The sequence below is a fragment of the Corynebacterium auriscanis genome, assembly GCF_030408435.1.
Taxonomy (GTDB): Bacteria; Actinomycetota; Actinomycetes; order Mycobacteriales; family Mycobacteriaceae; genus Corynebacterium; species Corynebacterium auriscanis.
Window position 1 is genome coordinate 921,540 of sequence record NZ_CP047046.1, and the last position, 57,671, is coordinate 979,210.

The following is a 57,671-nucleotide window of genomic DNA, read 5'->3' on the forward strand; positions in this document are numbered from 1 at the left end:
CACCGGTGCTATCGCCGAGGAGCACGACGGGCACTACACCACGCAAGGTGTTTCCCGTCTGGTGCGTATCCGCCCAGAGGACCTGGATGCTGGTTCCATGGAGACCGTGTTCCCAATGACCGAGGAAATGGTCAACGATGGCAACAAGTTCGATGCAAAGCGTGACGTTTATGAAGAGCACATGCACTCCATCCACGGCCCACGCAATGCTGTCATGCTGATTCGTCTTCGCCACCGCGATGCTCTGAAGGCCATCCCTCGTGAGGGTCAAGAGGACTTCCACTACGGCGACTACTACGCATACTCCAAGATTTGTACGCACATTGGCTGCCCTACTTCCCTGTACGAGCAGCAGACCAACCGCATCCTCTGCCCATGCCACCAGTCTCAGTTCGACGCACTGCGTCACGGCAAGCCAGTCTTCGGCCCGGCTGCCCGCGCACTGCCAGAGCTGCCGATCTCCGTGGATGAAGAGGGTTACATGATCGCCAAGGGTAACTTCATCGAGCCCGTTGGCCCGGCATTCTGGGAGCGTCGTTCATGAGTAAGACCAAAACCAGCCGCGCAGGGATGGCGGCTAAGAACATCGACGAGCGTTACCACCCCGCAGGTATGCTCCGCCCACAGATCAACAAGGTCTTCCCGACCCACTGGTCATTCATGCTGGGTGAGATCGCGCTGTACGCGTTCGTCATCCTCATCCTCTCGGGTGTTTATCTCACCCTCTTCTTCGACCCCTCCATGTCGAAGGTCATCTACGACGGCGCTTACGCACCTCTCAATGGTGTGGAGATGTCCGCCGCTTACCAGACCGCCCTCAACCTTTCCTTTGAGGTCCGCGGCGGTCTATTTATCCGCCAGGTCCACCACTGGGCAGCTTTGCTGTTCGCGGTAGCGATCATGGTGCACATGTTCCGTATCTTCTTCACCGGTGCGTTCCGCAAGCCACGCGAAGCGAACTGGGTTATCGGCTGTGTCCTGTTGCTGCTCTCCGTAGCTGAGGGCTTCATGGGTTACTCTTTGCCAGACGACCTGCTGTCCGGTGTTGGTCTGCGAATTATGTCCGCCATCATCGTGTCGCTGCCAATTGTTGGTACGTGGTTGCACTGGATCATGTTCGCTGGCGACTTCCCAGGCGAGATCATCATCCCTCGTCTGTATATCGCTCACGTACTGATCATTCCGGGTATTCTGCTGGCTCTGATCGCTGCCCACCTGGCTTTGGTGTGGTACCAGAAGCACACCCAGTTCCCTGGACCAGGACGCACCGAAAACAACGTCGTCGGCGTTCGTATTCTTCCAGTCTTCGGACTTAAGGCTGCTTCCTTCGGAATCATCACCGCTGGTGTTATTGCCTTTATGGCTGGTGCCTTCCAGATCAATGCGATCTGGAACCTGGGGCCATACAACCCATCTCAGGTGTCCGCTGGTTCCCAGCCAGATATCTACATGCTCTGGACGGACGGCGCGGCTCGTGTCATGCCAGCATGGGAGCTGTACCTCGGTAACTACACCATCCCAGCCGTCTTCTGGGTTGCTCTGTTGCTGGGCATCTTGGTTGCGTTGCTGTTCACCTACCCATGGATTGAACAGAAGCTGACCGGCGATACCGCTCACCACAACTTGCTGCAGCGTCCTCGTGACGTTCCAGTCCGCACCGGTCTGGGCGTAATGGCAATTGTCTTCTACGTCATCTTGACCATCTCGGGCGGTAACGACTTGGTTGCATACCACTTCGATATCTCCCTGAACGCTATGACTTGGCTGGGTCGTATCGGCTTGGTTCTCGCACCGCCGATCGCTTACTTCGTCACCTACCGTCTGTGCATTGCTCTGCAGCGCTCTGACCGTGACGTTCTGGAGCACGGTATCGAGACCGGCACTATTCGCCAGCTGCCTTCCGGTGGGTTCATTGAGGTTCACCAGCCGCTGGGCCCGGTCGACGAGCACGGCCACCCAATTCCACTGGAATACCAGGGCGCATACGTTCCTCACCAGATGAACGAGCTGGGCGCTGCTGGCCTGCCAGGTCGCGGCTCGTGGTTCAGTCCAGATTCTCAGGACATCGCGGATCGGGCTGCCGAGGTCGAGCACCGCAATCACGTCGAGCAAAAGGAAATGTTCGAGCGTCTGCAGGATGCCAATCGCCGTTCGATCGAGAGCGACGAGCACTAGTTAAACTTGGGGAGGACCGAGCTCGCCAGAGCTGCTCTTCCCCCGGCTGCCTCACCGGACTCGCCCAGCGGGGACTTGGTGACCTGGCCAGCACGCAACACAGCGTGCACTGCGCTTCATAGAAATGGGGCGGGGTGAAGATTCGTTCTTCACCCCGCCCCTTTTTCGCTGGAAACGTTTGATACGCCCTGGTTAGGTTGTCATTCACCCCCGGCTAGGTACGCTCTTCCCCAGATGGGTAGATGCGATTCGCGTCCTGTTGCTGATGTCGAGGTGTAGGTGCTGCCTTTACGTTTTAACAGTGGCTATGTGTTCACTTTCTTCAGCTTCACACTGCCACGCGTCACCGCGATCCGGTGTGCCTATTCACCTCTTGGCGCCGGCATCTTTGGCGCGTGCTCAGTTTTCCCCGCTGCGATATCGGAAAGCCCTCGCAAGACGTCGAAGGTTGCCCAGACGTCAACCTCGGCGCGATGGCGGGGACGATGAGGCGTCGAGAAATAGGCGGCAACGTTGTCTAGCCGGTACCGACCCACGGCTTGGCGCGGAATGAGGGCGCGGGAAACTTCTGCGGTACACAGGAGGGGAGGGGTGTAAGGGGACCACCAGGCCGCGGGTAAAGCGGTGTCAGCATCTACGGCTAGATGGTGGCGGAGCAACTCGTGTTGTAAGAAGCTGTAATCGAAAGCCACGTTGTGGCCCACGAGAATCGGGGGACGGGATGCGGACGTTCGGGCATTGCTCTTTTCGCTTTCCCTGGTGCGGGGTTGTTCGCTCCTTTTAGGACCGGGCTGCTCTTCGGTCGGGGTTACAGTCCGCTCGGTCAACGATTGTGCCCCTACGTCGTCAACTGGCGCCATTGCTGCTACCTCTGTGTGCGCATCCCCACGGGGCGCCAGCGTTTCCATGATCTCTGTTGCCACGTCGCTAAAGGTAGGGCAGTCGGCCACGTGGGCGTTGGTAATACCGGTCAAGTCCGTAATGAATTCGGATATGTGGACCTCAGGATTGAGCAACCAGCGCCGCGTGCTAGTCGGTTGACCACCTTCGACAACGAGTGCAGCTACTTCAATGATGCGGTGGTCCTTGGGTTCCAAGCCAGTGGTCTCCACATCGACGATCACACAGGAATCAAGTGCTTGGACCATGCGTGGGATAAAGGCCTGGGAGTTCATTCTTCTAAGTGTAGATGCTTGCGCACGAGGGTCATTTGGCGCCCACAGACCGCAATGTGACGTAAATCACATAGTCTAAGCGCAGGCTTAGAGGAGTCACTTTGGAGGCAAGGGCCTGTCGCTATAGGCTCGATCAAACGTGCATGTCAATCGGTTTATAACGGTTCGGTAACTTACTGAGTATCCCTCATGTTCTGTCGGTCACTTTTTGGTAACAATCGTCGCGGTGCGACGAATCGCTGACAAATTTGCGTGTTCGTTGGACATGAACCGCAATCATTTCGTAATCTTTTTGAGACCTTAAAACGAAGCGGTCACACGGACCGCTGAACATACCGCGATGGTGACCTTCGCCATCGGATGAAAGCAACACGGCTTTCTGACAACGGATCGAAAGGCATTTACCCCAATGGGCAAGCACAACCTGAAGAAGAACACCACCGTCCGCAGCTCCGCCGTCGTGGCTGCTGTGGGTGTAGGTGCCGCTGTTCTTTCCCCGGCCGCAGCTTCTGCCGCAACGGTAACCCACAAGCCCTCCGGCGTTACTTTCAATGTTCCCGACAATGCTATGCCAACCATCAAGCCTTACATGAAGCAGGCTGGCCTAGTTGAGGCGAAGCAGGCGCTTGCAAAGTCTCAGGCCAAGGTTCCTTCTGCGGTTAAGGTAGCCAAGAAGGCTGCTCCAAAGAAATCCACCAATGTTGGGCACCAGATTGCGGCCATCGCTAAGAGCAAAATCGGTTCTCCTTACTCTTGGGGCGCTGCTGGCCCTAACGCGTTCGACTGCTCCGGACTGACCAGCTGGGCTTACAAGCAGGTTGGTAAGCAGATCCCTCGCACCTCTGATGCTCAGGCGAACACCGGCCGACCAGTTTCCCTGAAGAACCTCCAACCTGGCGACATTGTGTCTTACTACTCCGGTGCTTCCCACGTTGCCATCTACATTGGCAACGGCAAGGTCGTTCAGGCCCTGAACTCTGGCTCCCCAGTTCAGATCAATGATCTGCACATGATGCCCGTCTACAACGCTGTGCGCTTCTAAGCTACCGCGCTAGGCAACCTGCCCGTCGCATCCCATATTGCTTGGGGTGCGGCTTTTTATTTTTTGACGCCCCTCGCTTATCAGTGGCTCGTGTTTCGACATTGTCTCAAAACGGTAACTATGGCAAGATAACAATGTTGTAACCGTAGCGGGATGGCCATCGTGAAACTCCGAAGGACTACCGTCGCGGAACCGAAGTGTGACAAGCGACTAGGTGCCACTATGCAACGTAGTAAATTCCCAGCAGCGCCTGTGAAACCCGGGTTTTCTGGGCTCTCGTGTAGCGTTGTGCCGGTTTAGCTCACCACACTTCCCACTGAAGACCTCCCAAGGAATGCAAAGACAGTGAATACTTTCCTCAAACGTGGTACCCGCAATGGCGGAGTAGTTTCGGCAGCCACGGCGGCTACCCTCGCCATTGCGGTGAATGCCGGCATGATTACCGTTCATCAGGGTATCGCCACTGCTGACCCCTCTCGGACGGTGCAGCGCGGAACAGCTGGTCCAGAGAAAAACGATGTGGCGGATGCCAAGCGTCTTGAAGATGCGCAGCTTCGCGCGCTGCTCAATGCCCCGATTCCACAAGACGTGGATGGGCTGCTGAGCCATCTGGGAAAGATTTCGCGTTTGGCTTCCAAGACCTCGGACGATGTTGAGCAGACCAAGTTGGATCTTGCCAAAGCTGGCCAGGAACTAGCTCGTGCAAAGAAGCAGAGCGCAAGCGCCGACAGAAAGGCCGCGGAGATTCGCAAACTCTACGATGCTAGCCGGAGCGATGTCACCCGCGTGTCTCAGGCCAAGTACCGCGGTGCCAGTGTGGACCGGATCACGGCGATGGCCGGCGCAACTGGACCACAAGCTGCGCTAGAGCGAACCACGTATATCAACGCGTTGTCTGCCGATACTCGTAGCAAGTTGGATTCGCTGGATCGCTATGCTCGCGAAGTTGCTGGGGCTCAGTCAGAGGCAAACCGCGCGAAGGCCACCGGTGAGTTCCAACTGCGGACGCTAGGGGAGAAGAAGACCAAGCTGGAGGGCCGTTCTCAGCAGCTAGATGCTCTCAAGGCCAAGGTCAAGGATGCTGTCGATGGGTTGAGCCCCGCTGATCGTCGTCGCTGGGTGGATCGCAACGGCCCGATTGACGTGGACGTCAACGAATTCCTCCGCACCAAGTTGCCCAGCACGGGAGACGCATCGGTTACCAAGAACGCCAAGGGCGTTGTTGCTGCAGCTTTGGCTAAGATCGGTTCCCCCTACGGCTGGGGTTCAGCCGGTCCTACTGAATTCGACTGCTCGGGCCTGATGTATTGGGCTTACCAGCAGCAGGGCAAGACCATTCCGCGTACCTCGCAGGCACAGTTGGCCGGCGGCCAGTCGGTTTCTCCCGACGCGCTGCAGCCCGGTGACATCGTGGCTTACTACCCAGGCGCTACCCACGTGGGAATGTACATCGGCGACGGCAAGATCGTGCACGCTTCGGACTACGGAATTCCAGTCCAGGTTGTTCCGGTGGATTCCATGCCGATTGTGGGTGCTTCCCGCTACTAAGCCAGCTGGGTGCCCACAGCAGTACCGTGGTGCGCTAGCGTTGATCCCATCATGGCAATAAAACATCCGCGGATTTTGCTGGTCACCAACGACTTTCCACCAACCGTCGGTGGTATTCAGAGCTACCTGCGCGACTACGCAGCCACGCTCGACCCCGCACGGTTGGTGGTGTTTGCATCTACCCAAGACCAGAACAGGGCTGCCCAGTTCGATAGCAACGTGCCATACACGGTCGTGCGTTGGCCCCGGAAAGTGATGTTGCCAACTCCGGCAACTGTCCGCCGAATGCAGCAACTCATCCGGGAACACGATATTCACACCGTCTGGTTTGGTGCCGCGGCCCCATTGGCGCTGATGGCCGCAGCCGCGCGTGCAGCGGGCGCCAAGCGCGTCGTGGCCTCCACACATGGTCACGAGGTGGGCTGGTCGATGTTCCCGGGAGCTCGCCAGGCTCTCGGGGTCATTGGGCGGAACGTAGATGTTCTAACGTATGTCTCCCGCTATGCCCGCAACCGTATGGCCGCCGCATTCGGCCCCGCGGCAGCCTGGGAGCCCATGCCGGGTGGAGTTAACGCGGATACCTTCACGCCCCAACCGCAACAGCGTGCGGAACTACGTGCGCGTTATGGCCTCACGCACAAAAAGGTCATCGTTGCGGTATCGCGCATCGTGGCGCGCAAGGGGCAAGACACGCTGGTCCACGCCATGCCGCAGATTCTGCGCTCAGTCCCGGACGCCCACCTGCTAATCGTGGGGCCGGGCAACGCAGACCGCTTGCGCCGAAGGGTTGAACAACTTGGGATCAGCACAGCCGTAACTATTACTGGAGCGGTCGATTATTCTGAACTCGCGGGCCACTACTGTGCTGGCGATGTGTTTGCACTTCCTGTCCGCACTCAGCTGGGAGGACTCAGCGTGGAGGGGCTCGGCATAGTTTTTCTCGAAGCCCAGGCGTGCGGGGTGACCACCGTGGCTGGCGATGGCGGTGGGGCGCCAGAAACCGTTGTGGATGGACACACCGGGGTGGTGGTTAACGGGCGCGATCACTTTGCCGTCGCCACTTCTTTGTCTTCTTTATTACTCGACGCCCCGCTGCGCGCGGCACTCGCCGCCAACGGAAAGGAACACGTCAACCGGGAATGGAGCTGGGAGCGCTTGGCGACCCAGTGCCGGTTCGTGATGAGCGGGCAGGGAAGTCAGCCGCCGAATCCCCTGCGTTAAAACCACCTTGGCTTGCGCGTCCGGAAGGGCATTGCAAGGGTCGGGAGGGGCGCGCCCCGAGATGAAGCGGCGTTCAGACGCGAGTGCCGCCTAAACAAACGCGCCAAGGTTATTACAGAACTATCAAGATCAGCACCTGACACAAGATGATCTTTCCGATCATTGTCAGCGGGTATACGGTGGTGTAGCCACGGTTGGCCAAGTCGGTCCGAGATTGTTCGTCTAGGTAACTCAGCACCGCCGGGTTGGTGGATACCGCAGCTGCCATGCCCATGGCTTCGTCCCATTTCATTTTGAGTACCAGCACGCCTAGAAAACCGCAGCTCACCGCCGACAACAACGTGATACCAAAGCCAAACACGATGTAGGTCAAGGACGATGGATCACCGATTGCATGACGGAAACCGGGCCCAGCTACGGTGCCTACTCCCGCGAGGAAGAGCGCCAATCCCAAACCCGTGAGCACACGGTTAGCGTGGAACGGCATCTGCCACTGAATCTTCCCCGTATGCCCCATTGCGCCCAATACCAAGCCGGCGATGATGGGACCGCCACCGAAACCCAACGACAAGTGCGTGCCGCCGGGCAGTGGTATGGGAATGGTTCCTGCTAACAAACCGAGTGAAAGGCCGATCATGTACGGCAATAGGTTCACATTGGCCAGCGATGTTTCTGAATCTCCTAAAAATTTGCGTAACTTCGGGAAATTCTGTTTGGGCGCAATTACACGCAAGCTATCGGAAAGCTCCAAAATCGTACTGCCTGTGGCTACATATTCACGGTCACCCCTGCGGATACGCCCGATGAGGAATCCATGGTGCAAAGGATTGATGTCTTTGATGGTGCGCCCCGCGAGGGCGGGGTTGGAGACGATGACACGGCCATAGGTCAGGTCATTCGTCTCCAACTCCATGCGCACTCGTTGTCCAAGCGCCGCCGTAGCCTTTTCCAATTCCGGAAGCGTGCCGTTGATGACCATGCGCATACCGGGCGTGACGGGCGCCTCGGGGTGCGCCAACTGTTCGGTTGCCCCCGGAGCGGAGGTAATGAAACGGGTTACCACGATGTTGGCTTTGGTCAACTCCGGAATCTGCTGCAACGTCGCGTGTGGTAATTCGCGTGTCGTGGGGAAAGTGCTGGCAATGACGTCGGTGGTTTCCGCTGTGAGCAGCTGTGCGAGGGCTTGTTCGGTCACCTCTACAACTCGCCACTCCAGATGCGACTGGATAATTCCCTCATCCCGAGCATCTTGAATATGGTCCACATGCAGCAGCTTTGTGCCAATGGCAGCCACCATAATGGCACCGAGTACACCGCCGGGGTAGGCCAGGGAATACCCGACCACGGGGGTTGAGGCGAGTTCTGGGTGACCATTTTTTAGCACCTCCACGATGGCCGCCATGCCGGGCGTGGTTGTGAGACTGCCGGCAAACGTTCCTGCGGCCGTCGTGGCGTCGAAATGAAAGAAGCGAATGATGAAACCCGCTAACCCCGTCAGTACAATCAAGACCCCCGCGACCACCACGTTGGACTTCCAACCCCGGGTAGGGAAGGTCGCAAAGAACTCGCGGCCCGCGGAGAGGCCGATGGAGTAGACGAACAGGGCCAAACCAAATTGATACAGCAGAGGAGGGAAGGTGATCTCCGGGTTGAGGGCGGAAACGCCAATGGCAACGAACAAGATGGCAGCCGCGCCAAGGGAGATTCCCGCGATCTTCACTCTTCCGACTGCGTACCCGCACGCCAAAACCAAGACGAGCGCAACCAGCGGGTAATCGGCGAGAAAACTAAGCACGATCTAAACAATGCCATATTTAAGGTATTTCTGCCGATGGCAAGGGTTTTTAGGCGAACGAAGAATGACGATTTTCGGCATGTGCATGAGGGGGACTACCCTAGGGAGCGCTTGTAAAACCTCTTTCCCGTGGCAGACGTCATGTGCAGCACCGGGATAGGAGGTTAGGACATAATCGGACTGTATGCAGCGGCGGCGCGGACACACGGGGTGAAAACCCCAGACGAAGGCGAACGATCGCGCAACACCACATACCCGGAGCACGTCTGCGGGGATGGGAAAGGGCAACACGAGCGTGGCGGAAGAGTTTCTAACGATTGGTGTGGACATCGGGGGCACTAATTTCCGAGCCGCCGTGGTCGACAAGGATGGGACCATGTTGGCCGTGGAACAACTGCCCACGCCCTCGAACGTAGAAGATCTGGAGACCGCGTTGGAAAAAGTGGTTCGCCACCTCTGCGACAAGTACTCCACCCCGCAGCGCCCCATTATCGCGGTGGGGTTGGCCATTGCAGGTTTTGTGGATGAAACCCGTACGCGCGTGCGTTTCGCTCCCCATCTGCCTTGGCGCAATACTGAATTAGTCCACCGCCTGCGCCGTCGGTTGGAATTACCGGTGATTATCGAACACGATGCAAATTCCGCCGCGTGGGGAGAGTACTTCCAAGGCGCTGCCCAGGGGGCGGGTACCTGGGTTTTGTTTGCCCTGGGTACCGGCATTGGGGCGGCCGTTATGCACGAAGGCACAATTTACCGCGGTGCCTTTGGTACCGCGCCGGAATTCGGGCACCTTACGGTCATGCCCGGTGGTAGGGCATGCCCGTGTGGCAAGATGGGCTGCCTAGAGCGGTATTGTTCCGGTTCTGCACTTCCCCTCACGGCACAAGACCTCATCGCAACTGGGTGTTGCGCGGAATCCAAGCTGGCGAAGACCTATGCCAACCACCCGGAGGAAATCACGGGTAGAGCTGTGGTGCGCCTCGCCCGAGAGGGCGACAGCTTGGCTCAACAGGTCATCGAGGACATGGCCACCTGGTTGGGCAGGGGATTGGCGCTGGTTCAAGACGTATTCGACCCCTCACTGATCGTGGTGGGTGGCGGAGTTTCCAGGGACGCAGACCTGTTCCTCACTACCGCGCAGACGGTTATGACCCGAAGCATCGTTGGTGCCGGCCACCGGCAGGTTGCGCGTGTGGTTCCTGCTCAATTGGGCGGTGATGCCGGTATGATCGGCGTAGCATTGCTGGCTCGGCGCGAAGTGGGCACGGCGTCGGCCTAGAACCAAAACGGTAGTCGGGTGGCCCGTGGCGTCGATACAACACTGCCCCAGAGACACATAACCGCAAACGAAGTAGGAAAGAACCATGCGTAACCGGACCTATTGGTGGCTCAAACACGTATTCATTGGACCACTCCTCTGGGTTTATAACCGCCCCTACACACGAGGGCTGGATAAAATTCCGAAGGAAGGTCCGGTCATCTTGGCATCCAACCACTTGGCTGTCATGGATAGTTTTTACCTACCTTTGGTTGTGCACCGGCAAATCATATTTTTGGCGAAAAAGGAATACTTCACCGCGCCAGGGCTCGTCGGCGCCATTCAGAGGTGGTTTTTTACGACCCTTAACCAAGTACCAATCGACCGTGGAGATAAAGACAGCCAGACGGCGGCCCTTGACGCTGCCCTGGAGATCCTGGGCAGCGGTAATGTTATCGGTATGTATCCCGAGGGGACCCGCTCCCCGGACGGACGGCTGTACCGCGGGAAAACGGGATTGGCACGCGTGGCTTTGGAAGCAAATGCGCCTGTGTATCCAGTAGTGATGGTCAACACCCAGAAGATTAACCCAATCGGTTCGTGGATCCCTCGCCCCTATCGTTGCGGGGTATACATTGGTGATGAGATCAATCCAGATGATTTCCGGGATCGTGGGGATAGTTACGAACAGGCCCGTGCGATGACCGATGCGATCATGGACTCGCTTGCAAAGATGTCAGGTCAAGAACGCGTTGAAGGCTTTTACGCAACGGAGGTGAAGAAGTCCCTCGAAGCAGGGCGGGGATACCCCAAGGGTTCGGAACCCCGGAGGGGTTAGCGTTCGCTAGGGCTGGCCTGTCCCCGCCAGGGGAGAGCCCCTTCGGCCACGCCTTTACTCCCCAGCCCGTTGAGCCCCAGCCCCGCCGTGGGGCGCGTTGGGGCCTCAGCGTGCGGGTTGTCGCACTGGGCCGGCCATCTACTTTTACCACCGCATATTGGTAATTGCACGTCAAGATGGTTAACGTGGGTAATTAACTATGACGACGTTCTTCCCAAACCCGCACCCTCGTGTATCGCCCGCAACTGCGGCCGAGACCGAGGGTATTTCGCGTTGGCGTGTTGGGGATCGTGAGGAGCCCAACCGGCAAACGGGGACGGATGTGGGGCGAAGGGCGTCGCACCAGAAAAATGCGGCCAGCAGCAAAATAACAGCTAACGAAAAGGCCCACGCGGCGGGCGGCAAGCGTGTGGCTTGGGCGGATACGGCTAAGGGGTTTTCCATCTTGGCCGTGTGCCTGATGCACGTGGTGACAATGGTTCCGGGGGGAATGGATACCTCGTGGGGGATGGTGAAGCTCATCTTAGACCCGCTGCGGATGCCGCTGTTCTTCCTGGTCTCGGGGCTTTTTGCCCACCGGGTAGTCGAGCGATCTCTGCCGGATCTGTGGTTCCGCCGACTGTGGTTCCTGCTGGTGCCGTACCTAGTGTTTACTCCCGTGATTGCGGCCAACCGGTTGTACATCGATGGCAAGCTTTTTACTACGCCGCCACCGTCCATTACCGCTCCCAGTGTGATCCCGGGCCTGCCTGTGCGGTTAGACCTCAACGCAATTTTCGCCCACATGGATTACGCAACCCTGGCGAAGGCGATTGTGTTTGGCGATCCCGGCTTGTGGTTCCTCTACGCACTGATGCTGTACAACGTGGCTGCCTGGTCCGTGCGCAAATTGCCGGCTTGGCTCGCCGTAGCCGTAAGCTTCATACCGGCGTATCTAGGTAGTGTGGCGGGATACATGAGCCACCAGGGTGTGCGCCAGGTACTCACGTACTTGCCCATCTTCTTTATGGGATTGTTCTTTCGACAAGTGGTTTTCCGTCTGGCGAATCACGCTTTTAGCTGTGCGGTGGTGGTTACCACGCTGAGTGTTTTTATCGTCAGCGAAGTGGCCACCTACGCACTCAACCGGACCTTGTTTGTCGAATGGAACGATACGGTTGCCGCCGTCACGGTGGGTACAGGCCTGTTGCGGATCTTCGCCGCAATTCCCTTTGGCATTGTCTTTGCTACGTGGCTTAGCCAGACACCCCTTATCGCCCCCGCGCTCACAGCCATTGGGCGGCATACTTTGCCGATCTATGTTTCCCACCAAGCGGCCCTCGCGTACGGCATGTTCTTATTGGGAGGATTCCGTGCTCAGGACGCCGAGTTTGTTCAAATCTTCGATAATCCCCAGCCTTTGATTTACTTGGGCTTTGCGATCTGCGCGGTCTCCGGGTTCATGTTCTACGGCCTGGGAAAGATTCCTGTGGTGGGATGGGTGCTGCACCCGCCCAGTTTGCGGCCTAAGCGTTAGCCTCTGGGGAAGTGATCCGGGGTGCTGGCCTACAATGAATCCCGTGAAATACTTCTACGACACCGAGTTCATCGAAGATGGCCAGACCATTGATTTGGTATCGATCGGAGTTGTCGCAGAAGATGGTCGCGAGTTTTACGCGGTCTCCACAGAATTTGACGAATCCAAAGCGGGGGACTGGGTGCGTCACCACGTGTTGCCACTGTTGCCCCACCGGACCGATTCCGCATGGATGGATCGGGCTACCTTGCGCGCAAAGCTGTTCGAGTTCTTAGTTCCGAACTATGAATCGGGTCGCAAGATTCGTGGGCACGAAAGACCCGAGTTGTGGGCATGGGTGGGTGCTTATGATCATGTCGCATTGGCCCAGTTGTGGGGTGATATGACGAAGTTGCCACGGGAATTGCCTAGGTTCTCCCACGAACTGAAGCAGCTCTGGGAAATGGCGGGTCGCCCACGGTTGCCCGAGGCTCCCACCAATGCCCACGATGCCCTAGAGGATGCGCGTTTTAACGTTGTGAAGTACAACGCGAGCGTCATTGCTTTGCGTAAGTCGCTGAGAATGCCATAAAGCTGAAATAGAGGTTCGTTGTAGGGGTGAGAGGGCGTATCCCGTGAGGCGGTGCCGTGGCGGGCGAGCGGCAGTTAACGGGAATTAGCAGGGCCTCCGAAATGCGTCCATCAACGTGTTTGGGAGCCAACGGCGCAATGTTAGTTATGGATGAGTATGCTTCATATATGGCTTGGACTATTGATGTACCCCTAGAAGAACTACCCGATCTGCCGCCGTTGCCTGATGCGATGGCAAAACAATTGGAAGATGTCCTTTCCCGTGAGGCAAAGCAGCAGCCCAGTTGGGATAAGGATCATGCATCGCGCGTGCGTAAGGTGCTGGAATCCGTACCTCCGATTGTTGTGGCCCCTGAGATTAAGCGCTTGAAGAAGCAACTAGCTGATGTTGCTTTGGGAAAGGCGTTCCTGCTGCAAGGCGGCGATTGTGCGGAGACGTTTGAGTCCAACACCGAGCCACATATTCGTGGCAATATCAAGACCTTGCTGCAGATGGCCGTAGTGTTAACCTACGGGGCATCCACCCCCGTGGTGAAGATGGCGCGTATCGCGGGACAGTACGCCAAGCCGCGTTCTGCAGATCGTGATTCTTCCGGTCTGCTGAGCTACCGTGGTGATTTGGTCAACGGCGTGGAGGCAACCGAGGAAGCCCGCGCGCACGATCCTTCACGCATGGTGCGGGCTTACGCTAACTCGTCCGCAGCGATGAACTTGGTGCGTGCGCTGACGACCAGTGGCACCGCTGATCTTTACAAGTTGCACGAGTGGAACCGCGAGTTCGTAGCGAATTCCCCAGCCGGTGCCCGCTACGAGGCGCTGGCGCAAGAAATCGATCGCGGTTTAGAATTCATGAATGCTTGTGGCGTGTCCTCCACAACGTTGCACTCCGCCGACATTTATGCCTCCCACGAATCCCTCGTGATGGATTACGAGCGTGCGATGCTGCGCTTGGCGCATAACGAGGACGGCGAGGATGCGCTGTACAACCTCTCCGCACACCAGGTGTGGGTTGGCGAACGCACCCGCGGTTTGGAGGATGCGCATATTCAGTTCGCCAAGCTCATTAGTAATCCAGTTGGCGTGAAGATCGGTCCTACGACCACGCCGGAAGAGGCAGTAGAGTATGTCAAGACGTTGGATCCCAACAACGATCCTGGTCGACTGACCCTGATTAGCCGTATGGGATACGACAAGGTGCGTACAGTGCTGCCACCCATCGTGGAGGCCGTGGAAGCAACGGGCCACAAGGTTATCTGGCAGTGCGACCCCATGCACGGCAACACTTACACCTCATCCAATGGTTACAAGACCCGCGACTTCGACCGGATTATCGACGAAGTTCAAGGGTTCTTCGAAGTTCACCGTGCCATCGGTTCGCACCCGGGTGGCGTGCATGTGGAGTTGACGGGTGAGGATGTGACTGAGGTTGTCGGTGGCGGCCAGTCCATCACCGATGTGGATCTGCCCACCCGTTACGCAACGACTGTCGATCCTCGGTTGAACACGCAGCAGTCTTTGGAACTGGCGTTCCTCGTGGCGGAGATGCTGCGTAACTAAACGAGCCTCATTGAGGCTTGTACCACCCCGGTGACGGTGTGCATCGCGTGAAATTTACAGCGTGCGCACCGTCACTTTTGTACCTTTGCCCGCCCGGGTATTGGGCCCGGGGTTTTGGCTTATGACAAACCCATTCTTACGGCCGTCGATTTCCACCTCGAAGCCTGCATCCTCCAAACGCTTTTTGGCCTCACTGCCCGACATACCAAATACCAGTGGCACTCGTGTGGAAGACGATACTTCTAGGTCAACGCTGTCGCCGCGGTTTAGCTTGGAACCCTTGTCTGGCGTGGAACTGATGACCTGATTGGTTTCGTATTCTTTGTTGTCCGCTTCTGTGACTGTGCCGACTTCCAATCCGGCATCCTTCAGAATGGATTTGGCGCGCTCTAGATCTAACCCACGTAGATCGGGTACCTCAACAGGCGCCGGTCCTTTGCTCAGATGAAACGTCACCAGAGAGGACACCTTGACTTCGGTACCAGGGGAGGGTTCGATGGTTGCCACCTTGCCCTTGGGCACATCCGAGCTATAAACTTCGTCGCCTATTTTCCCTGACAGGGTGCGGTCTTTGAGTTTGGCTTGGTAGCTGGCGGCGTTGTCGGTGGGGCCAGGTTGGGGGACGGTGGGTTTGCCCAGTGAAACGAGCACCGCCACCTGGCTTCCTCGCGGTGCCCGTTGGCTAAAAGGCGGCTCAGTCCCAATCACAGTCTGTCGCGCGACTGTATCCGAGTACTGCTGTTTCAATTCCGTAGTAAACCCGGCCTCTTGCACGGTGGCTTGCGCAGTGGCTTCGTCCATGCCGATGACTTGTGGAATCTCACCGTACCGGCCGCTGGTCACCCACCAGGCGCCGATGGCAACTGCGGCCACGAGCAGCAGGAGGATGATTGTCCACACCACGGTCGCACCGGTGCTACGGTTGGTTAATTTCTTCCCTATCGGTTTGGCTCGCCGTCCTTGGTTGGTCGACGCCACCCCGGCCGGTTCCCGCACTGCCACCCCAGGGGGTTTTTGCTGTTCATAGGGGCTGTGCGGCGTACCTTGAGGGGGATGAGCCGATCGGTAGGGATCGGGGCGAGCACCCGTGGGTGACAGGGGGTAGGCAGCTGTTTGTGGTGAGTCCGCATTCGCAGGGTGCCCTGAATCTATATATCCGCCGGGGGCCATGCTCGGACCAGCAGCCCCTGCGGCACCGGCGCCTGCACCCGCGCCAGCACCGTATCCGGCGATGCTAAGACCTGCGGCGGCCACAGCGCCACCAGCATCAACGCCACCATAACCAGCTCCGTTAAATCCACTGGCTCCGGCTGGACGTGCTGCGCCAAAGTCTTCTACGCGCGTCTCACCGGGATCGTCATAGCCGTTGTCCGGGTGGTTGTGCGCATCGCTCCACGGTCGGGCATCACCATCGGGATGCGGGGGTACTGCCACAGTGCGTGTCGCCATATCCTCGTGGTCCCACGATAACCGTTCCCCGAAATCGGATCCCTCTAGCGCCCGCATCACGGCGGAATTCTGGGGGACAGGAACCACAAAGTCGGGCAACTGCAGCCGCTGCGCCGTCTTTTCTACGGCTTCTAAGAACTCAGTGCCATTGGCGAACCGGCGGGACGGATCGCGGTGGCTTGCCCGTGCCACCAACACGTCAAGGGAGGGTGGCACACCTTCAATAATGCGGGACGGGGAAGGAACATCCCGGTCCAAGCGCAGCATCGCCGTATCCTCCGGAGACGTACCGCGGAAGGGAAGTTCTCCCGTGAGGAGCTCGTACAGCAGGATACCGGCGGAGTACACATCGCTGCGCTCGTCTAGATCTTCACCGCGCACCTGCTCTGGCGAGAGGTATCCCGCAGTACCAATGACCTGGCCGTTCGGTGCGGCGGAGCGCGTATCTGTACGTACACCGGGGAAGGTATCGTGCCTGGTGGTGTTGATGGCCCTCACCAAACCGAAATCGGCCAGCTTCACGTTGTTACGTGTAGACCGGTCACTGATCAGTACGTTATCCGGCTTGATATCGCGGTGGATCATTCCTGTTTCATGAGCCACGGCCAGCGCGGTCAAAACCGAGCGCATGACAGAAACAGCAGCGTGTGGTGGCATGGGTCCACGTTCTGCCAGCAGCTCGCGCAAAGACCCGCCCGTCACTAGTTCCATCACGAGGAACACGTAGTCGCCATCAACACCCTGGTCGAAGACGTTCACCAAGGTAGGATGATTGAGCCGAGCGACCGCCCGGGCCTCCCTCTCGAATCGCTTGCGGAACTTGGATTCCTGCGCCAGTTGGGGATCCATGACTTTCACGGCAACCTCACGGTCCAAGCGAGTATCGACGGCGGTGTAAACAGTCGACATTCCACCGCGTGCGATCTGGGCAGCGATACGGTAGCGCCCTTCCAGCAGGTCTCCGGGGTACAGGTCCGTCACGATTTTTTAAATCCTTAATAAGGGGTAGGCATTGCCGTTAGTCCTTGTCTTAGTCCACGTCATTCTACTGTAACCGTTGCATGCGACAGCTCTGAGCCAGTGCTGGGCGACGGGCGGACACAGCGGGGCGTCGGATAGAATTAAAGATCGTGAATAGCAAGAGCACACCAAAGTACGCCTCCCACCACGAACCTGTGATCTTGGAGGAGCCGACCGATGGAGTTCCCGCTGGTGAGAAGGTAGTGAGCCTCCCCGATGCCGCCGAGATCATGGGCATTGTTGTCACCCGTGTGATGGACATGTTGCGCAACAAGCAGTTGGCGGCGGTCACGATCGATGGTATTCGGTTTATCCCCGAGCGGTTTTTTAACGACAACGGAGAGCTGAACAAGTTCGTTCCTGGTGTTCTGTCGCTGCTGAGTGACGGCGGGTACACAGTGGAAGAAACCCTGGACTTCCTGTTCACCGCCGATGATTCCCTGCCGGGGCGCCCCGTCGATGCGCTGCATGGGCACTTGGCCCGCGAGGTTATGCGGCGGGCGCAGGCGATGGCGCTGATTTAGTCCGAGCGTGTGAATCTGGACCGGCGAGTATATCCCACTCGTCGGTTTTTTCTGTGGCCAATCCCGGCCGGTAGCCCAACGCATTTTGCGTGAGCCACCACATCACAGCTGCGCCCAAAACCACCCACCACAGGACGTACAGACGGTTGTTGCCACCGCCATCGAACATCACCGCGAGCCACATGCAGAACACGGAGGTGAAGAAGATGACGTTGCGGTTCGTTAGCCACAGCCCCATCAACGCTAGGGGAGCAGCGTAGTACCACGGCAGTGTCACCGTGTTGAAAACGCATGTCACTAGGTATGCCACAGTCATTCCCTTGATGGCGGCGCGCTCGTTAGCACGGAAGAGCCACCACGACACCACCAGGCCGATGCCCATCGCCAGCGTAGACCAGGGGCGGAAGGCTGAAACGAGGGAGTTGAACGTGATGGAATCATCGATGCGGGAAACAACGGGGTCCAAGGTGGATGCAATAAACGTGGGCAGAGCCAAGGGGTTGATGACCTTGGAGTTGCCCGTTAGCTCGCTGATCCATCCAGATGTTTGGCCCGATAACACGGTCACGGCCCACACCACGCCGACGGTGAGGACGACGGAGGCGATTCCGGTCCAGATCAACGTGAAGAAGCGCGGAAGCGTCTCGCGCCACACCGGGGTGGCGATTGCGCTGGAATGGGTGACCGGCAAGCGGCCTGCGATCCTGCAAACCATAATCCACACAATGAAAGGCAACGCGATAAAAGCCGTAGCCTTTAACGAACCCCCCACGGCCACGAGCGCAACGGCAAGGAAGCCACCGGGCAGGGGGCGCAGCTCGATCGCGGCGACAAGAGCGGTAAGTACGAGCGCCATCATCAGATTCTCGTTGTGCATGCCACCGATCAGATGAATCACACTCAGCGGGTTGAAGACACCCAGCCACACGGCGACATCGGAACGAACTCCGCAGTGAGGTGCCAAGCGCCACACGGCCCATGCCATGACCAGAACACTGCCGATGGACAGTGCTTTGAACACGAGCGTCCCGGCGGTGATGTTATCGCCCGTCACCGTGGTGATGGCTTTGCCCAAGCCTAGGTGGAGGGGGCCATATGGTGTGGTTGTGTTACGCCAGTCCGCAGATACTTCAAACAGCAACGGGCCGGGGTTGGCCGCGGCGCCGTGCTGGTATGCATCAATTCCATCGCGGGCTAGGGTGCCCTGCATGAGGTAAGAATAAAGATCCCGAGACATCAATGGCCCAGCGAAAGCCAGCGGGCCAATCCAGGCGGCAATGGCCGAACGCGCGAGGGACGCCCCGTGGCGGAGAATATGACCACCCACCATAATCCAGCTGGCGGCCATCAAGAGGATCCCGATCCAAAGCAAGATGACGAAGATGCCCGAAAGATGCCCAAATGTGAGGGCATCCAATCCCAAGGCCTGCATGATTCCACCGCGAGCGCGGATCGCTCCCACAGTGTGCGAGCACAGCGTCACAATGATGGATCCGATGAGGCCGACCTTGACCGCCGTTGAGTAGGAGGCTAGACGTAGTTTCTCTGCCAATCGATTCATCAGTTGTATTGTCGCTTATCGCACCCCGCCGCCGGTAATCCGCCGCGCGGCTAACGCCCCGGAAAGGATGACGGTGGGCACGCCCACGCCGGGTGTGGTGCCCGTACCGGCCAGCACCAGGTTGTTTAGTCCGAAAGCAGCGCGGTTGCGGGGACGGAACGGTCCCGTCTGGCTGAACGTGTGAGCGAGCGAAAACGGGGTGCCCGCGGCGAAACCGTGGTCCGCGGCCCAACTGCGCGGGGATTCCACCCGAGCTATGGCCAGGGAATCGGCCAGCCCGTGGAATCCACGTGATTCTAGTTCTGCGAGAAGCTCGGTGACATACGGACCGGTGATGTCTTGCCATCGCTGGCTGCCGCGCTGCACGTTCGGAGCGGGTGCCAAGATGCTAACCGGCTCATATTGACCTTGCTCGCCGAAGAGGCGGGACGGACTGGATACGGCGGGGCGGGTCACCAACAGGGACGGGTCGCTCATCAAAGCGCCGTCAGCAATCAGCTCGCTAAAAGTGCGCTCCCAGTTCATGCCAAAACTGATGGTATGGTGGCGTGAACTCGGCCACTGTGCGGTGATGCGACTGGGAATGGAACCGTGCACCACCACAGCTGAGGGGGACCAGTTGTATTTGAATCCTTTTCGGCGCCGTTTCAGCGGTTGCCCAAACAACTGGCCGGCAGCCCCTAAATCGATCGTGGAAATCACCACATCGGGGCGGAACTCTTTGCCGCTTTGAGTGCGGATTGTGGTGATATGACTGTCGGTCGTGCCTACACTCGTGGCTGCGTCACCCAGCACAATTTCCACCCCGGCATCACGGGCGGCTGTGGCCATCGCCTCGGCGACCTCTCCGATATTGTCCTGTGGATAGTACACACCCATGGTGGAATCCATATGCGAAATGACCGCGTACACCGCGCGTGCCTGCTTGGGCGAGGTTCCCGCGTACAGCGCCTGGAACGTGAACAGCTTTTCCAGTTCATCGTCTGCCAGGTGCTTCCGAGTCACCGCTTGCAGGTTCCCAAACGCGCCGATTGCCGTTAGGTGGCCTAGATCCGACGCCGCGGCGGGAGTGGAGACCATATCCAATAGGCCATCGAAATCCGCGGCGAGGAAGTTATCGTACGAAGCCGAAAACACTTCGCCCACCCACGCGCGGTGCCGATTGTAGCCCTCTACCAGGCGCGTGGCTTCCTCTGTGGCACGATCTCCGAATTTCTCGGCGGCGAAACGGGAGATTTCTGTGCGCATCACATCGGCGTCGGAGTAAAGATCAATGTGCCGACCGGAGGGAAAGAGACCACGATAAGCCGGCTGCAAGCGGCGGAATGTGAGGCCCAGTTCGGCTGGGGTTCGGCCGACGGCAGCGAGTGCGGAGGCCACCAGCTGGGGCATGGTGAACACGGTGGCGCCGGTATCCGCACGGAATTCGCCATGGGCGCTGGTCAAGGTCTCGGTGGCGCAGCGACCGCCGACGTGTGAGGTGGCTTCGATGACCGTGACTCGTTTACCGGCGCCACGCAGGCGCAAGGCAGCAGAAAGCCCCGATAGACCCGCCCCAATGATGACTACGTTGTCGCAGGCGCCATGGTGCGAACGTACGGATTTGCGACGGGTGGGAAGAGTCAACGGGATCGCTGGGTTGGGAAGGTTGAGGTGGCGGCGAGGGCGCAACCGTGGGGAAACTATGGGGCGGGAATTCATGGGTGGGACCTGCTTAATGCCGCAAAGGGCGATGCGAACTGAGGGATAGAACGGTGGGATAAAAAGGGTGGTGTTAATTGGGAGGTAGGGGCCGCGGTGAGAACCGAGGGTTAAAAGGACCGGGCGGTCAGTTTGCGGGCGTATCCCTCCAGTTCTGCAGTGAGATTCGGACTGAGGCCGGCTTTGTGAATGTCTTGGATAGCGGTTTCGGATTTCTCGGTGATAAGGCTTTCCACATGACCAGCGGCACCCGAATCACGGATGATCGCACGGAGAGCATCGACATCGTCTTCGGCCGTCACGTTGCCGAGACCCTCGCGTAGCGCAGCAGCCTGGGCGGTAGATCCCATCTCGAGCGCTGAATCAATGAGGACGGTGCGCTTACCCGTTCGCAAGTCATCGCCACTGGGCTTGCCCGTGACGGCCGGATCCCCAAAAACTCCCAGCTGGTCATCGCGCAGTTGGAACGCGATCCCGATGTTTTCACCAATCGTACGTAGGGCGTGGACCAGTTGCTCAGATGCGCCAGCGAGAGCGGCACCTACGTGCAAGGGGCGAGAGACCGTGTAACTGGCGGTTTTGTATTTAATGACGGCCCACGCGTAGTCCACGTTTTCTGTACCACTGGCTTCCACGGCGAGATCGAGGATCTGCCCACCGATGACTTCAGTGCGCATTGCCCGCCAGGCACGGCGGCATTGGTGGAGCCTCTCAGGGCTCAAACCCGAATCCCACAGCAGGTCATCGGCCCAGGCCAAGGCAAGATCGCCGGTGAGGATAGCCTGGCTCGTACCGTAATGGGCGGATTCACCCCACCATTCACGTTGACGGTGATGACCCTCGAATACGCGGTGGACGGTGGGGTTGCCACGACGGGTGTTGGATTGATCCACGATGTCATCGTGGATCAGGGCGCAGGCTTGGATGAACTCAAAGGCGCTGATTGCCGAGAGGAAGGAATTCGCTAACGCATCGGGATCTTGCGCATCGTTACCCGAGGTGGTGAGGGGCTGCCTTCCGCCAGCGGTTGTGGCCTTGGCTTCATCCAATCCGGCTCGCACACCCGCCCACGCAAATGTGGGGCGCACACGCTTGCCACCATTAACAATGAAATCACCCATGGTCTCAATGGCCTGCGTAACCAAGGGATTGATCTCGAGGAATTCAAGCTGCGATGCGGCCAAGTACTGGTTCAATCGGCGGTTCACAGCCGCGGGAACTGCGTTCAACGGGGAATCCAGCGCCCAATCATCGGGAGTGTCAAAGGAATTGGCGAAAGCATTGCCCTGAGTTCTCATAGTTCCCCAGTGTAGAGATAATTCGCGGAGCTAACGGCGCCGGCGAAACTAGACAGGTTAGTATGTTTTCATGTCAGCTATTAATCGCCAGGTTGCCGTTTCTTCCTCTTTGAATTTTACGACGCCAGGGAGGATCCCCTTCTCGGTTGAATTCATGCCCCCGAGGGACGATGCCGCCGAGATGCGTTTGTGGAATGCTGCCGAAGCGTTCCATGACCTTGGGGTTAGTTTCGTGTCGGTGACTTATGGTGCGGGTGGATCAACGCGCGCTCGTACCCTTCGTGTGGCGGAGCGATTGGCGACTAAGCCGTTGACCACGCTGGTGCACATGACCCTGGTGCAACACACTGTGGAGGAGCTCAAGGAGATTCTGCGTGGTTACGCGGAGTTGGGATTGACGAATTTGCTCGCTCTGCGGGGTGATCCGCCAGGGGATGTGAATGCCGAGTGGATCCCTACTGAAGGCGGGTTGGAGTACGCACATGAGCTCATTGAGCTCACCAAATCGATGCCGGAATGCGAACACTTCGATATCGGTATCGCGAGTTTTCCCGAGGGGCACTTCCGCGCCGGGGATTTGGACAATGATACGAAATACACCCTGCGGAAGCTTCGGGCGGGGGCCGAGTATTCGATCACTCAGATGTTCTTTGATGTCGACCACTATCTGCGGTTGCGCGATCGACTAGCAGCGGTGGACCCAGAGCATGGCGCGAAGCCGATTATCCCAGGGTTAATGCCGATAACGAGTTTGCGCTCAGTGCGGCGTCAGATGGAATTGGCGGGAGCCAGCCTGCCTTCACCCCTTGAGCAACGACTGCTGAAGGCGGCGGCAGGTGACGAGGAAAGGAACCGTGCCGCGATCCGCGAGGTGGGGATTGAAGTGACGACCGAGACGGCGGAACGGCTTATTGCGGAAGGTGCACCGGACCTGCACTTCATGACTATGAACAACGTGCGGGCGACACAGGAAGTTCTGCATAATCTAGGAATGGCGCCGGCATGGGGGCCCGATCTGGGACACGACATGGTGCGTTAGCGGCTGCTTGGCGGGCGTACCTCGTCCGCATTGTTTGAATGTGCACGTGGTGCGAGTGAGAAGATATAGGGGGGAGCTAGGGGGTTGTTGTGGTGGATTTGTTGAGTTGTAGGATCCCGAACGGCCGGGGGTCTGCGCTGAAGCGGAAGTTGCGCAGTAGGTCGGTGAACCCTTTACTGCGGTAAATCTGCCACGCGGAATTTCCTTCGAGTGGGACCTCTGGGGTGGACAGCATGATCGTTGGTCGCGTTAAGTGTTCCACGATGTGATCTAGAAGGGTATGGCCTAGGCCCAGACCTTGGAATTGTGGATCGACGTGGATCTCTGCCAGTTCAGAGTAGTTGGACAGCATCTGCGCAGCCCGATCTGCGGGCAATCCGGCCTCGATTAATCCACGACGTACCTGCGAATACCACCATGAATGGGGTTCGCCTGTGAAGCCGTAGGCTACTCCGGCGATGGTATGTGCCGGGTTGTGAATTGAGGGGGTCTGGTCTTGGGGGTGGGAAAGGGCAAGTACGCAGGCGAACCCCGCATTGTCAGCACTTGATCGCCACAGCTGCCTGCGTTGGTTGCGCGTGGATTCGGAATATGCCATGGCGCGCAGGTGGATGGTGATGAGCTCTTCCAGCCGGGAGAGAAATTCCGTAGGGCTGGCGGGGACGATCGAAAACGTCTCAGGAGAGTAGGTGCTGGAGCTGGGCATGCATTCTAGTGTGCCATTTATTTGTAGGGGGCAGTGCGGATTGTCGTAGGTTTGTCAGCGTCGATTACCGGAGGGGCGAAGGGGAGGGTCGACATATCCCTTAGAGCGTGTGTTCGATTATATGGGGTGAGGTGGATGGGGTGTCTGGGGTGCTTTTTAGGTTTAAGGGTGCAAGGGAAACGAGGCACGCTCCTCTGAAGATTGGCATAGGTTGGCTCTACCGAGCGGAAGATGTGGTCAAGGAGGGGTGAGTTAATGACGAAAGAGGACATCATGGCATCGCAAAATTTCAAGGGATCAAACGTAACGCGAATTTCTGGGCGCAAGATTGTCAGCGCGCGGAGCTTTATCGATGATGCGGAAAAACAGTTGGAGCGTTCTCGGTTCTCGGGGCGGGTAGATGATCGGGTGGTGTTTGCCTATCGGGCGGCTCTGCGTGCGGCGGGTGCGTTGGTACAAACTGCAATGGTTGGCAGGAAACGTTCTCCGCGGGGTAGCGCATGGGAAAAGCTTCGTGTGTTGCATCCGGATTTGAAGGATTGGGTAAAGCTCTTCGAGGGGTATGCGCGCATGGCTAGTCGCGCAGGTATGGGACTGGAATCGGGAATGGATCCCCAGCTTGCTGATCAGTTGTACGCGGATGCTGCTCGGTTCATAGATTTGGCGCGCGAAGAAACGGGTTACCTGCCGAGCGTTGCGTAGTTTGGGGGTTGGGTCCCTATTTTTGGGGTACAGTGGGTTAGCAAATATGAATAAATCGGCGACGGTGGAACCTTTTGCGAGGTTTATGCGTTGTGCTGGGTGAAGACCTAGGCGCGGAGGATGGACAAGTTGGGGTCATCGCCGGAATAGGTGGTGGCGATCCAGTCTCGCTGGAGCGCTAGGAACGTGTCTAACAAGACCTGGAGGTCGACAGTGGCTCTATCGGAGCAAGAAAAGCGCATGTTGGAGGAGATTGAGCGTGCCCTCATCGCGGAAGATCCGCGCTTGGCACGCAGGGCTTCTGTGCGTGAAGGCTCGGCACCTGGCCTCACGGTGGGGATTCGCTCCATTGCTTTAATGATGCTTGGTCTCGTGATGCTTATTGGTGGCATCGCATTGGCGCAGAATTCCCTGTGGTTCGTTGTCTTGAGTGTGGTCGGTTTTCTCGTGATGTTCGGCGGTGGATTGCTGATGTTCAAGCCGGAAATTGCGGGAGTGTCTAGAAGCAAGACTAATGCTGCACGTCAGATTCGGATGGGGGATAGCGGTGCGACCAAGCGAGATGCGCATAAGCGGACCAGCGATGGTGGCTTCGGGGACCGGTTGGAGAATAGCTTTAAGAAGCGCTTTGATCGGTAATAGGGCAAGGTTCGCGTAGAGCGCGCAACACAACTCCCACTGAGAGAGTAGTGGCGCACGTCGTCAATCCCTCGGTCAGCTTCTTTTTCGGTGAACCCTAGGCTTCCTGCTCCTTGAGTAAAGGAGGGGAAGTCTAGGGTTTTTCTATGCCTGATCCGCTCGCGCAGATGTTCTCGGGTTGAGGGAAGTCCCCCCACACTGGCTACAGAAAAGGGAAAATTCCCCACTTGCCAACCATGCGTAGGGAAACCAGTCTCGAAGAAATCCAAAATGAGAGTCATGGTTATGTCCGGCTGGCTTTCAGCCGAGGCTAAAGCGCCAGTAATTGGCCGTGATAAGCGAAAATAAAGTTCCGTTTGCCTGAGGCCACCAGGCGGTTTCGATCGGCCGTGCCCGTCCGAGTTGAGCTCGGTCGGTGTGGTTTGTGCGCGATAAACGGGTTACTCATCGAGACTTCCCTTTTTTGTAGACACAATTTTCGGCGTGTGCTGGTCTTGGTGGGGTGAAGTGGGGTAAAGTGGGGATCGTTGGTGAGTGGTTACTAAAAGATGCGCTCTGAACAGTGCAAATGTAGTCATCGGCCGGCCTCGGTAGGCAAAAACATCCGAGATACAACTTCATGTGTGACAACTGAACAGTGGATGGAGTTGACGGGAAAGGAGCCAGGTTCAGATGTTCTTTGGCACTTTTACCCCGAAACTCGACGACAAGGGTCGCCTTACCCTCCCGGCTAAATTCCGGGCGGATTTAGAGGACGGCCTGATGGTCGTCAAGGGGCAGGATCGCAGTTTGGCTATCTACCCGCGTGACGAGTTCCTTGTCCGTGCCCGGAAAGCTGCCGCGGCATCTCGTACCAATCCCAAGGCGCGAGCTTTCGTTCGTAACTTGGCTGCGAGTGCGGACGAGCAGAATCCGGACTCGCAAGGGCGAATAACAATCGCCCCTGGGCATCGCCAGTATGCGGGACTATCCAAAGAATGTGTGGTCATCGGCAATGTGGATTTTGTTGAAATCTGGGATGCGGAAGCTTGGCGGGACTACAGCTCTCGCTACGAGGAAGATTTCTCCGCCGGTGATGATGAAGCCTTTGCTGAGTTCTTGTAGCCCGAAGCGCGGAGGCGCCTTAGGCAGGATCGAGAGCTCGGGAGAGTGTGCGCAGGCCCTTACCTGCGTGGACGACGTGACGTTTGATGTACTTCCCCAATATCAAACCCACACCCACGCAGGTGAGGCCCTGTTCGCACTCTCTTTTTGTTGAAGGCCTCGCTATCCGTTTCGCCGCCACGTGGCACGCGCCACTCGGCATTCCGCGACCCGGGTTCCTGACTCCGCAGTCCGATACGGCACCGTAGCCCGACAATGCGCGAAGGTATGGGCTGCAGCTCAGCCCAGCACTGCACCGCGGGTCAGTACCGTCCCGCCCACGATCTTGACAACAGAAATAAGCATCCACGATCCCGACAACAAAAGAAAGGAGGAAAAGCATGAATCAGAACACAGAAATACCCAACAATAAAGCGCAGGAACACGGCCATGTGCCTGTGATGCGAGACCGCATGGTCGAACTCGTCGAAACGGGTGTGCGCAGCGATAGTGCTCCAGTCACACCAATCATCATCGACGGCACGCTGGGCGCCGGTGGGCATGCGGAGGCTTTTCTTTCTTCTTTTGAGGACGCCATTGTCATTGGCTTCGATCGGGACCCCAATGCATTGGAGGAAGCGTCTGCGCGCCTTGCGCCCTTCGGGGACCGGTTCGTGCCCTTCCGTACCCGTTTTGATGGGATCACGGAAGCTATCGAGGACTTAATCGCGCTAGATCGTATCCCGGACGACGTGAAAAGGACTGGTGTCTCCGCGTTTTTCTTCGATTTAGGCGTGTCCTCCATGCAGCTGGACCAAGCAGAACGTGGTTTTGCCTACCGAGTGGATGCTCCCTTGGATATGCGCATGGATCCTCGGTTGCCACTCACAGCGGCGGAGATCCTTAACACTTACTCCCACGGTGATCTCGCTCGAATCCTCAAAACCTACGGTGAGGAACGCTTCGCGGGCAAGATCGCCTCGGCGGTGGTGCGCGAGCGGGAGAAGGAACCGTTCAAAACTTCGGCTCGTCTGGTGGAATTGCTCTATTCCTCTATTCCGGCGGCTGCCCGCCGTACTGGCGGACATCCCGCAAAGCGAACCTTCCAAGCGCTGCGTATCGAGGTGAATGCCGAGTTGGAGGCACTGGAAAATGCACTTCCCATCGCCGCGGCGTGGACTCACATCGGAGGGGTGAACGTCTACATGAGTTACCAGTCCCTTGAGGACAAAATCGTCAAAAGTGCTTTTGGTGGCCTCACGTCCTCGCAAACTCCGCCGGGACTTCCCATGGAACTTCCCGGTACGGAGCCGGAGTTTGCGATGATCACCCGCCGTGCCGAAAAGGCAACGGAACTGGAAATCGCAGAAAACTCCCGCGCGGCGCCAGTTCGAGTTCGCGCGGCACGGCGGGTCAGCGATAGGGGAAAACAAGGTTTCCCCTACGCCAACCACAACTAAGCGCACAGAAGCGAGAATTCTCGCAGATCATCCGAACTAGCTCTCAACTTCCAAGCGCTTTCGATGAAATCTTTCGCACACCTCTCACCACAACCCTCAACCTCAACTAGAACATTAAGGAACAAAGAATGACACCGACAGGTACCCTCCGCGACCTGCACGAGCCATCCGCTTCCAGTTCCCGCGTGGCTTCTCGTCGTGAGAAGTCGAGCGCTTCCTACGCCGAGGATGCACAGCCTACGTCGAGGGCATCTCGGTGGGCCACAACACAGAGTTCTGGTGTGCGCGCCCCAGAACGCGAGCGCCGGACCAGTCGCCCACAGCGAACGGGCTCACCGGTGCGCACCACGCCCCGTCGCAACTCCCGTGTTGGCTCGAAACAACAGATCTCGGTCCGTGGACGTCGGGTCATTGCAACATCTCCGGCCAACACCCGCCTTCGCCGTCGCATTGTCGGTTCTGCTATTGCCTTCGTCCTGGGTATCGCTGGGGTGATGGCCCTGTCCGGTGTGACTACCGAGCAGTCCTTCCAGATCGCCGACGCGAACGCGCGCAGCAAGCAACTGGATAACGAATTGGAGAGCCTCAACCGGGATGTGGAATTGGCGAAGTCCTCAGGTCGCATCGCAGCTGAAGCCACTAAAATGGGTATGCTCGCCCCCGACCAGGCGGCGGTTCTAGATGCCAATGGTAAAAAGATCAAGGAAGTCCGCCCAGGGGACAGCTCCAAGGATCGCGAGGTCATTGATGTCAACGGTGAGGTAAGCCGTCGCGGTGCAACAAGTAATCCCAACGAGACCAACCGCGTGGAGGGGTTGGCTCCCAACAATCCAATGCTGGCTGGCAACGTTGCCCCCCGAGGTCGGACATCGGCTCCTAGCAACAATGGCGAGCTGCCGTACAGCGATTCGCCGGTAGGGGCACCCGCGGGCAACCGTGCGCCTGCCCTGGCACCAGCACCAGCACCAGCACCAGCACCAGCGCCGCGCGGACAAAACGCGCCCGCGCCTGCTCCCGCCCCTGCTGCCAACCGCGCTCCGGCGCCTGCTCCGGCACCCGCACCCGCCCCAGCACCTGTCCCGGCCCCGGCACCTGCTCGGTAGGGCCCATTGGACGCGAACGTGGGCACAGGGTGGCGTCGGATAAAAGGTGCAGCCCAACCGCCGCGACGGCAAACTAGCCAACCAACCTGGAGCCCACGCGGCGGGGAAACTGGATGGCACAACTGCACCAGCACCAAACGCACGACTTCGAGACACGCCGGGGTTAAACCCCCGGCTTCTCGCGGTTGAGTGGGGACAATAGGCAAGCATTGAAAAATGAGGAGGAACGAGACTGTGAGACCGCAGCGATCTGAACCACCGCGGCGCAGCGACGCGCCGCAGGACAGGGGTTCTGCATCTCGTGGTAAGGAGACCTGGTGGCGCGCCGCCATGGCCCTGGAACACAGTCCGGCTACGTTCAACAAGCGCGTGCGCCTTGTTATCGTAATTATCTTTATCCTCGTCATCGCCATGGTTCTGCGCTTGGCATGGGTGCAGATCATCGCGGGGGAGAGGCTGTCGATGCAAGCGCAGGCTCAGCGCACCGCAACCATTGCAGATCCCGCGCACCGCGGAAAGATTGTCGATCGGAATGGCCAGGTGCTGGCCTATACGATGGAGGCCCGCTCGCTGTCGGTCCACCCCAACAAGCTGCGGGGATGGATGCAAGAACATCATGAGCAGAACCCGGATGAAGTTCTGCCTCCGGACCAACGCATCGACCAAATTGCGGAGGAGCTACCCAAGCTGATCTCCAAAGACGGCGATGATATTGAGCCGCAGGAAATCAAGGACAAGCTGACCAGCGAGGAGACCTACGTGGTTCTGGTCCGCAACGTGGACCCCGATATCGCGGCCCGTGTTGTGGAGAAATTCCCCGAGATCACCTCGGAACGTCAAGATATTCGGCAGTACCCCAACGGTGCGGTTGGCTCCAACTTCATTGGAAAGATCAGCACCGATAACCAGGGACAATTTGGGCTGGAGCTTTCCCAGGATTCCAAGCTGCAGGGCATAAATGGTTCACGCACGGTAGATATCGCCGGCGATGGATACCTGATTCCCGGCTCCACACGCGATCAGCACCCTGCTGTCGACGGGGACCAGTACAACTTGACTATTGATGTCGACGCCCAAACGTTCATCCAGCAACAAGTTCAGCAGGCGCGGGAGAAGTCCGGTGCCAAGTCCGTATCCGCGGTGGTGCTGGATTCCCAGTCAGGCAAGATCCTTTCCTTGGCTTCCTCGGACACGATCAACCCGAACGGGGATGTCGAAAAGCAGCTGAAGCAGAAGAAGGTCTTCGGTGACCGAAATACTGCCGACTCGTTTGAACCGGGTTCAGTTGCCAAGATTATGACGGCTGCGGCGGCGGTGGAGGATAAGAAGACCCGCCCGGACGAGGTTTTGAAGGTTCCCGGCTCCATCGAGATGTCCGGGGTGACCGTTCGCGATGCGTGGCAACATGGAGATCTGCCTCTGACCACCACGGGTGTGTTTGGCAAGTCTTCGAATGTCGGCACCCTGATGCTGGCCCAGCGTGTGGGTGAGGACAAGATGTACGATTACTTCCGCAAATTCGGGGTGGGCCAAGCCCCGGGTGTGGGTTTGCCGTATGAAACCGCGGGATACATGCCAGATCGCAACCAGTGGTCGGGTGGCACTTTCGCAAACCTGCCCATCGGACAAGGCATGTCCATGAGCTTGTTGCAAATGGCTAGCATTTACCAAGCCTTAGCCAATGGCGGCGAGCGTATTGAACCCCGCCTGATTGAAAGGACCATCAAGGCCGATGGCACGGAGATCCCAGGTACGGAACCAAAGCGCACCCAGGTTGTCAGCCCCAAGACCGCGCGTACGGTGATCGATATGTTCCGGGCAGTGACCCAAAGTGATCCCACGGGTGTGCAGCAGGGCACGGGTTCATCCGGAGTCATTAAGGGATACCAAACATCGGGCAAGACAGGTACCGCGCAGCAGGTGGACCCGAAGACGGGCTCGTACTCCAATTCGAACTACTGGATTACATTCGCTGGCATTGCACCCGCCGATGATCCGCGCTTTGTCGTGGCCCTGATGATGGACGACCCACAGCGCGGACCCGATGGCGGGGCCGGAGGGTCAGCCGCACCGCTGTTCAGCGATATTGGATCGTGGCTGTTGGATCATTACAACGTCCCACCATCGCCCACCGAAGGGCCAAAACTCATGTTGGAGGCAAGGAACTAATGACTACTTTGCGGATTCTCGCTGAGGTCACTGGCGGTCGTATATCCCAAGGGCATGATGACGTGGCGGTGACCAGTGCGGCAATCGGTTCTTCGGATGTTGCCGAAGGAGGACTGTTCTGTGCGGTTCCTGGGCTTCACGCACATGGTGCGCAATACGCGGCTTCTTCTAAGGCAGCGGCGGTGCTCACGGATCCCGCGGGCGAGGAGATTCTTCAGGCCCAAGCCAGCGACCTGCCTCGGTTGATTGTGGATGACGTCCGCCTTTGGATGGGCCCGGTCGCGGCTGAGATTTACGGTTATCCTGCGCGCAAGCTGTCCATCATTGGAATCACGGGTACGTCGGGTAAAACAACCACCAGCTATCTGGTGGAAAAGGCTCTGTTGGCAAAGCATTCCGTAGGCATTATCGGTACCACCGGAACCCGCATTAATGGCCGGCCCATCCCCACGCAGCTGACTACACCTGAGGCGCCCACCATGCAGTCCCTGCTGGCGACCATGGTGGATGAGGGTGTAACCCATGTGGTCATGGAGGTATCCTCTCACGCGCTGGAACTCGGCCGCGTGCGTGGTATCGACTTTGATGTCGCCGCCTTCACGAACCTCAGCCAGGACCACCTGGATTTTCACCCCACGATGGAGGATTACTTCCAAGCTAAGTCGCGGTTGTTTACTGGCGCAGATTCTTCCAGTCTTTTTAACGACGCCCCCTCGGGCTCAGCGGACACCGATTTGGCTGTGGGGGCCAACGAGCCCGAGGGCGCTGCCCGGGCTCCCCATACGCGAGCTACCTCAGCCGTCCCCGCTGCTGTTATTTGTGTGGACGATGAGTGGGGACAACGTATGGCCGCATTGGCTGCACGACGGCACGGCCCGTGCGGTGGTGCGGTTGCACCGGTGCTGGCTGTTCGTACAACTGGAACGGCGAAGGAACCGGCGGACCCCTTCAGCTCTCAGACTGCTCAAGCAGAGGCACAACCCATCCCAACGTGGACACTGGATGATGTGCATGTCACCGCGTCCGGGCGCCAGGAGGTTCGTTTCAATACGGGAACCGACCGGGAGCTGGAATACTCCATTGGTTTAGCCGGCAGCTTTAACGTGGCCAATAGTGCCGTAGCCCTAGCGTGTGTTGCGCAATTGGGAGAGGACGTAGAGGCCGCAGCCCAGCACCTTCGCGATGTGCAGGTGCCAGGACGTATGCAGGCCGTGGACGAGGGGCAGGATTTCCTCGCCATGGTGGATTACGCTCACAAGCCCGGTGCCGTAGCCGCAGTGGTTCGCACACTCGCTGATTACTTGCCTTCGCCGACCGGTCGCATTGGCATCGTGATTGGCGCGGGCGGTAACCGCGATCAGGACAAGCGCCCGAAGATGGGGTACCAGGCAGCACTTGTTGCTGATGCCGTGTTCGTCACCGATGACAACCCCCGCGATGAGGATCCGCGCCCGATCCGTGAAGCCATTGTTCAGGGCGCGGAGGCTGGATTCGCTGAGCGCGGCGTCGAGAAAATGGCCGTAACCCTTGCCAATATTGCAGATAGGGCAGAAGCCATCGAAGCGGCGGTGCAGTGGGCACAGACCGGTGATGCGATCGTCGTGGCAGGTAAGGGGCACGAAACTGGGCAATTGGTAGCTGGAGTTGTGCATGAGTTTGACGATGCCCAGCGGCTACGGGCTGCGATAAAGAGTGCTTTGGCTGGGCGAAAACAGCAAATAAACACAGGCAATCAAGGCGGGATGTGAAGCAGAAATGATTGAATTAACTGTTGGAAAAATCGCCGAGATTACTGGCGGTGAATTAGTCGACGGGGCCGACCCCGATGCTCCAGTCCTGGGGCCCGTGGAGTTCGATAGCCGTCGCATTGAGCCCGGTGGTATTTTCATGGCATTGCCGGGTGCACAGGTGGATGGGCATGACTTTGCGGAATCCGCTGGAGAGCAAGGGGCCGCGCTGCTGATTGTGGGCAAGCCCGTTGGCGTGCCGGCGCTAGTGGCCCCGGAGGCGGGAATCAGCCAGGAGGCCTCGAACGCCTCGGCTTTCGAACACGACACTCAGGGCCATGGAGCTGCTGTATTGGCGGCGGTTGATCGGCTAGCTCGTTTTAATACCGACGTTCTTGTGGCGGACCACGGCATGACGGTCGTTGGGGTCACAGGTTCCGCGGGTAAGACCTCGACGAAGGACCTTATCGGTGCAATTTTGCGCGTAGCAGGGCCGACAGTCGCGCCTCCCGGCAGTTTCAACAACGAAATCGGGTTGCCTTATACGGCTTTGCGGGCGGGGGTTGGCACCAAGTTCTTGGTCTCCGAAATGTCGGCCCGAGGAGTGGGGCATATCCGTCACCTCACCGAGGTCACGCCGCCTAATATCGGCGTGGTGCTGAACGTTGGTTCGGCACACCTGGGCGAGTTCGGTAGTCGCGATGCCATTGCTCAGGCCAAGGGTGAATTGGTGGAAGCGCTGCTGCCGACTGGGCTGGCAGTTCTCAACGCGGATGACGATAAGGTATCGGCCATGTCTGCGCGAACAGATGCCCGTGTGGTGCGCTTTTCCACGAACCGGTCCACGTGCATCAGCGCGGGGCGGGAAGTGCCGGTGGACTACTACGCCAGCGATGTTGAACTGGACGAGGTAGCCCGCGCGCGGTTTATGCTGCATCACCCACACGGTGAACCCGTCCGCGTTGAGCTGGGAGTTTTCGGTGCACACCAGGTTTCCAACGCCTTGGCTGCTGCAGCCGTTGGCATGGAATGCGGCATCAGCGCGGACAATGTGGCGCAGGCCTTGTGCCAGCATGTGGCCGCTAGTGTTAACCGTATGGACGTACGCACACGTGCCCGTGATGGGGTAACCATCATCAACGATTCCTATAACGCGAATCCTGAATCCATGCGCGCTGGGATTGACGCCCTGGCCTACACCGCGTCGGGTCGCGATGGAGCCGAAAGCTGGGCGGTTTTGGGCCAGATGGGCGAGCTGGGTGACGATGCCACCGAAGAACACGCGGAACTAGGCCACGCGTTGCGCCAGCGCCGCATTTGTCACGCGGTCATCGTTGGCAACGGTGTGAACCAGCAAGCGCTGGCGCACGCCGCGCGCGAAGACGGTGTGGATACTCACATCGTGGAAAATACAGATGCAGCCGTGAATTTCTTGGACTATAGCCTGCATAAAAACGATGTTGTATTGATTAAAGCCTCATACTCCGATGGCTTGTGGGCAGTAGCTGAGGGCTTGCTCCTCGGTGAAGAAGAAGGAGCGTAACACCCCTCATGACGCAGATTTTTGTGGCCGGCGCGTTGGCTTTTCTCGTGTCCGTGTTCTTTACCCCCGTACTGATCAAGCGGTTTTCCGCGGAAGGGCTGGGGCAGGAGATCCGCGAGGACGGTCCAAAGTCCCACCTGAAAAAGCGCGGTACGCCGACCATGGGCGGTATCGCCATCCTTGTCGGCATCACCGCTGGGTATGTGGTCGCCGCACTCCTAGGATGGGTGACCAGAGGCGCGGGTCCGGGAATCTCGGGATTCCTGGTTTTGGGCCTCACCTTGGCCTTGGGCAGCTTGGGCTTCGCAGATGATTACATCAAACTGGTTAAGGGTCGCAACCTGGGGTTGAACGCAAAAGCTAAGCTAGCGGGGCAGTTCGCCACCGCCATCGTCTTCGGAATCCTCATTCTGCAATTCCCCGACGAGCACGGGTTGACCCCAGGGTCCACCCACCTGTCGTTCATCCGCGATATTGCCGTGTTCAACTTCGACATTGGCCCCACCGTCGTTGGCATCGCCATTTTCCTAGCTTTCATCTACTTGGTGATCGCCGCGTGGTCCAACGCTGTGAACTTGACCGATGGGCTGGACGGTTTGGCCTCCGGTGTGACTGCCATGGTCATGGGTACATACGTTCTCATCACGTTCTGGCAATTCAGGAATTCGTGTTCGACGGGTGCTGCCGCGGGATGCTACTCGGTACGCGACCCACTGGACCTTGCCATGCTGGCCTCCGCGGGCCTCGGCGCCTGCCTTGGCTTTTTGTGGTGGAACGCCGCCCCAGCGAAGATTTTCATGGGCGATACCGGATCCCTCGCGTTGGGTGGTCTTGTGGCTGGCTTGTCGTTGACCACTCAAACCGAGCTGCTGATGGTGCTGGTTGGACTAGTCTTCGTAGCAGAGGCAGCCAGCGTGATGATCCAGGTGATCGGCTTCAAGGCTACCGGTAAACGCGTGTTCCGCATGGCGCCCATTCACCACCACTTCGAAAATGGCGGGTGGGCAGAAACAACCGTGGTCATTCGCTTTTGGCTGATAGCCGGCCTCGCGGCCATGAGTGGATTCGCCATCTTCTATGGTGAATGGCTCACTTCGGTCAGTTTGTAATCGCAGCTTGACATCACCGCACGCCTTCGAGTTAGGAAACACGACCGTGACTCCCGCACACCCCGCAAACGCCTAAAGCCCGCACAGCCACACCCCTTCTAGTTTGAAAGCAGCACCGTGACTCCCGCACACCCCGCAAACGCCTAAAGCCCGCACAGCCACACTTCATCGAGTTAGGAAACACGACCGTGACGAATACCCCCACTCTTAGCGATCCCCATCACGCCGTGGACGTGATGCGCCGCCGGCCTGTTCTTGTCGCCGGTGCAGGCGTGGCCGGTCGTGGCGTGATTGCGATGCTCAAGGCCTTGGACGCTCAGCAGGTGACCGTGGCCGATGACCACTCGGACCTGGCGCATGTCACCGTGGAAGAAGCAATTGCGAAGGTGAAAGACGGTCAGTTTGACCTGGTTATCACTTCGCCCGGCTGGGCCCCCACATCACCATTATTGGTCGCAGCTGCGGATCGTGGCGTGCCGATTATTGGAGACATCGAGGCCGCTTGGCTGACTGATCGCGCAGAAGCTTTCGGCCCCGCCCGCACGTGGGCCGCTATTACGGGAACGAATGGTAAAACCACCACGACTGCAATGCTGACCGCAATGTGCGTGGCCGACGGCCGTGCGGCGATGGCTGTGGGCAATATCGGGGTTTCACCTGCGCTGGCTCTCACGGCAGAGTTGCGCGGGGAGCCACGAGCGGACATCCTGGTCGCTGAAGTCTCCAGCTTCCAGCTGCACTGGGCACCGACGTTCACGCCGGAGGTCGGTTGCGTTCTCAACATCGCTGAAGATCATTTGGATTGGCATGGTGACTTCGCTGGTTACGCCGCCGACAAGGCACGTGTGCTGCGGGCAGACTACCCGGTTTTTTCTCTTGATGACGCCCACGTAATGTCCTTCTACGAACCCCACAGGGTTGCTAATGCCCTCGGCTTCACGGCGGGTGATCTGCGCCAGGTCGTAACGAGCTTCGATTCAGAGGTCGCAGCCGATGCCGTGCCCGCGGCGGGGGACAACATGAACCGCACTTCCGGTACTGGTGTTGCAGCGCGCGACGGCGCAACGAGTTTTGACAGGGGCTACGCAGGACTGCGCCGAGTTGTCGGAGTCTCTGGCGACAATATTGTGATGTGGGAACGTGGCCACGATACATCCCATGGCACCGAGCCTTCCGCGAGTGAGCGCGAACTCGCACCCGTTGCAGGGATTTCCCCTCCGGGGCCAGCCGGCATCGCGGATGCCAGCGCGGCCGCGGCCATGGCATGCGCAATAGGTGTTTCACCCGCTGCTATCGCCCAGGCTTTGTCCACATTCCGCGTACAGGCGCACCGCGGTCAGGTGGTGTACCAACACGACGGCGTGACGTGGGTAGATAACTCGAAGGCCACGAACCCCCACGCAGCCGTGGGCGCACTGCGTGGGCAGCGCAACGTCATCTGGGTCGCAGGCGGGCAGCTCAAAGGAGCCAGCGTGGTTGAACTCATCGAAGAGACTAAGGATGGAATCAAGGCGCTGGTGGCGCTGGGCGTCGATAGACAAAAGTTTGCCGACGAAATGCGGGCCCAAGCCCCCGAAACCCCAGTGACCCTAGTAGACACCACGGATCCTGACAAAGCCATGGAAGAAGTTGTGCGCGCCTGTGCTGATTACGCAGAATCTGGCGATACCGTGGTGCTAGCGCCCGCGGCGGCTTCGCTGGATATGTACACAGGCATGGCGCAGCGCGGAGACCTATTTGCTCAATATGCCGTACAGGTGGAATTGCGATGACTCAGAGTTTGCCCCGCCGAGCTTCAAATCGCCGGCTGACGCGCGATCGCGCACAGCGCGCGCCCGAAAACCGCGGATCACAAGCGCCTCGCCGCGAAGACCAGCCCAGTAAGGCAACAACCAAAGGACTAGCCCGGTTGGCGACCCCGCAGTTGAATTACCTTGTGATCATGGCTGTCACCGGGATCTTGACGGCAGTGGGACTGACCATGGTGTTGAGTTCGTCCATGGTGACCTCCTATGCCCGTGGATCAAGTGTGTGGGCGGAGTTCATCAAGCAGGCCATTGTTGTGGTCATCGGCCTGATTGCTATGCGTTTTGCGCTCCAGTTGCGGCCCGCGACAATCCGGAGACTGGCCCCATGGATGATGGTGTTATCGATCGGGCTGTTGGTGGCCGTGCTGATCCCGGGTGTTGGTGTGGGTGGAGACGAAGTTGGTTCCAACTCGTGGATCCGCATTGGCCCACTGGGTATTCAGCCCTCTGAGGTGGCGAAGCTGGCCTTGGCCATGTGGGGTGCATCGATACTGCCGCTATCCAAACGGCCCGGCAATGATAGACAAACGGTTCCCGCTTTTTTGGCTGGTACGGGCCTCATTCTGGGGTTGGTGCTGTGGCAAAAAGACCTGGGAATGACCTTCGCCCTGGCCATTGTGGTGGTGGCACTGTTTTTCTTCAGTGGAATTAGCACGCGGGTTATCACCGCAGGTGTGGGCCTGCTGGCGCTCGTGGGCCTAATCTTCACAATGTCCCACAGCTTCCGTTCGGCACGATTTACCACGTGGGTGGAAACCTTCACCCTGAAGTTCTCCGAGGATTCGACCCAAGGGTCCTCCTACCAGTCGCATCAGGGAATCCTGTCCCTTTCCGACGGCGGGTTGATGGGTGCTGGGTTGGGACAATCGCGCGCAAAGTGGTTCTACCTGCCGGAAGCCAAAAACGACTTCATTTTTGCGGTTATCGGCGAGGAATTAGGGTTCTTCGGTGCCGCAATCGTGGTGATTCTATTTGCCACATTGGGGATCTTCGGAATTCGCACGGCACTGGCACAAAAGGACCCATTCATGCGCTTGCTGGCGGCCACCCTGACCGTCGGCGTTGTGGTCCAAGCCTTCTTCAACATGGGCTACGTGGTGGGATTCGTGCCTATGACGGGTGTGCAGTTGCCTCTGATTTCTGCGGGTGGTTCGTCCGCAATTGTCACGTTGTTGACATTGGGCCTTTTAGCCAACTGTGCACGCCATGAACCCGAGGCAGTGTCAAGCATGCAGCACGAGGGTCGGCCGTTTATTGATCGGCTGCTGTGGTTACCCGAGCCCGTTTCCTACGCGGCGGGGGATCAACGTCGGACAGAGCGACGCACCACCACGCACGTCTACGGTGAACCCGTCACACGCCAGCGTCCCATCGGCGGGGCGGTGAGCCAAGACTATGCCAGAGATCGCAGACGCACCGAGCAGCTGCGGGAGCGGAACCGAAGGTATGGCGGCGGTGTCTCAGCCGATCGCTACGATAGGGCTAGGCGTTCCCGGTTGCCAGACCGCGAAGAAACTACAACGCAGCGACCACGGGCAACCAGGCGCAGCGTCCCACGCAATAACCCGGGGCAAAGGAGCTAAAACCCGATGAAAAGCCACAGCACGGACCAATCCCACAAGCCATCGATTGTGGTGGCTGGCGGTGGAACCGCGGGCCACATTGAACCCGCGATGGCGGTAGCCGAGGCCGTTGCGGCAACTCGACCGCAGGCACGTATCACCGCGTTGGGCACTGAGCGCGGTTTAGAATCCACTCTGGTCCCTGCTCGTGGTTTCGACCTGCGGATGATTCCACCGGTTCCGGTTCCCCGCAAGGTAAACAAGGACTTGTTCACCTTGCCACTGCGCTTAGTACGCGCGTTGCGGGAAACCCGACAGGTTCTCAAAGACGTCCGCGCCGATGCCCTGATCGGGTTCGGCGGCTACGTATCCGCGCCCGCATACTTGGCAGCCAGGTCGCTAAAGATCCCATTCTTCGTCCATGAGGCAAATGCACGGGCGGGCGTGGCCAACAAACTGGGAGTGCGCTTGGGTGGCAAGGGTTTGGCCGCGATGCCCGACTCGGGGTTGGAAGCCGAGGTCGTGGGAATCCCGGTTAAGCGCAGTGTGCTGGAACTCGACCGGGCTGGGTTGCGCGCCGAAGCTCGTGAGTTCTTTGGCCTTCCTGCGGAAGGCCCAGTCCTGTTGGTCACCGGTGGCAGCCAGGGCGCGGCGTCGATTAATAAAGCAGTGACTGCAGCGGCCGACACTCTACGACATGCGGGAATTGCCGTACTGCACGCGTATGGCAAGAAGAACCACATCACGGTTCCGCAGGAAAGTGAAAAGGCGGGCATGTACCGCGCTGTTCCTTACATCGACCGGATGGATATGGCGCTGGCAGCTGCCGACATGATTCTGTGTCGCGCGGGTGCGCTCACAGTTGCGGAGGTATCCGCAGTGGGTTTGCCGGCGGTATATGTTCCACTGCCACACGGTAATGGTGAACAGGAACTCAATGCCCGACCGGTGGTCAGCGCCGGTGGTGGTGTGATTGTTCCCGATAGCGACCTAGACGGGCAGCGCGTGGCCAAGGAAGTGATTCCCACCTTGCGTGATCCGGCACGGTTGCGCGCGGCAGAGAAAGCAGCACAGCTGGCGGGGCACCGCGGTGCAGCTCAGGCAATCGCGGATCGTGTTCTCGCAGCAGCGGATAAGAAGCGGTAGGGCGCAAAACTACCGTTATGGCAACGAAAGGCCAAAGGAAAACAGTTATGACCTCAAACATCGACCTCAGTCGGGTTCACATGGTGGGCATTGGTGGTGCCGGCATGTCGGGCATTGCTCGAATCTTGCTGTCGCGTGGCAGCTCCGTGACTGGGTCCGACATGAAGGATTCGCGCAGCATTTTGGCACTCCGCGCGGCCGGGGCGCAGGTCACTGTTGGGCATAGTGCGGAAAACCTTCACGTCACGGGGCAGCTGCCAACTGTTGTTGTAACGTCGTTCGCAGCGATTCCCCAAGACAACCCCGAGTTGCTGGCAGCGCGCGAGCATGACATCCCGGTAGTGCGCCGCTCCGATGTTTTAGCCCAACTGATGAGTGATCGGCGGGCATTCCTGTTGGCCGGTACTCACGGAAAAACGTCTACGACCTCCATGGCCGTGGCTGCGATGCAAGCTGCGGGCTGGGATCCGTCCTTCGCCATCGGCGGGCAGCTCAACCGCGCGGGAACCAACGCGCATCACGGCACGGGCGACGTTTTTATCGCTGAAGCCGACGAATCAGATGGATCGTTTTTGTCCTACCAGCCCGAGGTAGCCGTGGTGACGAACGTCGAACCCGACCATCTCGATTACTTCGGCACCGAAGAGGCCTACCGCCAGGTGTTCGAGCGTTTCGCTGGCTGTGTAGTTAACGGTGGCACGTTGGTTGTTTGTGTGGACGACGCCGGCAGCCGCGCCCTCGCTCAATCTCTCCTCACAGCGGAATCGGCTGACGGACCACACTGCCGCATCATCGGCTACGGCACCCGCGAGGCGATGGAAGCAGCCCCCGAGATCGAAGCCGGCGCCATCATTGATGAGCTGAAGGTTTCGAATAAGGGGACGGAAGCTCGGGTGCGCTTTAGCGGGGAAGAGGCTCCCCGTACGCTGCGCGTTGCTATTCCTGGCACGCACATGGTGCTCAACGCCACGGCCGCGGTTTTAGGCGGCGCGCTACTGGGGGCTGACTTGGACAAGCTGCTCGAAGGTGTGGCTGAGTTCGACGGCGTTCGCCGCCGCTTCGAGTACCACGGCACCGTGAAGGGCGTTCAGGTTTACGATGACTACGCGCATCACCCCACCGAGGTAACGGCGGTTCTTTCCGCAGCGCGGGAACGAATTGCCGCTCAGGGGGAGGGGCGAGTGATCGCCGTATTCCAACCACATCTGTACTCCCGCACTATGACGTTCGCCGACGAGTTCGCGGCGGCTTTGAGCTTGTCCGATGAAGTAGTATTGCTGGATATCTTCGGGGCGCGCGAAAATCCTGTTGAAGGCGTGGATAGTCGTGTGATCGGTGACAAGATCACGGTGCCATGGGAGTACGCTTCTGAGTTCGCCGGGGTGCCACAGATAGTTGCCCAGCGGGTGCGTACCGGGGACATGGTCCTGACTATCGGCGCCGGTACCGTCACGATGCTTGCAGACGAGATTCTGCGTGAATTGGAGGGCTAGTGCCCAAGAAAATCATCGCGGGTGTGATCGCGGCCATTGTTGTGGTGGCCATCGCCCTGTATGTGTTCCCGGTTCTCAAGGTTAGTTCCATCGAGGTTGAGGGTGTGCAGAATGCCGATGCGGGTGTGGTCAAGGAGGCTGCCAGTGTGGGTTCTAGCGCCAACATGCTGCGCGTAGATACGGACGCGGTTGCGGAAAAAGTCGCTCAGGTTCCGTGGGTGGAGCAGGTCACTGTGTCCCGCGCATGGCCTTCTACGCTGAAGGTGCAGGTCACTGAGCATACGCCGGTGGCGTATTTCCGCAACGGGAACGAGGTCTCCGCGGTCAATGAAGCCGGGAAGGTCTTCCTCAAGGGTGTGGCTCCGGAAGGCGCGAAGGAAATCGCGGGAGTAAAGCCCGAGGATTCCAAAGCCATTACGGCAGCAACCACCGCCATCACGGCGCTTCACCCCAAAGTGAGGGAGAAGCTAGAGCGTGTGGAAGCCAAGACGGCCGAAAGCTTAGTCCTCCAGTTCGCGGAAGGGAAAACCGTTGTGTGGGGATCCGCGGAACGGGCGTCTGAAAAAGCAGAGGCCACCCGTGTTGTCCTCACACAGGAGGGCAAGAAGTGGAACGTATCCAACCCCGCCATGCCCTCCGGCAGACCTTAAAGTAGACCTTTAAACATACGACACGCGCAGAAAAATGTCCGCCCGAAACTTGTGACCTACAAGGAAGATGGTGTGGAAAGACTCCACAGAAAGGCAGACAGCAACTTATGACCTCTCCAGGAAACCACCTCGCCGAAATCAAGGTGGTAGGCGTAGGTGGTGGCGGTGTGAACGCCGTCAACCGCATGATCGATGAAAAGCTCCAAGGCGTGGAGTTCATCGCCATCAACACTGATGCGCAGGCTCTCATGCTCACGGATGCGGATGTCAAGTTGGATATCGGCCGTGAGGAAACTCGTGGCCTCGGCGCAGGTGCAAACCCTGATGTCGGACGCAAGTCCGCAGAAGATCACAAGGACCAGATCGAGGAGATCCTCGCTGGTGCTGACATGGTCTTCGTGACCGCTGGCGAAGGTGGCGGCACTGGTACTGGTGCGGCCCCCGTTGTAGCCAACATCGCGAAGAAGCAGAACGCACTGACCGTTGGTGTGGTCACCCGTCCATTCAGCTTCGAAGGTCGCCGTCGTACCAAGCAGGCTTTAGAAGGAATTGAAGCTTTGCGTGAGGTGTGCGATACCCTCATCGTCATTCCGAACGATTCCTTGCTGCAGCTCAGCGACGAGCAAATGTCCATGATGGACGCTTTCCGCAAGGCCGACGAAGTTTTGCTTTCTGGCGTGGAGGGCATTACCAAGCTGATCACTACCCCAGGTGTGATCAACGTGGACTTCGCAGACGTCCGTTCCGTCATGACCGATGCAGGTAGCGCGTTGATGGGCATCGGTACCGCCCGTGGTGAATCGCGCGCGGTCAAGGCCACCGAGGCCGCAATCAATTCACCGCTGCTGGAAAACACCATGAAGGGTGCACGCGGCGTGCTGCTGTCCTTCGCCGGTGGTTCTGACTTGGGCCTCATCGAGGTTTCCCAAGCTGCGGCTCTGGTTGAGGATCTGGCCGATGAAGATGCCAACATCATCTTCGGCACCATCGTGGATGACCAGCTGGGTGATGAGGTTCGTGTAACCGTCATCGCGACCGGTTTCGATGATTCCCCGTCTGCAGGTTCCGCAGCACAGCGCGGTGGTCAGCACCGGACGCAGGAGGCTGCCCAGTCCAGCTCCGCTTCTATCTTCGGTGGCGAGCAGGCCCCCGCAGCCCAGTCTTCCGCTACGCCTGTGCAACCCGCGCAGCAGGCGCAGCAGGTGCAGTCTGCCCAACCTGCGCAACAGGACCCACAGCCCGGCGCCGCACAGCCTGCCGGTAGCAGCTTCGCGCAGCGCACCCGCGGAGATATCCCACAGGGCTCCACCGCGAATGGTCTGTTCACCTCCCGCCAAGACAACGATGCCGCTGGCCGTCACCACCTGGACGACGAGGATGACCTCGATCTGCCCGATTTCCTGTAGAGGCTGAATGGCAATGACCCCTGCGGCACAGAATGGCACCCCACGGGTCCGGAAGGTGTTCACCGACCGGTCCGGCGGGGTCTCCCGCGCTCCGTACGACAGCTTCAACTTGGGCGATCACGTAGGAGATGACCCCAGTGCAGTGGCGGCTAACCGCACTCGGTTGGCACAATCCGTCGGACTGGAGTTGCATGATCTGGTGTTTATGGAGCAGATTCATTCTCCTACAGTTACCGAGTTGACGGCCAAAGAACTCGCTGCTTTGCGCAACCGCACCGAAGCTGGGGACAGCCTGACTGTGGAAGCTACCGACGCCCTCATCACCACAGTGCCGGGCATTGCCCTCGTTGTCCTCACCGCGGACTGCGTGCCAGTTCTGCTCTCCGACGAACAAGCGGGAATTGTGGCTGCCGTCCACGCGGGACGCATGGGTGCCAGGAACGGCATCATCCCGCGGACCATCGCGCGAATGGAGGAGCTGGGTGCGGTCCCGGCTGGAATCCACGCGCTGCTGGGCGCGGCGGCGTCGGGAAAAAAGTACGAAGTGCCAGAGCACATGGCGGCGGATGTGGAGTCTAAGCTGCCAGGTGCTCGTATGCGCACGGATGCCGGCACTAGCGGCCTGGATATTCGTGCGGGGTTGACTAGGCAGTTGCTGAGTTTGGGGGTTCGTAGTATCGACGCCGACCCGCGTGACACGATCGAGAGCCACAACTTTTTTTCCTACCGCAGAGAGGGCACCACGGGGCGACAAGCGGGGATGGTCTGGCTGACCCGCTAGAGGAACTGTGAGTGTACCTTTGCCACTGAAGGTCCAGGTCACCGTGGGAACTGAATGAAAGGTTTGTGTCGTGGAATTGACCCAGCAACAACAAGGCGATCTCGCGCGGCGCCTGCGTGACGTTCGCCAACGCGTGGCGGTGGCAGGTGGTGCGGATTTGCTGCCGATCACCAAATTTCACCCCGTAGAAGCGGTGCGAGTTCTGGCCCAATTCGGTGTGGGTGCCGTGGGAGAAAACCGTGAGCAGGAGGCCAAGGCCAAATACGAGGTGCTGGCCGGCCGCCCCGAGATCCACATGGTGGGGCAGATTCAAACCAAGAAGGCGAATTCGGTGGCCCGATGGGCAGCCGCAGTGCATACAGTGGATTCTTCGAAATTGTTGCAGGCGCTGGACCGCGGCGCTGGCCTGGCGATGGAACGTGGTGATCGGCTGGAGAAGCTACCCGTGCTGCTGCAGTTCAGTGCGGACGGCGATCCGCAGCGCGGTGGTGTAGTAGCAAGTGACATCGATGCCCTAGCAGATGAAGCACAACACTGCGCGAACCTAGAGCTGCGCGGGTTGATGACCGTTCCACCGCTGGGATCAGATGCGGCCAGTGTGTTTGCGCAGGGCCGGAAGCTTCTAGACAGCATTGCAGATAGGGTAGTGGGTGTTCCGGTGTACTCGGCGGGTATGAGCCAAGACATGGAAATCGCGATCGCCGAGGGCTCGACGTTGGTGCGTGTCGGAACAGATATCATGGGCCCGCGCCCAGTAATTTGATTTATTGACTTTAAATACGGGAAAGGACCCCTTTAACTGATGTCTGACGGATTCGGCAACAAGTTCAAAGAGTTTTTCGGCTTTGGCGAGGTAGACAGCTACCAGGACCCGTATTTCCGCGACGGCGCCGCGGATTCTCGTGAGCGTGCCGATGAGCACGATCACCGCGATCGCGGTATTAGCGAGTCTCGCGAGGCTCGTTACGGTGGCCGTGACCGTTACAGCCGAGAAGAAGATGACTTCCGGGATCGTAGCCGGGCGCCACGAGATTACGAGGCCCGCCCTTCCCGTTACGTCCGCGAGGATTCCGTTGGTCGTCCCGCACCGCGTGCACGCGTGGAGCCACAGTATGCCCGTCTGTCGTTGAGCTCCTACACGCAGGCTGGCGAGATCGCCGAGATCATCAAGACCGGTGATGTGGCGGTATTCAACCTAGGCGGCATGGAGAAGGCTGAGGCTACTCGTGTTCTGGATTTCACGGCCGGTTTGGCGCGCGGGCTGGACGCAACGCTAAAGAAGCTGCGAGGTGTGCGCAACTTCGTGCTCATTCCAGCAGATGTGACCTTGGAACAAAGCCAGCTGGATAAGCTGGCCGAGGACCTGTAAGCCGTACCCACAGATCTAGCACAGCCGGAAATTTCGGTAGTAAGAGTAAACGTGAACTCAGCTATAGTCTTATTGATCCTCCTGTTGAAGCTGTACATTTTGGTTCTGATCCTCCGGATCATCATCGAAATGGTGCAGTCCTTCTCAAGGAATTGGCGCCCGCAGCGGTGGTTTAGCATCTGCGCGGAGCCCATTTTCGTGGTAACGGATCCGCCTGTGAAGGCGCTGCGCAAACTTATCCCGCCGGTCCAGCTGGGTGGTGTGGGCCTCGACGTCTCCGTTTTGGTTCTTTTCTTCATCCTGCAGCTTCTCATGATGATTCTGGGGCGGATGTCAGCTCTCTAAAGCTGGACGGTTCACTGGCTTTCTGTTTGCCAAAACCTTCTTTTCGGACGCCAAGGGGTGCCCGGGGGCATATCCCGCGGGGCCCCTTTCGCGTATCTACTGCAGCTATTGCGCGTGGCGTCAGCGTGCGGCGGGGGTGTTTGGCACATGTTGAGCTGACCACGGTTGCTGTGGAGTTGTCTGCGCCGAAGTGAAGGCTGGTCGGTGCAAGAAGTGGGAGAAATGTGGTGAAGAAAGGCCTCACGGGAATGAGAATGATGAAAAATGCGTAAATAATACACTAATTTTCCATCCGACAACGTGTTCGACAGTGATTGTTGATATCCGTTATCAGCAGAACCTGGCTCGGGGGTGTAGAGTTTCCCCCCAACATTGGGGTGCTTCAGCTGTGCGGTATTACCGTCGGGGGTATGAGTTTTCAGGCCAATATTTGCGGTTGTAAGTGTGTATATAACTAAAAAATATTGGTTAAGAGAGTGATCCTTATCTAGTTCCGTTTGTATTTTTGGGATCTTCACCCATATTGCTGATTAGAAGACTTGTTGAACGGTTTCGTGTTGGATACACTTGTACCATCTCCGCGGTATTTGAGTGAGGCCGTGGAGATGTCGTGTGTAGTGATGGAAGCCGTCATCGAGGGAAATGTGGGTCCCTCGGTGGCGGCTTTCTCTAATTCCAGGGGCACTTCTGGCCAAATCTCCACATTAAGTTGAGCTTTACTCGTGGTCCACTGGTATGCTGTGGACAGTTTGTAACTATAAGGAAGATCCTCATTAGCGCGAGACCACTCAATGAGGCGTTTTCGAACCGGAAGGGAATCTAATGCCGCTGACTCCAGCTGATGTGCACAACGTCGCCTTTAGCAAGCCACCAATTGGTAAGCGGGGCTACAACGAAGATGAGGTTGATCAGTTCCTTGATCTTGTTGAGGACACGCTCGCGGAGCTCCAGGAAGAAAACGCCGACCTGAAGCAGAAGCTCCAGTCTGCGCCAGCACAGAATACGTCCGCTCCAGCAGCGCAGCCTCAGGTGAGTGAGGCAGAGCTGCGCAGGAAGATTGAGGCTGAACTGCGTCCGCAGATCGAGGCTGACGCACAGCGTAAGGCGCAGTCCCAGGCACAGGCTTCCACTGCACAGACCGAGTCCTCTGCGCAGGTTGAGGCTCGCGTGAAGGAACAGTACGAGGCCCGTCTGAAGCAGGCTGAGGATCGTGCTCGCCAGGCAGAAGAGAATGCCCGCAAGGCTCAGGCCGAGGCCACTGAGGCTAAAAAGGCTCAGCCAGCCCAGGTGTCCCAGGCTGCTACCGCCTCCAGCGATGCTGGAAAGGACGGTGCTGCAACTCCGGATACGCACATGCAGGCAGCCCGCGTTCTATCTCTGGCGCAGGAGATGGCAGATCGCCTGACTGGCGATGCCAAGGCCGAATCCACCACCATGCTGGAGCAGGCTCGGGCACAGGCCAAGAAGACCATCGAGGATGCAGATGCAAGCTCCAAGGCCACCTTGGATGATGCCAAGAAGAAGTCCGAGGCTCAGCTAGCGGATGCCAAGACCCGTTCCGAGAAAATGCTGGCCGATGCCAAGCAGCAGTCTCAGGCCCAGTTGGCAGACGCAAAGCAGAAGTCCGAGACCATGGTGTCCGATGCCACTGCTCAGTCTCAAGCTCAGATCCGTCAGGCCCAGGAGAAGGCGAACGCCCTGCAGCAGGATGCCGAGCGTAAGCACACTGAGATCATGACCACGGTCAAGAGCCAGCAGCAGACCTTGGAGGCGCGTATCGAAGAGCTGCGCACCTACGAGCGCGAGTACCGCACCCGTCTAAAGACCTTCCTCGAGTCTCAGCTGGAGGAACTCAACAGCCGGGGCACCGCCGCTCCTGCCGGCTCCATCGACTCCCAGAACACCAACCGCTAAACGTTGGGCTGGCAACAGTCCAACCGTGTGACACGGTGACCTGAAAACGAAAGCACCATGCTTGCCTTAGCAATTAGCCTCGCAATCATCGGCTTTGCGGTCCTCGTCTTTGCCCTGTGGCAAGGATCGATGGCCCTAGCTTGGATTTGTATCGGAATTGCCTCGGTAGGCGTGGTGCTTTCTCTTGTGGACCTCGCCAGGCACCGCAAAAGGTCTCGTGAAACCACCACGAGTGATGAGGGTAGATCCTAGGGTAATCCTCTAGGTAAACCCCGCAGGAAAAGTGCTCGCTTGCACGGACGACTTCGTGGTGTAGCATCTAACTCACATGCTCGGAACCATCACGCACGAGGGAACGAGAAACGCAATGATCCGGCCATCACCGGGGAGTGTCGTCGGAAGAACAGCTTTTCGGGAGGATTCTCCTGATAGGCCCAGTAGAACCGGCCGGATTCGGGGCACGTCACGCCTTAAGGTAAGTGGAACAGCTTGAACACCGTGCGACCGCCTAAGGCGGGGGAAGGCTGTTCAATCAGGGTGGTACCGCGAGGAAGACCAAGACCATTCTTGGCCCCAATCGTCCCTGTTGTTTAGCACTTTGAACCGCGACAACAGCAAAGGACAGCGCGCTATGAACGCCACTCCAGCCGGCGGGGCATACCCCCGCGTTGATATGTCCAATGGTGGATCAACCGCCTTCCCAGATCTCGAGAATCAGGTCTTGGAATATTGGAAGCAGGACGGAACCTTCCAGGCCTCCATCGAGCAACGCACTGGAGAGGACGAGTACATCTTCTATGATGGCCCCCCATTCGCTAACGGCCTGCCACACTATGGTCACTTGCTGACGGGTTACGTCAAGGACATCGTGCCGCGCTACCAAACCATGCGTGGCCGCCATGTTCCGCGTGTATTCGGCTGGGACTGCCACGGCTTGCCCGCCGAGCTGGAAGCGGAGCGCCAGCTGGGTATCAAGGGCCGGGACGGCATCGAAGAGATGGGCCTGCAGAAGTTCAACGAGTACTGCGCCACCAGCGTGCTCCGCTACACCGATGAGTGGAAGAACTACGTCACTCGACAAGCGCGTTGGGTGGACTTCGACAACGGCTACAAGACGATGGACCTGAACTTCATGGAGTCCGTTATGTGGGCGTTTAAGACGCTCTACGACAAGGGTCTCATCTACCAAGGCTTCCGCGTGCTGCCGTACTCGTGGGCCGAGCAAACTCCACTGTCCAACCATGAGACCCGCCTGGATGATTCTTACAAGATGCGCCAGGATCCCACGCTCACGGTGACCATGCCGTTCACTGGTGCGCGGGAAGGCACTGCCGCTCAGGCGACGTTGCGAAAGCACCCTGAATTGCTCGAGGCTGCGGCCATTGCTTGGACGACCACGCCATGGACTCTGCCAAGTAACTTGGCGTTGGCGGTTAATCCCTCGGTGACCTACCAACTGGTTCGCGTGGGCGAGGATGGAGAAGAGGGCTTCGCTGGAAAGCTTTTGGTGCTGGCCGAGCCTCTGGTCGGCTCGTATGCCAAGGAATTTGGCGAAAGCCGGGAGGTTGTGGCGTCGTTCGCAGGAGAAGAACTGGTCGGCCTTACTTACGAGCCAGTTTTCGACTACTTCCGCAACGCCCGGAACGCCTTCCAGGTTCTCAGCGCTGACTACGTCACCACAGAAGACGGTACGGGTGTGGTTCACCAAGCCCCGGCCTTCGGTGAAGATGATATGAATACCTGCGAGAAGGCCGATATCGAGCTGGTGATCCCCGTGGACATCGACGGAACCTTCACTTCCCAGGTCCCCGATTACAAGGGGCAGCTTGTTTTCGACGCCAACAAGGCCATCATTAAGGACCTCAAACAGGCGGGCCGTGTATTCCGGCACCAGACGATTGAGCACTCTTACCCACACTCGTGGCGTTCCGGAGAACCGCTGATCTACATGGCCCTGCCATCTTGGTTTGTGGCTGTGACCAAGTTCCGTGACCGTATGGTGCAGCTCAACCATGAGCAGATCGAATGGATGCCATCTCACATCCGGGATGGTCAATTCGGCAAGTGGCTGGAGGGTGCCCGTGACTGGAATATCTCTCGCAACCGCTACTGGGGTGCCCCGATCCCTGTCTGGGTCTCGGACAACGATGAGTACCCACGCATTGATGTCTACGGAAGTCTCGACGAGCTGGAGCGCGACTTCGGCGAGCGTCCTCAGTCCTTACATCGTCCACACATTGACCAATTGGTTCGTCCAAACCCTGACGACCCAACGGGTAAGTCCATGATGCGTCGTGTACCTGAGGTCTTGGACTGCTGGTTCGAATCCGGCTCCATGCCTTTCGCGCAAAAGCACTACCCGTTTGAAAACCGGGAGTGGTTCGAAACGCATTCGCCCAGTGACTTCATCGTGGAATACTCGGGCCAGACCCGTGGCTGGTTCTACACGCTGCACGTGCTGGCAACCGCGTTGTTCGATCGCCCGGCGTTCAAAAAGGTTGTGGCCCACGGTATCGTACTCGGTGATGATGGACTGAAGATGAGTAAGTCCAAGGGCAACTACCCGAACGTCAACGAGGTGTTTGAGCGGGACGGATCCGATGCGATGCGGTGGTTCCTCATGAGTTCGCCAATCCTGCGTGGCGGCAACTTGATCGTTACCGAGCAAGGCATCCGCGAGGGTGTTCGCCAAGCGATGCTGCCCATGTGGAACGCGTACTCGTTCCTGCGTCTGTACGCCTCCCAGCCAGCACAGTGGGATACGTCGTCCACGCACGTATTGGATCGCTACATCCTCGCCAAGCTGCACGACACGGTGTCAGCAGTAACCGATGCCTTGGATAGTACGAACATCGCTCTGGCGTGTGATGAGGTGCGTAGTTTCTGCGACGTTCTCACCAACTGGTTTGTCCGTCGATCTCGCGACCGGTTCTGGGCTGGCGATACCAGTGAAGCCGGCCACCCGGAGGCATTCAACACGCTGTATACGGTGTTAGAGACTCTCAGCCGCATTGCTTCACCCCTGTTGCCCATGACCACCGAGGTGATCTGGCGTGGTCTGACTGGGGAGCGCTCCGTACACCTGGCCGAGTGGCCCGATGCGAACGCGTTGCCTGCCGATGCCCAGCTCGTGGAGGCAATGGATGCCGTCCGTGCCATTAGCTCCGCGGCGAGTTCCCTGCGTAAGGCGCACAAGCTCCGCAACCGTTTGCCACTTCCAAAGCTGACCGTGGCGCTACCGGAGGCAGAGGCGCTGAGCGATTTCGTCTCGATCATTGCCGATGAGGTGAATGTCAAGGAAGTTGCCTTGACTGAAGATGTCGCTAGTGTGGGTTCCTCCGATGTCGTTGTCAATGCTCGGGCGGCGGGCCCACGCCTGGGCAAGGATGTTCAGCGTGTCATCAAGGCCGTGAAGTCCGGCAACTATTCGGTTGCGGACGACGGCACGGTATCCGCCGATGGCATCGAGCTGCAGGATGGAGAGTTCACGCGCAAGCTTGTCGCCGTTGACCCGGAACACACAGCGGAGGTTGCCAGCGAGAATGGCTTGGTGGTGCTGGATACCACCACCACCGAAGAACTGGAAGCCGAGGGGTGGGCCGCAGACCGCATCCGCGGAATCCAGGAGGCCCGCAAGTCTAGCGGCTTGCAGGTTAGTGATCGCATCGCGCTCCGGCTATCAGTTCCGGAGGGTAAGGAAGATTGGGCTCAAACCCACGCGCAGCGCATCGCCGCCGAGGTGCTGGCCACCGACGTGGAGGTCATCAAGGGCGAGCAGTTGACCTACGATGTCGCCGACGGCTGCAGCGTGGACGTCACCAAGAACTCCCAGTAGTTTGCCGCCGAAGAAGCGGTGGCAGTTCTCCCTGAAGGGTGGTGGAACCTGAAGTGAGCATGTTCGCTCCACATGGTCCTGCGCGGGGCTTTGGTCGTTTCGCGCTGGCGCCTGTGCTGCCTCCCGCTCTCATGGTGTTATCGGGGTTATCCCTCTACGCGGGGGCGGCCGTGGCGGTGGGTCTCTTTGAGGTTCTACCCCCGGCGGTTGTTGCCTGGCTGCGCCTAGCATCAGCCGGAGTCATCCTGATAATTCTGCGCCGCCCACCCGTGGCGGAATTTTTGGGACGATCGGGGGTTCTCGCGCTCGCATTTGGTCTCGTTACCATCGCCATGAATATGACCTTCTACGAGGCTATCGCTCGCTTGCCGTTGGGAACCGCCGTCGCCATTGAATTCTTGGGCCCCATCGTGGTGGCGGCTTGTGGTAGCTCCAGCGTGCGCGATTGGTTGTCCTTGATCTTGGCGGCTCTGGGGGTTTTGGTGCTCTCGGGTGCGCAGTGGTCTACGGAGGCCGCCGGAGTGCTGTTTGCGCTTGGCGCGGCTGCTCTGTGGGCGGGTTATATCGTGGTTGGTCATCACGTATCGGGTTCGCCCAATTCACTTGCCATTGGCTTTTTTCTCTCCGCACTTGTGATGGCCCCTCTTGCTTTGGTGCTGTGGCCTGGGGGACCTTTTGGTCCGACGCCACCCAGTCCCGACCTCGACCCCATTATCATTCTCGGATTGGCCGCGGGGCTCGGCGTACTGAGTGCGGTCATTCCGTACAGCCTGGACCAAGTGATACTGCGCGTGGCGGGACAGGCGTATTTTGCGGTCCTGTTGGCGCTACTGCCATTGACAGCAGCAGTGTTGGGCGCGGTCGCGTTGGGCCAAAGGCTCAGTGGCGTCGAAATTGGTGGCATCGTCTTAGTGGTGGCAGCCGTGGCTTTGCGTAAGCCAGCGAGTGGCGAAACGGCAGCGGCGGTGGAGTCGCCCGTGGACGATGATGCGGCGAGCGGATCCTCCTACGGCGACTGCACCGCTGAAACCTCCGAGGAATCCGCGTGAATCAGGACGGACTTCGCGGGCGGTGGGTTGCGCACATCGATATGGACGCGTTCTACGCATCCGTAGAACAGCTCACCCGTCCGGCATTGCGTGGCCGGCCCGTGCTGGTCGGAGGCACATCGGGCAGGGGAGTCGTTGCCGGTGCGTCCTACGAGGCCCGCACCTTCGGGGCGCGCTCGGCGATGCCGATGCACCAGGCGATTCGCATGTGCCACCACCGCGCGGTCGTGGTTAACCCGCGGCGCGAAGTGTACCAAGCCGCCTCGCGGAGGATTTTTAGAATCATCTCGAGCTTCGCGGGCGTCGTGGAACAAATCTCGATCGATGAAGGGTTCGCGGAGCCCTCCGAGCTAGTCGGCCGCGAGGGTGCAGAGGGGGTTGAGGCGGCGCGCAGCTGGGCGTCGGAATTACAAAAGGCGGTAGAAGACGAAACGGGACTGCCGTGTTCCATTGGCATGGCGGCCACCAAGTTGGATGCGAAAATGGCCAGTGATCTGGCAAAACCGCACGGCATCTTTGTGGTAGATCCGGGCCGGCGCGCCGATGTGTTCCACGAGCGTTCGGTGGCGGAAGTGTGGGGGATTGGCCGGGTCGCGCAAGGGCGGCTGCATGAGGTGGGAGTGGAGACCATCGGCCAGTTTGTGCGGATGGATCGCACGGATGTGCGCACCTTGCTGGGAAATACCGGACTGGAACTGCAGCGGATGGCGGCTGGGCAGGATTTGCGCCCGGTGGCCCCGCGAGCGCGAGCTAAGCAGGTGAGTGCGGAACAAACTCTGGCGGCGGATGTGCGGACCACGCGCGAGGTGCTGCCACATTTGGATAGGAGCGTGCGGCACGCACATGCGCGTTTGCTCAAAGACGGCCGGGCGGCCAAGACAATCACGGTGAAGATTCGCACGGCTGATTTTCAGATCCACACGCGGTCAGCCACGCTCGCCGCGCCGACGGAGGATGTGGATGTGATTCTGAGTGTCGCCCGTAGGATCCTGCCACGGCCGGAGGATCTGGGCGCGGTGCGTCTGGTGGGATTGGGGTTGTCTGGGTTGGCCGACGATCGCCAGCAGCTGCTGTTTCCCGAACTGGATACGGACAAAGCCAGCGGATTGACAGGGGCCGACGTAGTACGCATCAGCAGCGATATTGGTCGCACAGGTGGGGTGAGCGGGACAGGAGGGGAGCTGGCGACCCCGGTTGACGAGGCATCCGCGGAGAAAATCGCGGCTCGGCGTTGGCGCCCCACCCAAGACGTGCATCACGAGGAGTTCGGCCATGGGTGGGTCCAGGGAGTGGGCGAGCACGTGTTGACGGTGCGATTCGAAACGCGGGCAACGGATCGACCTGGGCGCGTGAAGAATTTTCCAGTGACCACAGATGAACTCCGGGTGTGCGATCCCTTGGAATCGCTGGACTGGGAATTATCGCAGGTGGAGGGCGACGACGGGGGAGAGGATTAGTCCGGATGGGCCACATTCAACTCCGCTTCGCTGGCCGCATTCAGCTCTGCGGTGTAAGTCAGCTTCGCTGTCTCAATCACCTCCGTTGTGCTGCGAGTTCCGTCAGCAACCACATCCGCGCCTGCGACGGGCGCAGGTTCCCCGCTGAACGAATACCATGCCGCGCCAGATCCGCCCCGCCACCTGCGCTGCCGTAGACAAAGTGGACACCCCCTTCCGGCACTCGAGTACTGATCAGCACTGGCACGTCCAGCGCCTCCAGTGCCTTCGCCATCGCAGCCGGCACATTTCCTGACCCCATGGCGGAAACCACCAAGCCGTCGATGTCAGTCGCGGCGAGCTGCTCGATGAGAACTCCGTCGGCCCCCGCGTAGGCGTCAATAATTGGTATGTGTAAACCGGCCAAACGCGATACATAATCTTTTTGTACCGACGCCGCCACGGCGAATTCGTCCACACCTTCCGCTAGGCGGAAAGCCGCATCTTCCGTGGTGTGCCATTTGGTGGTGCCTATCGCGGGCAACACTTGACCGCCGAACGCGATTCGCACCAGGGATTGTTCGCTGTCGACATTCAGTAGTTTCGTCGCAGTTGCTACCGCAGCGCGGAGATTCAGCGGGCCATCCGGATTCCCGTCATCAGCGGGGCGCTGCGCGCCGGTGAAGACAATGGGGCAGGATAAATCCGCGCACAGACGGGCAACGGCGAACGCAGTTTCCTCCATCGTGTCCGTGCCGTGGAGGACGATGACAGCATCGGCTGGGGTCACCTCATCGGCTTCCGAATCGCCCGCAAGCACCGCCGCGCGAACTCGATCGATGATGAAATCCATGTCTGCCAGGGAGATATCGGAAGAGTCCACTGTCATGATGTCCTCGCCGGTGATCTGTGGCTGCCCCGCACCCGTGGCGAAACCAGCGCGGCTGATCAGGTCTGAGCATTGCAGACTGGGGATTAAGTCGCCATTGTCATTGTGCAGGCAGCTGATGGTGCCGCCGGTGCCGAGAACGTGAATGCGGGGTGGAACAGTCATGGCCCCAATGTACCGTGGAGGCGGTTTATCCCTACCGTGGAGTGGCTTTAGGCTGCGGCGAACTGGTAGTCACAATAGTCCCATGTGTAACATTGCGGTGTTAAAGATTGCAGGGATCGGTGTCCCTCCAAACGACTAACCCGATTTAAGGAGAATCCACGCACTCATGATGAAAAAGACAATGGCCGTAGCCATCACCCTGGCCACTACGCTGACCATGACCGCGTGCGGTGGAGACAAGGAATCGACGGACTCTACTTCCAGCTCCACCGCTGCCTCCAGCTCTTCTGCTCCCAAGAAGGACACGCCTACGGCTGCTGAGCTGACCAATACCCTCAACCGTGCGGTGGATCCGAACCTGCCACCGGAGCAGAAGACCGACACGGTCGTTGGTGGCGAAAAGGCCCCACAGCTTTTCACTGCACTGACGAAATCCAAGCAGCAGTCCAAGGCGCAGCTCAAGGTCGTCGACCCAGTGCTCCCATCACTGACCCCAGGTAATGTCTCTGCCACCGTTTCCCTGACCTTGCCTCAACAGCAGCCCAACAACATCACCGGTGTGGAGTTCGTTAATGAGGGTGGCAAGTGGAAGTTGGATCAAAAGTGGGCTTGTACCTTGGTAGAAAACGTTCTGCCGGATCAGGTTCCACCAATGTGCAAGCAGGGCTAAGCCAGCGCGATAAGGGCTCACCGGCCAGCGTATCCCCGCTAGCTATCCCACTCGGTGCGCTGCACCGTCTCCTGATTAACTCTCACCTTCGAGCCCTGTTTGCCGAAGGTGAGGGTTTGCTTGATTTCTACCCGTCCTCTCACCGGCAAAGGCTTGGTCAGATCCAGATTGAGCTGACCGGATGCCTGGGTGGTGGAATCCAATACGTTCAAATCGGTCTGTGCGAGGTTTTTTACGGCTGGCGCGCGGTCAACTGCCACCCGCAAGCGCACGGCTTGTCCCTTGCGCTCAACCAGTGTGTACGTCACCGTCTGGCGCATCGAGATCACTCCGTCGATTCGGCTGGACACGCTCCATGTCGCACCTTCACCGATGGCCTGTTCCGGGAATACGATGGGCATATCGGTGACCTGGGTCAGTGCATGTTCGATACTTGCCCGGGCCGAATCCGTCGCTGTTTCCGGAGCGGATAAAGTGCGGCTGGAAACGCGACCATCTGCGGTGCTAGTGGAGCTAATCTCAAAACCCTCGGCGGTGGAAATATCCTCATTGCGGTCGGCATTCGTGCCCGTAGGTTTGCCCACGGTGACAGTCACCTTGTGTTTGTTGCCATCGGTGCTGGAGGAGGCCTTGACCGGCAGGTTCATGGTGACTTCCTCGTAGCTCAAGTCCCCTTGTTCGTCAGTGGCATCGCTGTTCCCGGCTGCCTGGCTGGCCGCATCTTGGCGCTGGTTTTTCTTGCCACCTGTCGTGGTCTGGGACATTCCTTCGGTCGTTTTAATGTTGACTTCTTGATCGCCTGGATCACTGAACCACACGAGGGGAGTACGTGGCGCGGCACCCTCTCCGAGGAGTTTCACCGTCACGCCCGGAACAGTGGCTTGAGCTGGTCGCATGGCTACTGGCTTTTCCCCGGACGAGCAGGCCACTAAGCCCGCGCCCCCCAAGGTCAGAACTGCAGCGAGAAACGCTGTTGCTTTCCTTGTGCCAGACAGAGTTGTTTTACCCACAAGTTCACAGCCTAACAGGCGGGGGCTAGACTCTTAGAACGTGACTTCCAAACGAGCCTCGCTTCTCGCCGTGAGCCTCATGCTCGCCATTATCGCGATCGATCAGTTGAGTAAATGGGCAGTCGTGGAAAATCTTGCGCCCCGCACGGCTTACCCAATCCTCGGTGAGTGGTTCCGCTTTTACTTGGTCAGGAATCCAGGTGCGGCTTTTTCTTTTGGTACCGACGCCACCATCGTGTTCTCGTTCATTCAAATAGCTGCAGTCGCGCTATGCCTGTTTTTGGCTTTCCGTGCGAGGAGCTGGTGGACGATCTTACCCATCGGGCTCATCGGTGGTGGTGCAGCTGGCAATCTCATTGACCGCATCTTCCGCCACCCAGCGGGATTGCACGGGCATGTGGTGGACTTCTTCAGCTTTGGAAGCTTTGCCATTTTCAACGTGGCGGACTCCGCCATCACGGTGGGGGTGGTGCTTTATCTCATCTACACCCTGTTCGTGGAACCACGTCGCCAGGGGGTGCGCGCATGAGCCGATTTGATCAGCAACCTGCGACCCAATCAGCCAGTGTTCAACGCGAAAACCGTGTCCTGCCCGTTCCCGACGGCTTGGCGGGG

At 58.8% G+C, this 57,671-nt stretch carries 47 protein-coding genes (2 of these 47 cut by a window edge); 38 read left to right on the plus strand and 9 right to left on the minus strand.

Annotation, left to right across the window (positions count from 1 at the left end; all coding sequences use genetic code 11):
- Both qcrA and qcrB read left to right on the plus strand, forming a co-directional pair.
- On the plus strand, positions 1 to 544 hold the 3' portion of the coding sequence (gene qcrA / locus CAURIC_RS03840) for a cytochrome bc1 complex Rieske iron-sulfur subunit (RefSeq protein ID WP_035113418.1). The gene continues 662 nt to the left of window position 1, outside the view; only the last 544 of its 1,206 coding nucleotides appear in the window; its start codon lies beyond the left edge, outside the window; the stop codon is at positions 542 to 544.
- The gene (qcrB, locus tag CAURIC_RS03845) at positions 541 to 2,175 is read left to right on the plus strand and encodes a cytochrome bc1 complex cytochrome b subunit (RefSeq protein ID WP_035113417.1); all 1,635 of its coding nucleotides are present in this window, start codon (positions 541 to 543) and stop codon (positions 2,173 to 2,175) included. Before qcrA ends, qcrB begins: the two co-directional genes overlap by 4 nt.
- A gap of 362 nt (positions 2,176 to 2,537) precedes the next feature.
- Here the strand turns inward: qcrB and CAURIC_RS03850 are convergent, their stop codons facing one another.
- Positions 2,538 to 3,350 (minus strand): 3'-5' exonuclease, encoded by an 813-nt coding sequence (locus CAURIC_RS03850; RefSeq protein WP_084588100.1) that lies wholly within the window; start codon positions 3,348 to 3,350, stop codon positions 2,538 to 2,540.
- Positions 3,351 to 3,759: 409 nt separating this feature from the next.
- Here CAURIC_RS03850 and CAURIC_RS03855 point away from each other — a divergent pair, with 409 nt between their 5' ends.
- The 3 genes from CAURIC_RS03855 to CAURIC_RS03865 all read left to right on the plus strand — a co-directional run bounded on the left by CAURIC_RS03855 (position 3,760) and on the right by CAURIC_RS03865 (position 7,161).
- Positions 3,760 to 4,392, plus strand: a complete 633-nt coding sequence (locus CAURIC_RS03855; protein WP_290183362.1) for a C40 family peptidase — start codon at positions 3,760 to 3,762, stop codon at positions 4,390 to 4,392.
- 345 nt (positions 4,393 to 4,737) lie between these two features.
- On the plus strand, positions 4,738 to 5,940 hold the full coding sequence (locus CAURIC_RS03860) for a C40 family peptidase (RefSeq protein ID WP_035113416.1): 1,203 nt from the start codon (positions 4,738 to 4,740) through the stop codon (positions 5,938 to 5,940).
- Positions 5,941 to 5,991: 51 nt separating this feature from the next.
- Positions 5,992 to 7,161: a glycosyltransferase family 4 protein gene (locus tag CAURIC_RS03865; RefSeq protein WP_290183363.1), complete on the plus strand. Its 1,170-nt coding sequence runs from the start codon at positions 5,992 to 5,994 to the stop codon at positions 7,159 to 7,161.
- Positions 7,162 to 7,273: 112 nt separating this feature from the next.
- On the opposite strand, the gene CAURIC_RS03870 is transcribed toward CAURIC_RS03865, so the two are convergent.
- Complete coding sequence (locus tag CAURIC_RS03870; RefSeq protein WP_035113415.1) at positions 7,274 to 8,956, minus strand: aspartate:alanine exchanger family transporter; 1,683 nt, start codon at positions 8,954 to 8,956, stop codon at positions 7,274 to 7,276.
- A 274-nt stretch (positions 8,957 to 9,230) separates the two neighbouring features.
- Here CAURIC_RS03870 and CAURIC_RS03875 point away from each other — a divergent pair, with 274 nt between their 5' ends.
- From CAURIC_RS03875 to CAURIC_RS03895, 5 genes are all read left to right on the plus strand, one after another.
- Complete coding sequence (locus CAURIC_RS03875; RefSeq protein WP_052094886.1) at positions 9,231 to 10,235, plus strand: ROK family protein; 1,005 nt, start codon at positions 9,231 to 9,233, stop codon at positions 10,233 to 10,235.
- Between the two features lie 85 nt (positions 10,236 to 10,320).
- On the plus strand, positions 10,321 to 11,052 hold the full coding sequence (locus CAURIC_RS03880; protein ID WP_035113414.1) for a lysophospholipid acyltransferase family protein: 732 nt from the start codon (positions 10,321 to 10,323) through the stop codon (positions 11,050 to 11,052).
- A gap of 199 nt (positions 11,053 to 11,251) precedes the next feature.
- Positions 11,252 to 12,568: an acyltransferase family protein gene (locus CAURIC_RS03885; RefSeq protein ID WP_052094884.1), complete on the plus strand. Its 1,317-nt coding sequence runs from the start codon at positions 11,252 to 11,254 to the stop codon at positions 12,566 to 12,568.
- Positions 12,569 to 12,611: 43 nt separating this feature from the next.
- Positions 12,612 to 13,139, plus strand: a complete 528-nt coding sequence (locus tag CAURIC_RS03890; protein ID WP_035113505.1) for a polyadenylate-specific 3'-exoribonuclease AS — start codon at positions 12,612 to 12,614, stop codon at positions 13,137 to 13,139.
- Positions 13,140 to 13,306: 167 nt separating this feature from the next.
- Positions 13,307 to 14,695: a class II 3-deoxy-7-phosphoheptulonate synthase gene (locus tag CAURIC_RS03895; protein WP_035113413.1), complete on the plus strand. Its 1,389-nt coding sequence runs from the start codon at positions 13,307 to 13,309 to the stop codon at positions 14,693 to 14,695.
- A gap of 54 nt (positions 14,696 to 14,749) precedes the next feature.
- On the opposite strand, the gene CAURIC_RS03900 is transcribed toward CAURIC_RS03895, so the two are convergent.
- A complete protein-coding gene (locus CAURIC_RS03900; RefSeq protein WP_035113412.1) occupies positions 14,750 to 17,125 on the minus strand; it encodes a Stk1 family PASTA domain-containing Ser/Thr kinase in 2,376 nt (791 codons plus the stop codon).
- Positions 17,126 to 17,319: 194 nt separating this feature from the next.
- Between CAURIC_RS03900 and CAURIC_RS03905 the strand changes: the two genes are divergently transcribed.
- On the plus strand, positions 17,320 to 17,688 hold the full coding sequence (locus CAURIC_RS03905) for an Rv2175c family DNA-binding protein (RefSeq protein ID WP_035113504.1): 369 nt from the start codon (positions 17,320 to 17,322) through the stop codon (positions 17,686 to 17,688).
- On the opposite strand, the gene CAURIC_RS03910 is transcribed toward CAURIC_RS03905, so the two are convergent.
- The 3 genes from CAURIC_RS03910 to CAURIC_RS03920 form a co-directional block, all read right to left on the minus strand.
- A complete protein-coding gene (locus tag CAURIC_RS03910; protein ID WP_035113411.1) occupies positions 17,654 to 19,249 on the minus strand; it encodes an alpha-(1->6)-mannopyranosyltransferase A in 1,596 nt (531 codons plus the stop codon). The genes CAURIC_RS03905 and CAURIC_RS03910 overlap by 35 nt on opposite strands.
- A 15-nt stretch (positions 19,250 to 19,264) precedes the next feature.
- Complete coding sequence (gene crtI, locus CAURIC_RS03915) at positions 19,265 to 20,950, minus strand: phytoene desaturase family protein (protein ID WP_052094882.1); 1,686 nt, start codon at positions 20,948 to 20,950, stop codon at positions 19,265 to 19,267.
- Positions 20,951 to 21,060: 110 nt separating this feature from the next.
- Positions 21,061 to 22,248: a polyprenyl synthetase family protein gene (locus CAURIC_RS03920; protein ID WP_290183364.1), complete on the minus strand. Its 1,188-nt coding sequence runs from the start codon at positions 22,246 to 22,248 to the stop codon at positions 21,061 to 21,063.
- Positions 22,249 to 22,318: 70 nt separating this feature from the next.
- On the opposite strand from CAURIC_RS03920, the gene CAURIC_RS03925 reads away from it, so the two are divergent.
- Complete coding sequence (locus CAURIC_RS03925) at positions 22,319 to 23,287, plus strand: methylenetetrahydrofolate reductase (RefSeq protein WP_290183365.1); 969 nt, start codon at positions 22,319 to 22,321, stop codon at positions 23,285 to 23,287.
- Between the two features lie 76 nt (positions 23,288 to 23,363).
- Here the strand turns inward: CAURIC_RS03925 and CAURIC_RS03930 are convergent, their stop codons facing one another.
- On the minus strand, positions 23,364 to 23,993 hold the full coding sequence (locus tag CAURIC_RS03930) for a GNAT family N-acetyltransferase (RefSeq protein WP_035113410.1): 630 nt from the start codon (positions 23,991 to 23,993) through the stop codon (positions 23,364 to 23,366).
- Positions 23,994 to 24,248: 255 nt separating this feature from the next.
- On the opposite strand from CAURIC_RS03930, the gene CAURIC_RS03935 reads away from it, so the two are divergent.
- From CAURIC_RS03935 to CAURIC_RS04045, 23 genes are all read left to right on the plus strand, one after another.
- Positions 24,249 to 24,695 carry an SAV_6107 family HEPN domain-containing protein gene (locus CAURIC_RS03935; RefSeq protein WP_235700681.1) on the plus strand — a complete coding sequence of 149 codons (447 nt, stop codon included), beginning with the start codon at positions 24,249 to 24,251 and terminating at the stop codon, positions 24,693 to 24,695.
- Between the two features lie 213 nt (positions 24,696 to 24,908).
- Positions 24,909 to 25,334 (plus strand): DUF3040 domain-containing protein, encoded by a 426-nt coding sequence (locus CAURIC_RS03940; RefSeq protein WP_035113409.1) that lies wholly within the window; start codon positions 24,909 to 24,911, stop codon positions 25,332 to 25,334.
- A 672-nt stretch (positions 25,335 to 26,006) separates the two neighbouring features.
- Positions 26,007 to 26,438, plus strand: coding sequence for a division/cell wall cluster transcriptional repressor MraZ (gene mraZ, locus CAURIC_RS03945; protein ID WP_035113408.1), 432 nt, complete (start codon positions 26,007 to 26,009; stop codon positions 26,436 to 26,438).
- Between the two features lie 380 nt (positions 26,439 to 26,818).
- Positions 26,819 to 27,877 (plus strand): 16S rRNA (cytosine(1402)-N(4))-methyltransferase RsmH, encoded by a 1,059-nt coding sequence (gene rsmH / locus CAURIC_RS03950; RefSeq protein WP_035113407.1) that lies wholly within the window; start codon positions 26,819 to 26,821, stop codon positions 27,875 to 27,877.
- Positions 27,878 to 28,005: 128 nt separating this feature from the next.
- The gene (gene ftsL / locus CAURIC_RS03955; protein ID WP_290183366.1) at positions 28,006 to 28,980 is read left to right on the plus strand and encodes a cell division protein FtsL; all 975 of its coding nucleotides are present in this window, start codon (positions 28,006 to 28,008) and stop codon (positions 28,978 to 28,980) included.
- A gap of 330 nt (positions 28,981 to 29,310) precedes the next feature.
- Positions 29,311 to 31,149, plus strand: a complete 1,839-nt coding sequence (locus tag CAURIC_RS03960) for a peptidoglycan D,D-transpeptidase FtsI family protein (RefSeq protein WP_290183419.1) — start codon at positions 29,311 to 29,313, stop codon at positions 31,147 to 31,149.
- A complete protein-coding gene (locus CAURIC_RS03965) occupies positions 31,149 to 32,897 on the plus strand; it encodes a UDP-N-acetylmuramoyl-L-alanyl-D-glutamate--2,6-diaminopimelate ligase (RefSeq protein ID WP_035113406.1) in 1,749 nt (582 codons plus the stop codon). The genes CAURIC_RS03960 and CAURIC_RS03965 overlap by 1 nt, the downstream gene beginning before the upstream one ends.
- Positions 32,898 to 32,904: 7 nt before the next feature.
- A complete protein-coding gene (locus CAURIC_RS03970; RefSeq protein ID WP_035113405.1) occupies positions 32,905 to 34,419 on the plus strand; it encodes a UDP-N-acetylmuramoyl-tripeptide--D-alanyl-D-alanine ligase in 1,515 nt (504 codons plus the stop codon).
- A gap of 8 nt (positions 34,420 to 34,427) precedes the next feature.
- Positions 34,428 to 35,528 (plus strand): phospho-N-acetylmuramoyl-pentapeptide-transferase, encoded by a 1,101-nt coding sequence (gene mraY / locus CAURIC_RS03975; RefSeq protein WP_035113404.1) that lies wholly within the window; start codon positions 34,428 to 34,430, stop codon positions 35,526 to 35,528.
- Between the two features lie 236 nt (positions 35,529 to 35,764).
- Positions 35,765 to 37,300 carry a Mur ligase family protein gene (locus CAURIC_RS03980; RefSeq protein WP_084588112.1) on the plus strand — a complete coding sequence of 512 codons (1,536 nt, stop codon included), beginning with the start codon at positions 35,765 to 35,767 and terminating at the stop codon, positions 37,298 to 37,300.
- Positions 37,297 to 38,919 carry an FtsW/RodA/SpoVE family cell cycle protein gene (locus CAURIC_RS03985; RefSeq protein ID WP_290183367.1) on the plus strand — a complete coding sequence of 541 codons (1,623 nt, stop codon included), beginning with the start codon at positions 37,297 to 37,299 and terminating at the stop codon, positions 38,917 to 38,919. The genes CAURIC_RS03980 and CAURIC_RS03985 overlap by 4 nt, the downstream gene beginning before the upstream one ends.
- A gap of 6 nt (positions 38,920 to 38,925) precedes the next feature.
- Positions 38,926 to 40,044, plus strand: a complete 1,119-nt coding sequence (gene murG / locus CAURIC_RS03990; RefSeq protein WP_290183368.1) for an undecaprenyldiphospho-muramoylpentapeptide beta-N-acetylglucosaminyltransferase — start codon at positions 38,926 to 38,928, stop codon at positions 40,042 to 40,044.
- Between the two features lie 17 nt (positions 40,045 to 40,061).
- Complete coding sequence (murC, locus tag CAURIC_RS03995) at positions 40,062 to 41,537, plus strand: UDP-N-acetylmuramate--L-alanine ligase (protein ID WP_425474815.1); 1,476 nt, start codon at positions 40,062 to 40,064, stop codon at positions 41,535 to 41,537.
- Positions 41,537 to 42,187: a cell division protein FtsQ/DivIB gene (locus CAURIC_RS04000; RefSeq protein WP_172644044.1), complete on the plus strand. Its 651-nt coding sequence runs from the start codon at positions 41,537 to 41,539 to the stop codon at positions 42,185 to 42,187. The genes murC and CAURIC_RS04000 overlap by 1 nt, the downstream gene beginning before the upstream one ends.
- A gap of 107 nt (positions 42,188 to 42,294) precedes the next feature.
- Entirely contained in the window at positions 42,295 to 43,593 is a 1,299-nt protein-coding gene (ftsZ, locus tag CAURIC_RS04005; RefSeq protein ID WP_035113401.1) for a cell division protein FtsZ, read from the plus strand.
- Positions 43,594 to 43,606: 13 nt separating this feature from the next.
- Positions 43,607 to 44,374, plus strand: a complete 768-nt coding sequence (gene pgeF, locus CAURIC_RS04010; protein WP_035113500.1) for a peptidoglycan editing factor PgeF — start codon at positions 43,607 to 43,609, stop codon at positions 44,372 to 44,374.
- A gap of 70 nt (positions 44,375 to 44,444) precedes the next feature.
- On the plus strand, positions 44,445 to 45,137 hold the full coding sequence (locus CAURIC_RS04015) for a YggS family pyridoxal phosphate-dependent enzyme (protein WP_035113400.1): 693 nt from the start codon (positions 44,445 to 44,447) through the stop codon (positions 45,135 to 45,137).
- 39 nt (positions 45,138 to 45,176) lie between these two features.
- On the plus strand, positions 45,177 to 45,743 hold the full coding sequence (locus CAURIC_RS04020) for a cell division protein SepF (protein ID WP_035113399.1): 567 nt from the start codon (positions 45,177 to 45,179) through the stop codon (positions 45,741 to 45,743).
- 51 nt (positions 45,744 to 45,794) lie between these two features.
- Entirely contained in the window at positions 45,795 to 46,088 is a 294-nt protein-coding gene (locus CAURIC_RS04025) for a YggT family protein (RefSeq protein WP_035113398.1), read from the plus strand.
- Positions 46,089 to 46,910: 822 nt separating this feature from the next.
- Positions 46,911 to 48,002 (plus strand): DivIVA domain-containing protein, encoded by a 1,092-nt coding sequence (locus CAURIC_RS04030; protein ID WP_035113397.1) that lies wholly within the window; start codon positions 46,911 to 46,913, stop codon positions 48,000 to 48,002.
- Between the two features lie 631 nt (positions 48,003 to 48,633).
- On the plus strand, positions 48,634 to 51,837 hold the full coding sequence (ileS, locus tag CAURIC_RS04035; RefSeq protein ID WP_035113499.1) for an isoleucine--tRNA ligase: 3,204 nt from the start codon (positions 48,634 to 48,636) through the stop codon (positions 51,835 to 51,837).
- 59 nt (positions 51,838 to 51,896) lie between these two features.
- The gene (locus CAURIC_RS04040) at positions 51,897 to 52,886 is read left to right on the plus strand and encodes an EamA family transporter (RefSeq protein ID WP_084588097.1); all 990 of its coding nucleotides are present in this window, start codon (positions 51,897 to 51,899) and stop codon (positions 52,884 to 52,886) included.
- Entirely contained in the window at positions 52,883 to 54,343 is a 1,461-nt protein-coding gene (locus CAURIC_RS04045) for a DNA polymerase IV (RefSeq protein ID WP_290183370.1), read from the plus strand. Before CAURIC_RS04040 ends, CAURIC_RS04045 begins: the two co-directional genes overlap by 4 nt.
- Before the next feature lie 76 nt (positions 54,344 to 54,419).
- On the opposite strand, the gene CAURIC_RS04050 is transcribed toward CAURIC_RS04045, so the two are convergent.
- Positions 54,420 to 55,376 (minus strand): asparaginase, encoded by a 957-nt coding sequence (locus tag CAURIC_RS04050; RefSeq protein WP_035113395.1) that lies wholly within the window; start codon positions 55,374 to 55,376, stop codon positions 54,420 to 54,422.
- A gap of 166 nt (positions 55,377 to 55,542) precedes the next feature.
- Here CAURIC_RS04050 and CAURIC_RS04055 point away from each other — a divergent pair, with 166 nt between their 5' ends.
- On the plus strand, positions 55,543 to 56,046 hold the full coding sequence (locus CAURIC_RS04055) for a WKL family lipoprotein (RefSeq protein WP_052094875.1): 504 nt from the start codon (positions 55,543 to 55,545) through the stop codon (positions 56,044 to 56,046).
- Positions 56,047 to 56,084: 38 nt separating this feature from the next.
- Here CAURIC_RS04055 and CAURIC_RS04060 read toward each other — a convergent pair whose 3' ends face one another.
- Positions 56,085 to 57,056 carry a hypothetical protein gene (locus CAURIC_RS04060; protein WP_235700680.1) on the minus strand — a complete coding sequence of 324 codons (972 nt, stop codon included), beginning with the start codon at positions 57,054 to 57,056 and terminating at the stop codon, positions 56,085 to 56,087.
- A gap of 40 nt (positions 57,057 to 57,096) precedes the next feature.
- On the opposite strand from CAURIC_RS04060, the gene lspA reads away from it, so the two are divergent.
- Both lspA and CAURIC_RS04070 read left to right on the plus strand, forming a co-directional pair.
- Complete coding sequence (gene lspA, locus CAURIC_RS04065; RefSeq protein WP_290183371.1) at positions 57,097 to 57,585, plus strand: signal peptidase II; 489 nt, start codon at positions 57,097 to 57,099, stop codon at positions 57,583 to 57,585.
- Positions 57,582 to 57,671, plus strand: partial view of an RluA family pseudouridine synthase gene (locus CAURIC_RS04070; protein WP_282938054.1) — the beginning only. 891 nt of this gene lie beyond the right edge of the window; the window shows 90 of its 981 coding nt (coding positions 1-90); the start codon lies at positions 57,582 to 57,584; its stop codon lies beyond the right edge, outside the window. The genes lspA and CAURIC_RS04070 overlap by 4 nt, the downstream gene beginning before the upstream one ends.

What these genes read in the sequence shown, in the direction of transcription:
- CAURIC_RS03925 (WP_290183365.1), top strand. Translation starts at nt 22,319, where the DNA reads ATGTCAGCTATTAATCGCCAGGTTGCCGTTTCTTCCTCTTTGAATTTT.
- rsmH (WP_035113407.1), top strand. Translation starts at nt 26,819, where the DNA reads ATGAATCAGAACACAGAAATACCCAACAATAAAGCGCAGGAACACGGC.
- CAURIC_RS03910 (WP_035113411.1), bottom strand. Translation starts at nt 19,249, where the DNA reads ATGAATCGATTGGCAGAGAAACTACGTCTAGCCTCCTACTCAACGGCG.
- CAURIC_RS03970 (WP_035113405.1), top strand. Translation starts at nt 32,905, where the DNA reads ATGATTGAATTAACTGTTGGAAAAATCGCCGAGATTACTGGCGGTGAA.
- CAURIC_RS03850 (WP_084588100.1), bottom strand. Translation starts at nt 3,350, where the DNA reads ATGAACTCCCAGGCCTTTATCCCACGCATGGTCCAAGCACTTGATTCC.
- ftsZ (WP_035113401.1), top strand. Translation starts at nt 42,295, where the DNA reads ATGACCTCTCCAGGAAACCACCTCGCCGAAATCAAGGTGGTAGGCGTA.
- crtI (WP_052094882.1), bottom strand. Translation starts at nt 20,950, where the DNA reads ATGAATTCCCGCCCCATAGTTTCCCCACGGTTGCGCCCTCGCCGCCAC.
- mraZ (WP_035113408.1), top strand. Translation starts at nt 26,007, where the DNA reads ATGTTCTTTGGCACTTTTACCCCGAAACTCGACGACAAGGGTCGCCTT.
- CAURIC_RS04020 (WP_035113399.1), top strand. Translation starts at nt 45,177, where the DNA reads ATGTCTGACGGATTCGGCAACAAGTTCAAAGAGTTTTTCGGCTTTGGC.
- qcrB (WP_035113417.1), top strand. Translation starts at nt 541, where the DNA reads ATGAGTAAGACCAAAACCAGCCGCGCAGGGATGGCGGCTAAGAACATC.
- CAURIC_RS03965 (WP_035113406.1), top strand. Translation starts at nt 31,149, where the DNA reads ATGACTACTTTGCGGATTCTCGCTGAGGTCACTGGCGGTCGTATATCC.
- CAURIC_RS03875 (WP_052094886.1), top strand. Translation starts at nt 9,231, where the DNA reads ATGGGAAAGGGCAACACGAGCGTGGCGGAAGAGTTTCTAACGATTGGT.
- murG (WP_290183368.1), top strand. Translation starts at nt 38,926, where the DNA reads ATGAAAAGCCACAGCACGGACCAATCCCACAAGCCATCGATTGTGGTG.
- mraY (WP_035113404.1), top strand. Translation starts at nt 34,428, where the DNA reads ATGACGCAGATTTTTGTGGCCGGCGCGTTGGCTTTTCTCGTGTCCGTG.
- ileS (WP_035113499.1), top strand. Translation starts at nt 48,634, where the DNA reads ATGAACGCCACTCCAGCCGGCGGGGCATACCCCCGCGTTGATATGTCC.
- CAURIC_RS03895 (WP_035113413.1), top strand. Translation starts at nt 13,307, where the DNA reads ATGGCTTGGACTATTGATGTACCCCTAGAAGAACTACCCGATCTGCCG.
- CAURIC_RS03920 (WP_290183364.1), bottom strand. Translation starts at nt 22,248, where the DNA reads ATGAGAACTCAGGGCAATGCTTTCGCCAATTCCTTTGACACTCCCGAT.
- CAURIC_RS03960 (WP_290183419.1), top strand. Translation starts at nt 29,311, where the DNA reads ATGGCCCTGGAACACAGTCCGGCTACGTTCAACAAGCGCGTGCGCCTT.
- CAURIC_RS04055 (WP_052094875.1), top strand. Translation starts at nt 55,543, where the DNA reads ATGATGAAAAAGACAATGGCCGTAGCCATCACCCTGGCCACTACGCTG.
- CAURIC_RS03930 (WP_035113410.1), bottom strand. Translation starts at nt 23,993, where the DNA reads ATGCCCAGCTCCAGCACCTACTCTCCTGAGACGTTTTCGATCGTCCCC.
- murC (WP_425474815.1), top strand. Translation starts at nt 40,062, where the DNA reads ATGGCAACGAAAGGCCAAAGGAAAACAGTTATGACCTCAAACATCGAC.
- CAURIC_RS03935 (WP_235700681.1), top strand. Translation starts at nt 24,249, where the DNA reads ATGACGAAAGAGGACATCATGGCATCGCAAAATTTCAAGGGATCAAAC.
- ftsL (WP_290183366.1), top strand. Translation starts at nt 28,006, where the DNA reads ATGACACCGACAGGTACCCTCCGCGACCTGCACGAGCCATCCGCTTCC.
- CAURIC_RS04030 (WP_035113397.1), top strand. Translation starts at nt 46,911, where the DNA reads ATGCCGCTGACTCCAGCTGATGTGCACAACGTCGCCTTTAGCAAGCCA.
- CAURIC_RS03980 (WP_084588112.1), top strand. Translation starts at nt 35,765, where the DNA reads ATGCGCCGCCGGCCTGTTCTTGTCGCCGGTGCAGGCGTGGCCGGTCGT.
- CAURIC_RS03880 (WP_035113414.1), top strand. Translation starts at nt 10,321, where the DNA reads ATGCGTAACCGGACCTATTGGTGGCTCAAACACGTATTCATTGGACCA.
- pgeF (WP_035113500.1), top strand. Translation starts at nt 43,607, where the DNA reads ATGACCCCTGCGGCACAGAATGGCACCCCACGGGTCCGGAAGGTGTTC.
- CAURIC_RS03885 (WP_052094884.1), top strand. Translation starts at nt 11,252, where the DNA reads ATGACGACGTTCTTCCCAAACCCGCACCCTCGTGTATCGCCCGCAACT.
- CAURIC_RS04050 (WP_035113395.1), bottom strand. Translation starts at nt 55,376, where the DNA reads ATGACTGTTCCACCCCGCATTCACGTTCTCGGCACCGGCGGCACCATC.
- CAURIC_RS03985 (WP_290183367.1), top strand. Translation starts at nt 37,297, where the DNA reads ATGACTCAGAGTTTGCCCCGCCGAGCTTCAAATCGCCGGCTGACGCGC.
- CAURIC_RS04040 (WP_084588097.1), top strand. Translation starts at nt 51,897, where the DNA reads ATGTTCGCTCCACATGGTCCTGCGCGGGGCTTTGGTCGTTTCGCGCTG.
- CAURIC_RS03855 (WP_290183362.1), top strand. Translation starts at nt 3,760, where the DNA reads ATGGGCAAGCACAACCTGAAGAAGAACACCACCGTCCGCAGCTCCGCC.
- CAURIC_RS03865 (WP_290183363.1), top strand. Translation starts at nt 5,992, where the DNA reads ATGGCAATAAAACATCCGCGGATTTTGCTGGTCACCAACGACTTTCCA.